This window comes from Streptomyces pratensis (assembly GCF_037137275.1).
In the GTDB taxonomy this organism is placed as follows: Bacteria; Actinomycetota; Actinomycetes; order Streptomycetales; family Streptomycetaceae; genus Streptomyces; species Streptomyces pratensis_B.
The window spans coordinates 1-48,708 of sequence record NZ_JBBBEN010000042.1; the positions used below are offsets into that span (position 1 = coordinate 1).

Consider the following 48,708-nt stretch of genomic DNA (forward strand, 5'->3'; position numbering starts at 1 on the left):
GCACGGCTGTCGACCTGCCGGTCCTCGCAGCGCGGGTAGTCCCGGCCGGAGTCGAGCAGCGAGGCCTCATCGCACGTTTGCCCAGCAGGTGCCCCGGTGGACGGATCACCTCCGCTCGCGCGGAGAGCACCCGTAGATGCCCGCGAACTCCGCCCGGGTCATCGGCTCACCTCCGCTCGCGCGGAGAGCACTGGTGATGCGGTGCATGTGCCCTCCGTGGACTCGGCTCACCTCCCCTCGCGCGGAGAGCACGAGAGGCGGGGGACGCGGAGGGTGCAGTCGAGGCTTACGCCGCGGTACTGGGCGACTACATTCAGGTTCTGGGGCCGGATCACCCTGACACTCTCGCCACCCGGGGCAACCATGCCAGATGGATGGCGGAAGCAGGGGACACGGCCGGTGCGGTTGAGGCGCTCGCCGCTCTGGTGGAGGACTGCACCAGAGTGCTGGGCCCGGACCACCCCCACACCCTCATCGTCAAGGACAACCTGGTCGGGTGGCGAGGGGAAGCGGACGAGACCAGCCTGGCGGACCGTGAAGCGCCATCTTCGTAGACACAAGCCAGTGCGAGCTGTCACTTCCCCAACAGCCAGTGGCGTGAGCGACTGCGTCGATCCGGTCGGTGTCGTGCCGTGGGCAGCCGTGCTCCATGTCCCTCGGCTAGCGATTTCCAACCGGTTCTCAATCCGGTCTGTCTGAATAGAGCTGAGGACTAGAGCCATGCGGCGCTGCGACTGAGCGCTCTACTCGGCAGGGAACTCCGAGCGGAGCGCTCATCACGGGCAGGCCCGTCACTCAGAAAGTGGCTGTGCCGGCGGCGCCGATCGGGTACTCGGTGAGGCGCTCGCGGAGCTGTGAAGGCAGGAGGCCGTAGCGCTGGTACGTCGTAGCGATGAACGGTGTGAGCCCGGCGGCGTCACGGCCTGTCCGACCCGCGAGGAGTTCCTCCCAGGCGTGTTGGACGTCTTGGCCAATCTCCCAGATGGTTTCCGGATGGACGAGGTACGCATGGTCTTCGGCCCCGATGGCACCTGTCGGGTCGACGGCAGGCTTCGGAGAGATGAGGGCAGTGAAACTTCCATCGGGGATGATCTTGTGGTTGCGGTCGCTCTTGAGGATTCGGAGTTGGTCGTTGACCTGACGGATGTCCTTGTGGGCCATGACGCCGTCGGGTTCCTGGTCGGATTTGGCCTCGACAACGGCCCAAAGGTGGTTGCCCCAGCACCAGGTCGAGTCGCAGCGGCCTGTGCCAGGCGGCTTGTTCGCTTCTGCGCCTAGGAAGGTCCCGAGCTCGGTGAGGGCGGGCTCGTAGACTGACGCTGCGGTTTCTCTGAGCCCCTCGATCATCTTCCCCAGGCGCTTGTCAAGTTGGCCCGGGGTAATTTTCCTGAGGAGGTTCGTGGCAGTAGCCACGGCCTGGTCGTCATACGCAGGCAGAGCAGAGGCTTCCATGGCGGGCAGGAGCGGCATGTACCTCGCCCAAGTGCCCTCTGCGGTTTGCTCAGCCTGACGAATCAGGGCATGAGCATTCGCGAGACTACCGCTGGTAGTAGGCGCGCCGTTGAAGGCGGCGCGGTAGGCCCAGATCCCGGCCAGGTAGAGCCAGAACCCGCGGTAGCCCTTGGTGGTGGCGCCGCCGAAGGAAAGTGCTTGTGTGACCTGTTGGGCTTTGGCACTGGCGTCCTGCCACCGGCCCTGCCCGGCAAGTGCGCACGCCTGGATCTCCGCCGAGACCGCGGAAGAGAGGACCTCGCTGCCATCTGGCAGTTTACGGACGGCCTCGGCACGTAGCTGGGCGACGATCGGCTCACCGCTCTCGCGCCAGGTGTCGTCAGTCTCCTGAGAGAGGAAGGCTGACACGTTCTCCAAGATCTCGGCCTGAGTAGTATTGGTGCTGTTCTCCACCCCGAAGTTGATCTCAGCCTGCAATTCGGCTGACAAGGCTGTCAGATTCTCCTGGCGGAGCAGGTACTTGGTGAGGTCTCCGAGAACGACGACGACCGCCCAGTCGGACGAGCCACGAGTGCAGCGACCGACACCTTGAACGACACGAGTACGGACCCGCTCCGACAAAGCGGCGCCGGCGCGGACGCGACTCGACAGGAACCGTTCCTGTAGATGGTCGCGGTCGGGGACGTTCTCGATGACTTCCAGGCGGCAGCCATGGTCAGGCAGGTCGAGGCCGTCATAGCGACTGGCCAGAGCACACACCGCGTTCTGCTGAGCGACGAACGGACCCATCCCGTGAGCAACATCGTCGATGCTGAGAAGAGGCCAGGACGGTTGACGGACGTTGCCAGCTGTGCGCACGGCGGTTGCCCTGTCCGGCGCCAGCACGAGGGCTTTGCCGGCCAGCTTGACGATCTCCTTGGTCAACTCACTGGAGTCGCCGCCGTTGAGGAGACCTGGGAAGACGAAGAATCGCCGACCGGAGCGGGGCTCGGGCGCCGTCTCGGGCAAGCCCAGTCGCTTGATGCCAGTACGCCCGAATGCGCGCTCGAGCTCGCCCGCCGCACCCAGTGTGGCCGACAGGTACAGACGCTGGCTAGCCTCAGAGAACAGGGTGTTCTCGCGGGTGGGCGGGATGAGAGGGCGGATCTGGATGCTGCTGTGCGTGACGTAGACGAGGCACGAGGCCAGCACATCCCGGATCATGGCGTAGCGGAAACACCATGGTGAGCCGGTCTGGGACAAAGTGCGGGAAAGCCGCTCGGGCATCTGGTCGTGACGGGCAGGCACGATGAACTGGACGGCGTTATGGTGACCAGACTCGGCCTCGGGCTTGAGTAGCCGCTGGGCCACTATGCCGTCCAGGGCGGGGGTCAGGATTTCCAAGAGCTTGACGTAGAGGTCGGGATTCGGTGAGTCGCCGCCCCATCGGTCAACGGTGACGCTGTACTGGTTCGCGACGTACTGCTCACCGTTGTGCGCGTCGTCAAAGATCAGGAGCTGTGGTGGGGCGAGCTTCGGGCTGCTGTTGAACACAGTGGTGTAGGTCGTGATGCCGACTGCCTTGCCCGAAACGTAACGCGCATCATCCGAAGGGTCCCACGTACTGTGGGAGCCCGTCAGAGTCACAGCCGGAATGCCCTCCCGGTCTGCCGCCGCCGCGACCTGCCTGGTCAGCTGCTCCGTCGGACAGGCGTACACCACCCGCTCTGTGCGTGTGCGTCTCCGCCATTCCGCGATCACCAACGCCGGGATGGTCTTGCCGGTGCCTGTAGGCAGCTCCAGCGCAAGATCTGCGGTAGCAACGTGGCTGTCAGCTGCATAGCGACGCAGTAGGTCACCCTGGTGCACTAGCAAGCCCGGTACGGCACCAGATTTGCGGGGCAGATCTGGATATAACGCCTCGGGCGTTGGGTACTTCGTTGCCCCCGTTGGGCCCCCTTGAATGCCATCACGTCTCCTTCGGTTCACACCACTGTGGACACTGACGGTAGCGGCACTGCTCAGCCAACCGGGACGGAAAATCGTCAACTGACGCCTGCAGTCGCGCGTCAGTATTGACATTCACAAGGGTCGATGCAACACATCTGAACTTGACAGGGAAGACGAGTGTGCTGGATCGGGCGGATCCGCGCTGGTTGGAGATGGCACGCACGGTGATCGGGAGGCTGGAGAAGTCCAGCCGCCCGGTTCGTGGCCTGGTGCTGGTGGAGATCGAAGAACGGGTGGCCAAGAAGTACGGCCGTGGTGTGGTGAGCATTCCGAAGCAGACCACAGGCTATGCGCTGCTGAAGGAACTCGGCCGGGGGACCAACGCGTTCGACGGCAGTACGAAGGGGAAGCGGTCCATCGCGAACCGCCCGCAGGGTGTCTTCGGCAAGCTGCGGGCGACGCGGCCGGGCGAGTACGTCGTACTGGACACCAACAGCCTGGATGTCTTCGCGATGGAGCCGGTGACCTGCCGGTGGGTGCAGTGCGAACTCACCGTCGCCATGGACCTCTACAGCAAGGTGATTACCGGGTTGCGTCTGACGCCGGTGTCGACGAAGTCGACCGATGTGGCCGGTGTGCTGTTCGAGACGATCCGACCGCGGGAGGTGTCGCCTGCCGGAACGGGCGAGCCGCTTCCGTACTGCGGGGTTCCTTCCACGGTGGTGTTCGATGCGGAGAAGTTGGTGGACGCGCACGGTCAGCCGCTGCTGCCCGCGGTCGCGGCGGAGACGATCATCTACGACCACGGCAAGATCTACGTCTCGAACCACATCGCGAGCGTCAGCGCGAAGCTCGACGTCTCCCTGCAGCCGGCTCGTCCCTACACGCCGACCGACAAGCCGGTGGAACGGTGGTTCAAGTCGTTGAACCAGGGGCTTCTGGCGGCACTTCCCGGCTACAAGGGGCCAGACGTGCACAGCCGGGGAGAGAAGGTGGAGGACGAGGCGTACTTCTTCCTGGACGAGCTTGAGATGATCATCCGTGAGTGGATCACTTTGGTCTATCACCGGCGGCACCACCGAGGACTGGCAGTCCCGGAGGTCCCGGGTCTGAAGCTGAGCCCGCTGGAGATGTTCGAGCACGGCGTGAACCGGGCAGGGCCCTTGCGCATCCCGTCGCGGCCGGGCCTCGCGTTCGAGTTCCTGGAAGAGGAGTGGCGCCCTATTCACCACTACGGGGTGGAGATCAACGGGCTCCGCTACAACGGGGACGGGCTCAACGACTACCGCAATCGGATCAGCCCGCACCGCGGTGAGCACGCCGGAAAGTGGCCTGTCGCTGTGGATCGCGCCGACGTCAGGAAAATCTACTTCCAGGATCCGAAACAGCTTCACCTGTGGCACACGCTGGACTGGGAGCATGCCCCGGCCCTGAACGGGCCGGCCAGCATGGAAGCGTTGAAGTACGCACGCCGGATCGCGGCCAAGACGCACCGCTTCCCGGACACCAAGCGCGCCCTGATCGAGTTGCTGGAACGCTGGGGCGCCGGGCTGACCACGGACCGGACCGAGCGGCGCATGGCGGTGCGTTTGTCGCAGGACCGTCGGCACCTGATCAGCGAAGACGACCCCGAAGCCGAGGCCATCGCCGAGCTCCCCTCCGTACGCCGCCTGGCAGCGCTCAGCGCACCGGACATGGGAACGGGCCCTGGGCCGGCGCCGGAGTTGCAGGTCATCGCGCCTGCGGATGAGGGCCTGGGCGGGGACGACGACGAGGACGAGGAATGCGAGGCGGCCCCGGCGGACGAGGAGACCGCCGGGCTGGTCGATGAGGATGAGTACTACGCCGACGTCTGGGAGAGCCGTTGAGTACGGCCGACGGCCCCGCGCCGTTCGAGGGCGACGACCGCCAGTACTCGCCCACCCGCCTTCCAGGCTGGCTGCAGGAGGTCTACGGACCCGACCGGAGCCGACCCGAGCAACTGAGCCGGGCCGAGCTCGCCGACCTTTCACCGCGGGCGCTCTCGGTGCACAACGACAACCGGGAGGTCTGGCACGCGAACATCGGCCCCATCGACACCCCGCAGCTGCTCGCGCTCCATGCGGACTTGCGCGAGATCGTCGAGTCGAACCGGCAGGACGGCAACAAGACCAAACCGGCCGCCCTGGTGGACGCCCACCCGGGACTCGGCAAGAGCACGGCGGTGCGCGCGTACGGCTGCGACCTGTTCAAACGGCAGGTCAACCTGCGCGGAGACACCACGCCGGATGGTGCCCGGCGAGTGCCGGTCATCTACATCGCGCTCAGCGGAAACACGCAGATCCGCGGCCTGAACGCGGCGATCTGCCGGTTCTACGGCCTGCCCGTCAAGGGAGACGCGGACACGCTGGCCGAGCGTGCCGTGGACGCGGTCCTGTCGATGAAGACCGTGGCCATGGTCATCGACGACATCCACTTCCTGGCCGGCTCGACGTCGAATGCGGTCCGCATGGCCAACCAGCTCAAGTACCTCTCCAACGTCTTCCCCGTCACCCTCATCTACGTGGGCGTCGGCGTCCAGGAACGCGGCATCCTCCATGAGGGTTTCTCGCCGAGGGAGAGCCCGCTCGCGCAGTTCGGGCGCCGTACCACGGCGCTGACGTTGATGCCCTTCCGTGTCGATGACGACGAGGGCCGTTTGCAGTGGCGCCAGCTGCTCAAGACGATCGAGCAGAAGCTCGTCCTGGCCGAGAAGTACCCCGGCATGCTCGCCGAGGACCTCTCGGACTACCTCTTCGCCCGCTCCACCGGGCATTTCGCGTCGCTCATGTCGCTGATCAACCGCGGCTGCCTGCGTGCGATCCGAGGTGGGAACGAGCGCCTGGACGAGGAGCTGATGAACCAGGTGAAGAACGACGCCGCGGCCGAGGAGGCCCGCAAGGAACTGGAGGCCGAGATCAAGGCCGGCCTCAAGACCACACGGCCGACCCAGGATCCACGACGCCGCAGGAAGTCGGCATGACGGGCTGGACCGACGAGCGCATCCCCATCGGGGTACTGCCCTCCCCGGGAGAGGCCCTGGACAGCTGGTGCGAGCGCTACGCGCACCGCCTGCGAACGCACACCGTTGACTTCGCCGACTACCTGGGAGTGCCGCACACGTCCCTGCGCAGGATGGTCCGCCGCCTCACCGAAGGCGAGCTGGAGCTGCTGGAGCGGCGCACCGGCATCGGGGCCGAGCAGCTGCGGGTGATGACCCTGGAGGCGTTCGACGGCTCCCTCGTGCGGATCACCGGGCAGACCCGCCGGCTGACAGCGCCCGCCAACTGGCGGTTCTACGGCACCACCTCGCGCTACTGCCCCGCCTGCCTGGCCGACAACGGGGGCCGGTGGCAGCTGCACTGGCGCCTGGGCTGGACCTTCGCCTGCACCCGCCACCGGCTCCTGCTCCTCGAACGGTGCCCACGCTGCGGCAAGCACCCGCCCGTACTCAGCGGCGGCAACCACCGCATGCTGCCCCGGCCACAAGCCTGCCGTTCCCTCACCGAGCGCGACGGCCGCGGCACCCGCTGCGGCTACCCCCTGACCGAAGCCCCCGCCGTCTCCCTCGCCGAAGGCGGTGCGGTTCTGCTGTCCCAGGCCGGCGTCAACGCGTACGTCATCGCGGAGCATCGCAGTGCTGCGGCGCGGGAAAGGGCCGGCGAACTGTCACACCTGGGACGACGAGCGCTACGCAGCATCGGCACCCGCCCCGAAATCGTGCCGCCCATCGCACGGGACATCATCTCGGCCTGCGGTGGCGAGCTTCTCGCCGGCGCCGCGGTGATGGAGATCCACGACGCGCGCAACGTTGCCATCGGGACCACCTTGGCCGCCATAGCCACCGACCCCGATCATCCGCTACGCGAGGACCTGTTCGCGTGGATGTGCCTCGCTCCGGACCGCGAAGTGGGTGAGCTGCGCGAACACCCCACGCGGTACCTGCGCAACTGGAACCCCGCAGGCCCCCGCGTGATCAAGCGCATCCTCGCCGCGTCCGACAGCCAGCTCACGCTCAAGGCCCGGCTGCGCTACGGCACCGCAACCGCCGAGCCCGCCGCGCCCTACCTGAGCGAAGCCGACATCATCCTCAGGGCGTCCAAGACGCCCGGGACGCTCTGGCCGTCCTGGACTCTGCGGCTGCTGCCACCCAAGAGCCCGCATCAGCCCCGGATCGCCGGCCTCCGGCGGGCCTGCGCCAGCCTCATGCTCGTTCCCGGCGGCCCGGCCGGACACCGCCAGGCCGCCCGGATCATCGGCAACCCGCAATTCCGCAGCAATCTGGAGTCACTGCTGGCGTTCGTCGACGTCGATCACATCTGCAGCACGCTGTCCCATTACGCACGCGTGCTCGACACACACGAGGTGCCGATCGACTACGCACGCCGCCGAGCCCTGTTCGCCGACGAGACGACCACGCTGTACCTCGACGAGAACGCCCACTGGCTCCTCTGCAAGAGCCTGGGCAACCGCCAGTTCCAGAAGGTCCACCTGTACCGGTTGCGCTGGCAGCTGCGGCGTCTGCTGCTCGGGGCCGACCCGCAGCCCGGCAACCACGCACCCGCCTGGACGCACCGCTTCGCCTACCGCACGCACCCCGAGATCCTCGCCTTCCTCGACGAGCAGGCACGCCGCAACCTCGCCGCCCACCACATCACCGACGAGCCGGTGACATGGGAGCCGCCGGCACACTGGCTCGACACCATCGCCCTGCCCCAGCCACCCGTCACCATCCCCACCAAGCGTCTCCGCGCCATGCTGCCCCCCACCTCCACCGCCCGTGACGTCGCCCAGAGCCTCGGCCTCACGGTGCACCAGCTGCGCCTGCTGATGGAAAGCCACCGCCTGAGCGCACAGACCCGCCCGCACAACAAGGGCTACTACCCCCGCCCACCACGTCAGGGCTACCTCGTACCTGACCAGCTGCGCGACCTCTACGAGCGGCAGGGGCTGCAGCAACTGCAGATCGCCGAACTCGCCGGATGCACCACCGCAGTCGTCAAGACCGCGCTGAAGCAGGCGAACATCCCGTTGCGGCCCCGCCGCGCACCAGGCGAACTTAAACGCGCAATCGACCCGGCATGGCTGCGCACCGAATACCACGACAAGGGCAGGACTGTGGCCGACGTCGCCCGCGAATTGGCCGCCCCCGAAACGAACGTCTCTCAGCTTCTCGACGCGTGGGGCATCCCCCGCCATCCGCCCGGCCACAGCGCACCTCCGGCCTGGCGACCGAGCCCCTTCGCGGATCTCGCCATCCCCCTGTCAGCACCGATGGAACACATCAGCACCCGCCAGGGCGGACCCGAATGGCTGCGCACCGCCCTCCTGATCCCCGGACACCGCACACGCCGCTCAGCCGCACTCACGCTGGGCATCCCCCGCACATCACTCAACGGCCGACTGAAGATGCTGGAGACCGCCGCCGGATTCGAAATCTTCAACCACCGCACACGCCCCGTCGTCGCGACCCCGCGCGGCCAGGCGCTCCTCGATGAAGCACAACACCTTTTCGCCCTCCTCGACCGCAAATGCCTCGACCGTGCTGACATCGTTTCGGCGACGACGCGGTGCGGATCCAGGTCCATCGGTGCTGGCGACGACAACCTCGATGACGTTGTAGGTGGGGACACGGCGACCAGCATCCGTATGCGGCGGGCGAGCGCGTCGCGGCGAGCCGGGGCGGCCGGTGATCTCGATATTTCCCGAGTACAGCAGTGGCGCCTAAAGCTGAACGTGGACCGCTTGGGGGCACTGGGCGAGAGCAGGTCCTTGAAGTGGCTGCGCAAGACCACCGCGGCGGCGATGCTCCAGAAGAGATCGACCTGCCCGACCTGTTGTTCGAGGTCGGCTTCTGGACTTCGTTTCTGGGCGTCTTCGTGCACCTGGGGGACGGCCGCACCAGCATGGAGGACATCAAGACGTCCCTGGTCGCCCTGCTGGTCGCCGAGGCGTGCAACATCGGCCTCCCCCGTCGCCGACCCGAGCGAGGAGGCGCTCACCCGGGCCCAGCTGGGGCACGTCGACCAGTACTACCTGCGCGCCGACACCATCGCCGCGGCGAACGCCCTCCTGATCGAAGTGGGGGAAGGCGCGATCGTCTCCCAGTGGGGCGAGGGCCTGCTGGCCTCCGTCGACGGGCTGCGGCTCGTGGTGCCCAAGCGGGTTCGGCGTTGCTCGAGGTCACGACGAAGGTATCCGCGCCGGCCAAGCGGAAGCTGGGCGAGCGGTGGGGTCGGGTTGCGCAGGCCAGTGGGTCTCCTGGTCAACACCCCTCAAGCCGCGCACCGTTCCCCGACGCGCGGCACGCCAGAGTCCTTCGCGATCCAGCGCCGGATGCCAGCGGCTTTCCTTCACTCTTCGGCAGGGGGGCGGGCGGTGCCACTCCCGATGATGCGGCAGGTGAGAGCGGCGTGGAGGGTGGGAAGGTCGGTGGGGTTTGCGGCATCGAGTCCGGTGAGCCCAACGATTTTGCGGAGCCGGTAGAGCACCGTGTTGGGGTGGACGTTGAGTGCTTCGGCGGTGGCCCGCCGGTCCAGGCCGTGGCGCAGGAAGGCGGTCAGCGTGAGCAGAAGGTCGGGATAAGCGTTCAGCGGGTCGAGGAGGCGGGCGACGTGGGCGCGGGCGGGACCGGGACGTGAGAGTTGGTACTCCAGTGCGAGGTCTTCTAGCCGGTACAGGCCCGGCGGGCGTGCGGAAGCGGTGGCGATGTGGACCAGTTCGGTGGCCACGGGGGACATCTCTGCGACGTCACCGGGCAGGGCGGGCACGGCGGCGGCGAGGACGGTGGCGCCTGCGGCCCTCTGCAGGCGGGTCCGGAGCCGGCGGGTGTCGTCCCAATGGACCGGGCCGTGTTCGGTGAAGTCCGTGTCGCTGGGCAGGAGGATCAGGCCGCCGTCGGGGGTCAGTGAGGACAGGGCTGCGCCGCGGCTGTGCAGGGCGAGTTCCGTGCGCAGGCGGCGGAGTTTGCGCATGGCTGCGGCGTTCGTGTCGACGCCGGGTGTGTGCTCGTCGGCATGCGGACCTACGGCGAGGGCGAGGACGAGGTAGCCGGGGGGAAGGGGGAGGCCCGCTTCCCTGGCCGCTTCCTCGTCGATGCGTCCTTGGAGCAGGGATGTCAGCAGGAGTTGGCGGGCGCCGTGCCGTTCACCGACGGTGATCTGCATCTGTTGCAGGTAGCCGGCGGTGACGGCGGTGGTGACGTGCTGCAGGTATTCCAGCAGCAGGCTGTACATCGCGGTGACGGCCGGCAGGTCTTCGGGGCCGGCTGTCGCGGCGATGTCGTCGAAGCAGAGACGGGCGCCGAGGAAGTAGGCGGAGACGATCGCTTCGGCCGGCAGCCCCTCCTCCGCCCGACGCGTCGCCGAGCTGGTCAGCAGGGCGAGTTGTTCGGGTCCCAGCATGCGTCCGCTTCTCAGCGCCTGGACGAAGTCGTGGATGCTGCGGCGGATCATGCGCGCCACGTCACCCGTGAGCTGTTCGGCGGGGAGCTTGCGGTAGACCGGAAGCTCGGCTGTCAGCCGCTGGAGGATCTCGGCTTCCAGCCGGGACGCGGATCCGATCAGGTGCTCCCGCAGTCCTTCATCGTTGGTCCCGGCCTGGCTGGTGTTGTACGCGGACACAAATCACCTCTCGGAACACTGTTCTCCGGACCGGGTGCACGCGGCGGGTGAGCCGACATGATGTATCGCACCACAAACTTACCGGCCGGTAAACAGGGGCGGGACGCCCCTGCGATCCCCTGCCTCCGGGCGCGTCGCCGCGCGCCATCATGAGCCGAAGGAGCCGCACGTGAATCTCAGCCTGCGTACCACCCTGGCAGCCGCCGTCGCAGCGATAGCCATGGCGACGACCCTCGCCACCCCCGCCGCCGCCGAGACCACCGAGCCTCTCGACTACGTTGCCTTGGGCGACTCGTACGCCGCCGCCCCCTTCGTCCTGCCGGTCGACCCCTCGAACCTGCTGTGCCTGCGGTCCCTGGCCGACTACCCGCACATCGCCGCCAAGGCGCTGGGCGCCAAACTCACCGACGTCAGCTGCTCCGGCGCGACCGCCGAGGACTTCACCACCTCCCAGCACCTGGGGACCAAGCCCCAGTTCAACGCGCTCACCAAGGACACCGACATCGTCAGCGTCACCATCGGAGGCAACGACACCGGCCTGGTCGTCTCCGCCCTGGGATGCATCAACCTCCTGCCCAAGCCCCTCGGCGTCAGCTGCGCAGCAAGGAACACCAAAGGCGGTGTCGACAAGGTTAAGGCGGGCATCGACGCCTGGGCGCCGAAGTTCGTCACCACCCTCAACCAGATCAAGCAGCGTGCCCCGCACGCCAAGGTGTTCGTCGTCGGCTACGGCAACTACATCCGCCCCGGCGGCTGCTTCCCCACCCAGCCCATCTGGGACGTCGACGCCACCTACATCCAGGGCGCCGTCGACCATCTCAGTGCAACGCTGCGGACCACGGCCCGGCAGCACGGTGCGACGTTCGTGGACACCTACTCCCTCGGCATCGGCCACGACTCCTGCGCGGCGCCCGCCGAACGGTACATGGAGGGCCTCGTCCCCGCCCACGTCGCCATGCCGCTGCACCCCAACGCCAACGGCTCCAAGGTCATGGGCAGCGCTCTCGCCTCCGCAGTGGCCTCCGCCACCCGCACCAGCTGAACCACACGCACCCAGGGGCCGGCGGGAAGAACACCTGCCGGCCCCGCCTCAAGCCCGCGCCACCCGGTCTCACCCGCTGGCCAGTGGCTGCGATCCGTCCGACGCCTCTTTCCGCCCGCTCCCCAGCAAATTGTTTTCCGCGGCTTTCACCGACCCACAGGACACCGATGAACGACTCAGCACTCATCACCACCGGTCTGCCGATCGCCCTGGCGATCATCATGTTCGGCCTCGGGCTGTCCCTGACCACCGACGACTTCAGGAGGGTCACCCGGTCACCGAAAGCGGTGGTCGTCGCGCTGGTGCTGCAGGTGCTGGTGCTCCCGCTCGTGGCGTTCGGGTTGGTGAAGATATTTGACCTCGACCCCTTGCTCGCCGTCGGCGTGATGCTGTTGGCCGCTTCCCCCGGCGGGACCACGGCCAACCTGTTCAGCCACCTCTTCCGCGGAGACGTGGCCCTCAACATCACGCTGACCGCGATCAACTCGGTCCTCGCCGCCATCACCATCCCGATCATCACCAACCTCGCCATCGACCATTTCGACGCCGAGGGCGATCTCGGTCTGCAACTCGGCAAGGTGGTGCAGGTGATCGCCATCGTGCTCATCCCGGTCGCCGTCGGTATGGCGGTCCGCCGACGCTCCGCCGACTTCGCCGCACGCGCCGACCGCCCGGTCCGGATCTTCTCCATCGCCGTACTGGTGATCGTTTCGGCCGGTGCCCTGCTGGGCGAGCGGGAAAACCTGGCCGACTACATGCAGCAGGTCGGACTCGTGACCGGCATCTTCTGCCTCGCGAGCCTCACCCTCGGCTACGCCGGTGCCCGGCTGCTCCGTCTCGACAAGCCCCAGGCGATAGCGAGCTCCATGGAGGTCGGAATCCACAACACGACCGTGGCGCTCACCATCGCGCTCAGCGTTCTGGACAGCACCGAGGTCGCGATCCCCAGCGCCGTCTACTCGGTCCTCATGTACGTCCTCGCGACCGCCTTCGGCTACCTGATCACCCGACGCCACTCACACGCCGAGAAGAACCTGCACCAACCAACCGGATGACAGTTTGGGAGCCTCCGGAGGGCCCGTTACTCAGTGCTCGCCCAGAGGGCGGACATCCGCCGATGCCCGGGTGGGTTCGTAGGCGAGTCCCGCGTGGCAGGATCTGCTCGACGCTGCCAGGTGGTGCACGCTCCGTGACGCAGGCGGGGGTAAGGGTGATCCGGGACCGATGATGTGGACCATGGCCCGGTAGAGGGCTGTGAGGGCCTCGGGGGGCGGGGTCAGGGGTGCGCCGGGGGCGTAGGCGGCGCTCTGCGAAGCGCGTGACTTCCCGCCGATCAGCCGTGGACACGCCCTCGTGAACATTGCTGTCATGCACCTGCTCTACGCCGGGTCAACGCGACGCGAATCCGCCCCGCGTAAGTCGTGTCAACGCTCCAGAACATCTCGGAGGAAGGTGCACGCGGTGGCGAGCACCCGCTCGGCGGTGGGGACGACACCGGCTGAGGTGAAGATGCCGTGTGCGTGCTGCGGCAGGTGGATGTGCTGCACCTCGGCCCCCGCGCGGGCGAGTGCACCGGCGTAGGCGATGCCGTCGTCGCACAGCGGGTCGTGACCTACCGTGCATAGGAACGTGGGTACGGGCCGGGGGTTGACGGTGAGGTCGGCGATCGTCTTGCCGGGCTCCGTGCAGCCGTCGGTGTACAGGTCCATGAACCACCGCATGGTGGCCGCGGTGAGCGGGAATCCGTGACTCAGCCGGCGGTAGGACGCCGTGTCGGTCGCCCCTGTGACGACGGGATATAGCAGGAGTTGGGCAGCGATGTGGGGGTCCTCGACAGCGAGGGCGGCCGCGATGTGACCGCCCGCGCTGTCGCCGGCGACAGCGGGATTCTCCGTGTCAGGCCGTGTCGGTGGCCGTTTTCACGCAGCCACGCGAGGGCCGTGCGCGCGTCCTCCAGGGGTGCCGGGTGGGGGTGCTCGGGAGACAGGCGATAGTCGACCGCGAGGACCGCCGTCCTTGCCTCTGCGGCCAGGTGGCGGCACAGCGAATCGTGGGTGTCCAGGCTGCCCATCACCCAGCCGCCGCCGTGGAAGAACAGCGCCGTCGGGTGCGGCATCTCACTGTTCCCGGGACGGTAGAGGCGAGCCCTCACCGCACTGTGCCCGCTGACCTCCTCGGCCGTCAGCCACAGTTCCTCCACCTGCACGTCGGCGCGGGACGGCAGGGCGTTGCGCGCGCAGCTTTCCTCGTAGGCGGCGCGTGCGCCCGCCACCCCGAGCTGGTGGAACGAGGGTGCGCCGCGCTCGCGGAAGGCGCTGATCAGCGGCCATTGGTCGGCGGCGATGTTCCCGCCGGCGTACTCGGGGGCTCGTTGCTCGGGATGGGTCACGGCGCCACCGCTTCCCCGCTCAGGGTCGTGGTGAAGGCGGCGACGGCGCGGTGGTACTCGTCGACGGTCCCGGACCAGTTGTTGACCACACGGCCGTCCGCGTTCTTGTACCAGGAGGAGCAGTCGGAGGAGAAGGCGGACCGGCCGAGCTCCGCCTGGAGTTCGGCGTTGAAGTGGCGCACCTCCTCGGCGGTGACCTCGACGGACCGGCCTGCGCCGGACACGACCCGCTCCGTGGTCTCGGCGATGAACTGCTGCTGGCACTCCAGCATGGTGACGACGGAGTTGTGGTTGAGGTTGGTGTTCGGCCCGTAGACGAGGAAGAGGTTGGGGAATCCGTCGACCATCATGCCCAGATACGCCTCGGGCACCCCGTCCCAGCGGTCCGCGAGGGTCCGTCCGTCCCGGCCGGTGATCTCGATGTCGCCGACGAAGGTCTGGCTGGCGAAGCCGGTCCCGAAGACGACGATGTCGACGTCGTGGACCTTTCCGTCGTGCGTGACGATGCCGGTCTCGGTGAACCCTTCGATGCCCGACGTCTCCAGGGTGACGTTCGGCCGGGTGAGGGCCGGGTAGTAATCGTCGCTGCGCAGGATGCGTTTGCAGCCGAACTCGTGGTCGGGGGTGAGCTTCAGCCGCAGGGCCGGGTTCGCCACCTGGTCACGGAGGTGCTGCAGTGCCTCCCGCGCGCCGGTCTCCTGCTCAGCGGAGCCGAGCCGGGTCCGCGCGAATCCCGCCTCCCTCTCGGCGTGGATCCGTTCCCGCAGCTCATTGAAGACAGCCGGATCGTCCTGGTGGTGCGCTCGCTCCTGCGCGGTGAAGATCTGCTGGTTGCGGGGCAGGATGTAGTTGGCCGACCGTTGGAACACCACCAGGTGCGCCACTTCGGCGGCGATCTCGGGGACGTACTGCACCGCGCTGGCTGCCGCTCCGACGCTGGCCACCCGCTTTCCGGCGAGGGCGACGTCGTGGCGCCACCGCGCCGAGTGGAAGGCCGCGCCGCCGAAATCTTCCAGGCCGGGGAAGCTCGGTACCTTGGGAGTGCCGAGCTGTCCGAGGGCGGGAACGAAACCCCGGGTCAGGTAAGTGCGTCCGTGGACGTCGCGGAGCCACCACAGCTGCGCGCAGTCGTCCCATCGTGCGGAGCTCAGCCCCGAGTTCAGGAGGATGTGGTCGTGCAGGGCGTACGCGTCCGCAAGTGCCCGGAGGTAGCCGAGCAGCTCGTCGCGTCCGGCGTACATGCGCTCCACGGCGAGGTGCGGGAAGTGGCTGTAGCAGTAGATGACGGACTGCGTGTCACAGGCGGCGCCGGGGTAGGTGTTGTCCCGCCAGACGCCTCCGATGTCGGCCTCGCGCTCCAGGATCAGGAAGTTGCGCCGCCCGGTTCGGGCGAACTGGGCTGCTGTTCCCAGGCCGCCGAAGCCGGCGCCGACGATGACAGCGTCGTAGATGTGGTCGTTCACGGGGTGTCTCCGAAGGTGATGATCTGCCGGATCTCGTCCCCGCGGGCGAGGCGGTCCATGGCTTCGTTGATCTGGTGTAGCCGGATGCGGGAGGAGATCAGCCTTTCCAGCGGCAGGCGGCCCTCGCGCCACTGCTGGGCGTATCGGGGGATGTCGCGGCTCGGCAGCGACGAGCCGAGGTAGCTGCCGACGACGGACAGGGCGCGGCTGGTGATGTCGAGCGGGGCCACTCGCGCGGTCGCGTCGGGGGCGGGTAGGCCGACGGTGACCACCGTGGCGCCCGGGGCCGCGAGCCCGAACGCGGTTTCGAAGGCGCGGGGATGGCCGGCGGCCTCCACGACGAGGTCGGCCGCCACGCCCGCTTCGACGGCCTGCTGCGGGGTGAGTGCCTGGGCAGCACCCAGTTCGCGGGCCTGAACGAGTTTCGTCTCCCGTGTGTCGACGGCGATGACCCGGCAGTCGGCCGCTGCCACGGCGACCATCAGCGCGGCCATGCCGACTCCGCCGAGCCCGATTACCACGACGGTGTCGCCGGTGCGCGGCGGGCGTACGTTGAGGACCGCGCCGCCGCCGGTCAGGACCGCGCATCCGAGCAGTGCCGCCACGTCGGCCGGTATGTCGTCGCCGACGGGCACGATCGAGCGCCGGTCGACCACCGCGTGGGTGGCGAAGGCGGACACGCCCAGGTGGTGGGCGATGGTGACGCCGGCGCGGCTGAGCCTGCTTCCGCCGTCGAACAGGACGCCTTCGCTGTTGGCGTTCGTCCCTGGTGCAGGGCAGGCGTCCGTCGGTCGCGCAGGCCGCGCAGCGGCCACAGCGCGGCAGGAAGGTCGCGACTACGCGCGACCCCGTGGGCAGGTCCGTGACGTCACGGACCGTCTCCAGGACGGTCGCGGAGGCTTCGTGACCCAGCAGCATCGGCAGGGGTCGGCGGCGGCTGCCGTTGACGACGGAGAGGTCCGAGTGACACACCCCGGCGGCGTCGACGCGGACGAGGACCTCGTTCGGTCCCGGCGCGGCGAGCTCGACCTCGGCGACCGTCAGCGGTCGCACGGCGTCGAAGTCGCTCGTGGCATCGCTGTGTTCGAGAACGGCTCCGGTGATCTTCATCGAGCGCCTCACTGCGCTTCCGTACCGAGCGAGGCGGCGAACCAGTCCGACGCCTTCACGGCGGCGACGTTGGTGTCGCGCTGGTCGGAGTAGAGGCTCATGTGGCTGACCTTGGGCAGAATTTCCAGGCGCTTGTGGGGGGAGGCGATGGCGTTGAAGGCCGCGATCTCCCGGTCCCACATGGTGATGTTGTCGCCCTCGGCGACGATCACCATGACCCGCTTGTCCAGGATCCGGGAAAGGAAGGGGAACACCGAGTAGTTCAGCAGCAGTTCGGTCGACTCCATCGTGCTCCAGTGCTCGTGCCGCTCGGCCTCACCGGACTGCTGCAGCGAGTGGAACACCTCGTGGATCCTCGGGAAAGGCCAGGTGGACAGCTCTGCGCCCGGCGTCAGGGAACTCATCGCCAACCTGCCTCCCTCCGCTCCGCCCGCCCGCCCGCCCGCTCGCGGCGGTCCTCCAGGAGGGCGCGCTCCAGTTCGGCGAAAGCCGTCTCGCCGTGGGTGCGGCGCATGTTGTCGTAGCCCTCGACCACGGGGACGACGGAGACCGCCGCCTTCACCCGGGGGTCGGAGGCGGCCAGAATCAGCGCGTGTCCGCCGCTGTAGGAGATGCCGAAGACTCCCAGGCGCTCCGCGTCGACGTCGGAGCGGCTCTCCACGTAGGTGAGGGCGTTCTTGTAGTCCGAGATCTGCTGCCAGGGGTCGATGTGCTGGCGGCGCTCGCCGGAGCTCTCGCCGAAGCCCCGGTAGTCGAAGCCGAGGAACTGCACCTGCTGCTCGTTGACGATCCGGGCCACGTGCGGGAGCACGATCTCCTTGACGTAGCACCATCCGCCGCCGGCCACGACGGTCGGCAGGGGTTCGGTGGCACCGTCCGGACGGAAGAGGGTTCCCGTGAGGGTTTCGCCGTCGCTGGGAAACGTCACGCGCTCGATCATGGTCGGCTCCGTACACCGGCCCAGGAGCGGCCCCTGGGCGACTGCGGCCGAAGCTATGCGTCGCAGGTCACCGCAGAGTGTCTCGATTCCGAGATGCCTGGAGCCGGAAGGCTGCGACCATGTCGCTTGTGGGCGGCCCCGGGGTTTACCTTGCGGTCACGACGCGTACGCCGGGGGCAGGGTCCGCGAGTCACGTGCAGTGCCCGTAACGCACGACACAGGAGGTGACCGGTGGTCGGTCAGCTGAAGATCGCCCGGGCCCGCGACTTGTTCCTGCAGGACGGGACCGAGTCGCCGCTCGTACGGCCGGCGACGCTGCGGGCCTGGAAGCGGTCACGGGCGGCCGGCGCGGCACACCTGGGCGCGCCTTCCCTCGCCTCCTTCGAGGAGATCGAGCGCGACAGCGCGGTGCTGCGGGCCGCCGAACCGGTGGTGAGCGCGATCATGCGCCGCTTGGGCACGGCGGACTACGCGGTCATGGTCACCGACCGTGACGCCCGGGTCCTGAGGCGGTGGATGTCGGGGCCGACCATGGAAGCTCTGATGGACGAGATGTGTGTGGTGCCGGGCGCGCTCTTCGGTGAGTCGGACATCGGATCGACCGGCTTGGGGACCGTTCTGGAGGACCGCTCCACCACGGTCGTGGACGGCACCGAGCACTACAACACGCGTTTCGACAGGGTCGTCGCGGTCGGCACGCCGATCGTCCACCCGGGCACGGGGTGCATCGAGGGCGCACTCGATCTGGTGTGCCCGACCGGCGCCTCACCGGAGATCATGGTGGCGTTGATCGAACGCGCGGCTCAGGACGCGGGAGAACAGTTGCTGACCGGGTACGCGGCGCACGACCGGGCACTGCTCGACGCATTCCTGCGCAGCGAACGCCGAGGCCCCCGGCGGCCGGTCGCCGCGGTCAACGCACGCATGATCATGGCCAACCATCTTGCCGAGCCTCTGCTCGGATCGGATCCCGCCTGGGTGCTGTGGGAACGCGTGCAGACCGCGCTGTCCTCACCTCGGTCGTCGTTGCGGTTGAGCGACGCGCACGGCGAGGGCCTCGACGTCGACGTCCGGCCGGTCGACCCGTCCGACCACACGGCCGGCGCCCTGCTGCAGCTGTCCGCCGCGCCGCCCACCGCACCGTCCCCCCGCGCCCGGGCACGGGACCGGGATGCCGCGACCGCGCTGGCGGCGGCCGCGGGTAAGGACCTGCCGGGACGCAGCGAGTCCTGGCGTACGACGCTCGTCCTGGCCTCGCGCGCGCTCCTGGCCCACGGACACGTATTGCTGCACGGCCCCGTCGGTACGGGAAAGAGCGCGCTCGCCGAGGCGCTGTGTTCCGCGGCCTCGCCCGCGGACACCGACGGGCGGAGCCGGGCGGCCGGCTCCCGGGTGATCGACGATCTGCACACCTGGTCACCCGCCCGGCTGGCGGACCTGCGGCGGAAGCTGAACGCCGACTGCGCGCCGCAAGTCATCGCCACCGCGACTTCGCACCATGCCCACGGGCTGCCGGACGAACTGCTCGCCATGTTCGACCACGTCATCGAACTGCCCGCCCTGTCCAGGCGTCCCGAGGACATCGCCGACATCGCGGCGGCGGAGACGGCGAAGGTCGCTCCGCAGACGGTTCTGGCCCCCGACGCCGTGAGCGATCTCGTCCGCAGGAGTTGGCCCGGCAACGTCGCCCAGCTCACGCGCACGCTCCGAGCGGCCGTCGAGCGGGCGCCCGGGAACCGGCTGCGCGCGACGGATCTGCCTCCAGCTACGGAGGTCCCCCGCTCACGCCGCCGCTTGACATACCTGCAGAGCACCGAGCGGGAGGCGATCGCCGCCGTACTCGTCTCCGTTCACGGCAACAGGAGCAAGGCGGCGGAGGTGCTCGGCGTCTCCCGCGCGACGCTCTACAGGAAACTCGAAGCGCTGAGCCTCGGTTGACGCCCTCCGCGCCAAGGCGGCGGGCGACGGGTTCAGGTCACGGATGGCGGACCTCCTCGGTCGGTGCCGGTGACGTGAAGAATTAGACGCGCTTGTCCAAGAAGGCGCTGAGTCCTTCGTGGCCGTCCGGGCCTCTGAGCAGATCGGCGATCGAAACGGTCTCGGCGCCGAGCCGAGCTTCGAGATCCCGCGGCGGTTCTCCGGCCTCGCGCAGCAGTCGCTTGGTCGCGGCGAGCGCCGGTGCTGAGCCGTCGGCGGGGACTCGTACCGTTTCCTCGGCCTCCTCGGCCTCCTCGGCCTCGTCGGCCAGGGACTGCTGCACCACCGCGCGGCTGACCAGGCCCCACTCCTGGAGTTCCGCCGCAGTGACGAAGCGGTTGGTAGGGCCAGGTCCAGCGCTCGGGCCAGCCCGATGCGGCGGGCCAGCAGCCCGGAGACCCCGCAGTCGGGTGACAGCCCCGCCGCGGTGTATGCCACGCGCAGCTTGACGGCACTGCCCGCCAGCACGATGTCCGCACCGAGCGCGATGCCGATTGCCTCCGCCGGCGACGGTCCTGTGCACCACGCTCACGACGGGCAGCGGCACCCGGGCGAGCGTGTGCAGAGTCTCGTGCTGGAGGGTCGCCGTGTCGGCGATCCGCTCCGAGGTATCGGGTGCGTCGGCAAACCAGCGCAGATCACCGCCCACGCTGAACACCGGCCCCTGAGCGATCAGTGCGGCTACGCGCAGGGTGCCGGCGGCAGCGCCCCCGACGAGCCGGGCGGCTGCCTCGTGGAGGCCGAGGGCCATGGCACCGTCCAGCGCGTTGCGCGTGCCGGGACTCGCCAGCTCGATTCGCGCGACGGTTCCGTCGCGGACTCAGCGGACCCGATCGTGCATCAGTTCCTCATCCATGCGGGATTTTTCCGTACTCGATGACGAACCAAGCGGCCGTTCCTTTCCGGGTGTTGCCGAGCGGACGGCGGCTACTGCCCGCGAGCTGCGGCCGTCGGTCCGGAACGCCTTTTTGTAAGGAAGGTGTGGTCGACAGTCGTGGCGCTTCCCGAACCCTGCCTCGAGGTGAGACTGCCAATCCATCCGAGCAGGAAGGCGATTGGCACGGCGGCCAGGCCGGGAGTCTGGAACGGGTACCAGGCGAAGTCCTTCTTCGGCCACATTGCGTACGGGCTCCCGGAGACGCTGGACGAGAAGAACATCAGCACGACACAGATCAGCAGCCCGCCGTACACGGCCCACAGCAGCCCGCGCCGGTTGAACCCGCGCCAGAAAAAGGTGTAGATCAGGGCAGGGAAGACGCACGAGGCGGCCACGCTCATGGCGAAGGTGATCAGGAACTCCACCTGATACCGGAAGGTGGCGGCGGACAACGCAAGGCCGAGGACACACAGGACGACGACAGCCAGGCGCATGACGCGCACTTCGCCCTCGTCGGTACGACGTCGCCCGCACCGGGCGTACACATCGTGGGCCAGAGAGACCGCAGCGGCGAACGTCACACTGCTCACCGCGGTGAGCACGGCGAGGAAGGCAACACACGAGATGGCGGTGACGAGCACGACGCGCGCCGACGACGCGTCGTGGAGCAGGCCCGAGGCCAGCAGCACCAGGGCCGACTGCCCATTGCCGTCGACCGCTCCGATCGTCCTGCTGCCCACCACGGCCGTCGACGCGAGTCCTGCCATGAGCAGGAGCACGACGAACGCGGTGGACAAGATCGCGGCGATACTCATGGACCGTCGTGCCGACCGTCCGCTCCGGGATGCGCTGATCCGCAGGATCAGGTGCGGCGCCATGGCCGTGCCGAGGATCACCACCAGGTGTGCGCCCACGTCGTTGAGCGTTCGGAAGCCGGTCTCGTAGGGCCACATCCCCGGGCTGAGGTACGCGTCCGGCGCCAGGCTCGCGTCCACCGCGGCCGCGAGCAGGTTCCCGGGGTTCCACCCGAACTCCCCGAGTGCCAGCAGGGTGATCACCGTCAGCGTCACGAGCGTGAGGGGCACCTTGACGACCTGCATGAAGGTGGTGCCTCTCAGCTCCGCCACCGCGGCGAAACACGTGATGAGGCATCCGATCATGATCGTGCAAATGACCTGGACGTGTTCGGTGGTCGCCCCGATCACGAGGGACACGCTGATACCGGCGGCCCTGAGCTGGATGAGGAGGAGAGGAAGGGTGATGGCCAGCGTCACCACGGCAGCGGCCGCCCGGGGAGCCGGCCCTCGTGCGCGGAGCCCGAAGAGATCACCCAGGGTGTAGCAGCCGCTGTTGCGGATCCTCTGGGCGAGCAGGAGTGCGACCCCCAGGCCGAGCAGCGCGTCGACGGCGGCGGCGAACCCGTCGTAGCCGAACAACGCGATGGCACCGGGGACCGCCAGCAGGCTGACAGCCGTGATGAACTCGCCGGCCATCGCGAACCCGTTCACGACAGGTGATAGGGATCGGTCCGCGACGTAGACAGCGTCCGGGCTGTCCCGATCGTTGACGAGCATGGCGAGCCACAGCAGGGCGCAGCCGATGAAGACGAGGATGGATATGATCACTGGCTGCCGCACCGCGGCGCCGAAGGGTTCGAACGCACCCGAGCCCAGGAGTTCTAGGGATATCACGTCACCACCCCTGCCTGTCGAAGGCGCCGGGGGGCCAGGCCGTCCCGGCCCGGGCCACCTCGGACGCCGCGGAATCCTCCAGGGGATCGCACACGCGCGCCGACCGGATCTCGTGCCACCATGCGCTGCCGGCGAAGAGGCAGCACTGCGCGATGGCCCACACCATGCCGAGGGTGAGGTCTCCGGCCACGAGCACCGAGGCGACCGACGTGAAGGAGAAGAGGAGAAGTCCGGCCGCGAGGGGAACCGCGTTGACGGCGAGGAAGACGCGTTGGATGTGATGGACGGTCTGCCGCAGGGCGGGCGACGGCGGCCGGTCGCCGGGGGCAGTTGATACGAAGGGTGGGTGCACGGAAATCTCCGGCCGTTGAGGGACCGCGCGGGCGAGGGAGCGGAAACCAGAGCTCCGCCGGCGGCGCGTACGGGATGGCATGTGCGGGTCGGCGGAATCTGTATGCGCTCCGCCGAGGCGCGGGGGCGATCGCTAGTGCGTCCGTCCGCGACGAGGATCCGTGTGGGGCGCCGTCGCCGGGTGAGGGACGAGTCGCCCGCGTCAGTCACCCGGGCGTGGTGTGTACGCGGGGGTGAGCAGATCATCGGCCGCCGAGCGGCGGCCGGGCACAGAGGTCACATGCGTGAAGGGCCTGGCGGCGAGGGGTTTCACGGCGCGGAGAAGCAGTTTCCGCGCGTGTCTGCCTACTGCTCGACAAGCTTGGCGTGCCATACTCTAACGCAGGAAGTACTGCACTAAGACGACCGGCGGCGAACGACTGCAGGCCGTTCGCCGTGGCGCGAAGGAATCCATGACCGAAAAGTCCGCGCAGCGTCGCCCCGGTGGGCGCACCGCCCGCAACCGCGAGAACGTCCTGCGCGCCACCGCGGAGGTGCTGCTCCACGAGGGCTATGAGCACCTAACGGTTGCCCGGGTGGCCGCCGCAGCCCAGGTTGCGGAGACCACCGTCTACCGCCGCTGGCCGAGCAAGGCACACCTGGCCGCCGACGCACTGTCCGAGCTCGCTAGAACCGACAACCCGATACCGGACACCGGCACGCTCGAAGGGGACCTACGGGCGCTCCTCGGCCAGATCCTCGCGCTCATCGAACGGCCCGAGGTCCGGCGGGTGATCCTCACCGTCGTGTCCCTTGCGACGGACGACGACGAAGTGGTGGCGGCCAAGGTCGCCTTCTGGGAGTCGCGGTTCGTCGGCGCCGCCGCGATCGTGATCCGTGCCGTCGAGCGCGGTGAACTCGCCCCGGAATCCGACCCGTACGAGTTGATCGAGGACCTCGTCGCACCCACGTACTTCCGGCTCCTCGTCACGGGCCGCCCGCTCGACGACCGCCTCGTCGACCGGTCCGTCGAGCTCGCGCTGAGCCGTCAGGGCATCTGCGCCGCACCTGTGCCCGGCCGTCCCGCGTCACCGTCGGCCGACGACTGAGACGGACGCGGCAACGCACCACCACCGAAGCTCACCTCATAGGAACGGAGCAACATCATGAGCAGTGCATCGCCCACTGTGCATGCAATCATCGGCGGCCGCACATTCAGCCGCGACCAGGTGTTGGCGTGGGAGGCCGAACGCCTGCCCGCGGCAGCCTCGAAGATCGGCCTCCCAGTGCCGTCCGGGGACCTCGCCCGGCAGCGCGCAGAATTCGCCGACGCCAAGCTCGCTTTGGGAGCCGCCGAGATCAAGCACCGTCTGCGGCGCGACCTCCGCCTCGGCGACATCGTAGGCAACACCACCGCCCGGATCTCCCGCGGCGGGCGGGCCACGTCGGTGTGCGAGCTCCAGGTGGTCGGCGGCAGCGCGGCCAGATTTGTCCAGTGGTTCGAGGACATCTCCCGGGACGACTACACCCGCTCCATGACCGCGGCGCACCCCGACCACTTTCTCATCCAGGACCTGCCTGACGGGCGGCAGGAAGTGATCGAGACCACCGGCGGCAGTCCCCTTCCCAGCCGGTTCATCATCGACTACACGGACCTGTCTACGCTTGCGACGCCGTCCGATCCCGCTGCCGACGCCGAGGCAGCGGGCGTTGCCATCAGCGGGAAGGGTCTGAACATCGGAGGCGTGCGCCACCAGTTCCGGGACGTGCCGGGAGGCTTCCACGCGCGCCTGTGCGTCGAGTTCCCCCGTGCGATCCTCCCGCGCATCCTCTCCGAACACCCTCGGCACCTGGCCATCGAGTTCTGCAACTGGGTGGAGTTCGCCTTCGGCGCCGAGCACTGAACCCTGTCAGGCCGTGAGCGGCTGTTCGGACCAGATGCACTTGCCCTCGGGCAGGAAGCGCGTGCCCCAGCGCCGGGACACGGCCGCCACAAGCTGCAGACCTCGTCCGCCCTCGTCGGTAGAGGCCGCACGCCGGATGCGCGGGGTGGTGGGACTGCTGTCGTACACCTCGCAGATCAGGGAGGTTCCGCGCAGCAGGCGCAGCCGGATGGGGCCGCTGGCGTGCCGGATCACGTTGCCGACCAGCTCGCTGACAACGAGCTCCGTGGTCATCTCCAGGTCCGTCAGTTCCCAGAGGCTCAGTTGCTCCCGGACGTGCAGCCGGGCTACGCCAGCGGTCCGGGGATCGTCGGGAAGGACGAAAGAGGCGACGTCGCGGTCGGGCATGCCCCGGGTGTGGGCGACGAGCAGGACCGCGTCGTCGTCGTTGTGCTCGCGATAGGGCAGCAGGTCCGACACGACGGCCTCGCACAGCCGGTCCAGGGCGGGTCCAAGGTTGACGTTCCGGCGGGCGGCAGGGGGAGGGCCGCCCCGGCCGAGGGCTCGGGACACCGAACTCTCCAGCTGGTTCAGCCCTTCGTCTATGTCCCTGGTGGCGGACTCGACGAGGCCGTCCGTACAGAATACGAGCAGGCTGTCGTCGGGCAGGTGCAGCTGGTGGGTGGCGAACGGCGGTTCGGCCGCCCCCAACGGCGGGTCGACAGCCGGCAGGGGGCGCACGACGGTGCCATCGGGGTGGACAACGATCGGCAGGGGATGCCCGGCCGAGGAGTAGGTGCAGATCCGTGTGACCGGGTCGTACTCGGCATAGAGGCAGGTGGCGTACGAGTCGTCGTCGAGGCCGCGGACGAGGTCGCCGAGGTGGGCGAAGAGCTCGTCCGGCGGCATATCGAGTTCGGCGAGGGTGCGGACCGCGGTGCGCAGCCGTGCCATGGTGACCGCCTGAGTGACGCCGTGACCCATGACGTCACCGACGACCAGGGCCACCCGGTCGCTGGACAGGCGGATGACGTCGTACCAGTCGCCGCCCACCTCGTCGCTCTGCCCGGCGGGCAGGTAGCGAGCGCCGACGGCGACGGAGGGCACGGCGGGCAGCGCGCGGGGCAGCAGGCCGCGCTGGAGTTCCTGGGCGCGAGTGTGTTCCGCGTCGTAGAGACGAGCCCGCTCAAGCGCTTGTGCGACCAGGCCGCTGAGGGCGGTCAGCAGCGTGCGCTGCTCCTCGGGGAAGGAGCGCTCCCGGGTGAAGGAGATGACGCAGCACCCGATGGGACGGCCGGAGGCGATGAGGGGCAGTACCGCCCAGGCTCTTTTCGCCGATGCGGCCACGAGGCGGTCCAGCGGGGGGAAGTTCCGGAGGAACTCGGCCGGCGACTCTGCGAAGGCGGGCTTGCGTGTGCGCAGGACGGTGGTCGCCGCGGTGTGGGTGGTGAGGGGGACACCTTCGATCTTCTCCAGGAAGTCCTGCGAGTACCCGGTGGAGCCGAGTATGTGCAGGCGGTTGTGCTCGATGACCTCGACCAGCATCCCGTCGGCGCCGAAAGGCGGCAGAACATGCTTCTGTACGGCGCGGGCCACGTCCAGGGAGGTGACGGCCTCCGCGAGGGCCGCGGTGAGTTCGCTCATCCGGAGCTCGGCGTCCGTCCCGTCTCCGGTGCCGTCGGCCGCTCGCGGCCACAGGTCGGTCGCGTCACCGGAGCTCGGCACCCGTCCAGCGGTCCAGGCCGCTACCGCCGCGAGGAACGACCACTGACCCGGGTCAGGCGCGCCGCCCCCGGTCGTGAGCACCGACAGCGCGCCGATCGGCCCTTTGGGGCCGAGCAGCGGCACCGACGCCGTGCCGGACGCGCCGGTCCCCATGGGGTCGGGGGACCAGACGACCGAACCCGAACGTACAGCGCGGGCGGGTGGTACCTCCTCATCACCCCGCAACGTCGCCCATGCCGTGGTGAAGCCCTGCCCCAGGCCGCTCGCCGCGGCCAGGTGCAGCTCCTCATGGACGGCACCACGCAGGTGGACGAGGCCGCCCAGTCCGCACAGGCCCGCCATCGCCTGCTGTGCGGCGAGCGCCAGCGGCGCCGAACCGGTCGATACGTCGGCTTCCAGGAGGCGCAGCCGTGCGGAGCCCGCAGTCGCGACATCACTTGCGGGGCGGGCGTTCACAGTGGCCATATCGCCTCCTGCCAGGGAGCACGGCTCTCTCAGAATAGCTCCGAACACTCCAGCAAACCCGGACGAACCCTCCTGTACGGGACGGATGGGCGGCGGAGGCCGTGCGGTGGTTCCGCAGGGCCTCCGCCGCACCGGCGTGCTGCCGCTGTACCGCGTACGGGAGGGTGGTCAGGCGCTCGGCCGGACCGCGGCCCTGAACTCGGGATCGGCGGACGGCTCCGTGGCGTGTTCGCCGGTGCGCGGCAGCAGCAGAGCTACCACGGCGCCCAGGGCGAAGAAGCCGGCGCAGACCATGAGGCCACCGCTGAAGCCGATCGAGCTCGCGAGGCCCGCCAGGGCGAAGGGAGCGAACGCGGACACGCCCCGGCCGACGTTGAAGCAGAACCCGGCACCGGTGGCGCGGGCCCGGGTCGGGAACAGTTCGCCGAGGTAGGAGCCGAAGACCGCGAAGAAGGCCGTGAAGGCGCCGAACAGCGGGCCGAGCCACAGCAGGGTCGTTTCGTGGGTGGTGAGGGCGTAGACGGGCAGGGTCGCGACCGTGCCGATCAGGGTGAGGATGATGGTCGCGCGTCGGCCGATCCGGTCCGCGAGTATGCCGAAGACGTTGTAGCCGAGGAAGATGCCGACGTTCAGAATCGTCACGAACCAGGCCATCGACTCCGTCGGCAGGCCGCGCTCGGTGGTGAGGTAGGTCGGCAGCCAGGTCATCGCCCCCCAGTAGCCGGTCAGGACCAGTGCTGCCATGAGGGTGCCGAGCAACGTCGTGCGGCGCAGTGGGCCTCTGAGAACGTCGCCCACCGAGACGGACTCGGTGGCCTGGTCGGCTTTCGCCGCCGCCCAGTCGGCGGATTCCCGGAACCAGACGAGGACGATGACGACGGGGACGACGACGGCGGCGCCAGCGATGAGGAACAGCAGTCGCCAGTCCGGCAGGAGCATCCTGGAGAGGACGGCCGCGAGGATGCCGCCGGCCGGGAAGGCGCTGAGGACGAAGGCCGCGGCGCGACCGCGGCTCTTGGCGGGCCAGGTTTCGACGACGTAGGCGGAGACGACGCTCCACACAGTGCCGAGACCTATGCCGGCGAGGAACCGCAGGATCAGGAAGACGGTGAAGCTGGGCACGATGGCAAGAGCGGCTGTGAAGACGCCGAACGTGACGAGTGATCCGACCAGCGCCTTCTTGCGGCCGAAGTTGTCGGCCACGTAGCCGCCGAGGACGCTGCTGACCCCGATGCCCAACAGGGTGGCGGTGGCGAGAAGCCCTGCCTGGATGACGGTCAGGTCCATGTCCTCCCGGATCGCGGGAAGTGCCAGGGACAGGAGGACGATCTCCAGGGCATCGAACAGATAGGCGAGGAAACACCCGCCGAGCACAATCCAACGAGTACGTCGCATGCTTGTACCTCCGGTTCGGGCTGCCGGCGTATCCGGGCAGCACTGATCTGCGTGTCGGGGGAAAGCGAGTAGGTCTCTGGCGGGACGCATCGGGGGCCGGGTTCCGGCAGCACCCGTTCCTGGCGTGCTCGATGCCGGTGGGCGCGCAGTGCGTTAACGGAAGCCCCCGGGGCTCGCGGTCAGGCCCCCGGTTCGGGCCTTTTCGTCAGACCGGCCGTCGGCACACGGTCATGACGTCGAGGCCGCCCCGCTCGGCGCGGGCCGGGCGAAGCGGCCTTGGAACTTCCGGCTACAGGCTCGAGGGTCCCGAGCCGGTCAGTGGTCCTGGTCGGGGACGAGAACGAGGTCGAACTTCATGCTTGTCCAGGGTTCCTGGGGGTGGGTCCCGTCAGGGGCCGGTCCGGCGGCGTGGTACTCGGCCTCGACGACGAGGCTGTCCTTCACTCCGAACACGGCGTCGTCGCCGAGATGAGGATCTCCGGCCACGAAGATGTGGGTGATCAGGGTCCGGTGGCCCGGCGCCACGACCTTGAAGTGGAGGTGCGCCGGGCGCATGGGCCCACGACCCGCGGCCTTGAGGAGATCACCGACGGGGCCGTCATGCGGGATCGGGTATGGCGTCGGCAGGACCGTCCAGAACCGGTACGAGCCGTCCTCCGCCACCCGCAGCCAGCCGCGGCCCGCGGAGTGGTCGGCACCGTACTGCACATCGTAGAAGCCGTCGTCGTCGGCTCCCCAGACGTGCAGGAGTGCCCCGCCGAGCGGGCTGCCGTCCACGGACCGTACCTGCCCCGAGACGTAGCACGGCGTGCCCACTGCTCCGCGCGCGATGTCGCCCCCGAGCGGGACCTCGGGAGCGTCGTCGACGTAGAACGGCCCGAACACGGTCGCTTCCGTGGCCCCGGGCTTTTTCGGCTCGTTGATCGCGACGGTGAGCATGGACAGGCCCAGGACGTCGGACAGGAGGATGAACTCCTGGCGGCGGTCGTCGGTGATGTGTCCGGCGCGGGTGAGGAACGCGATTGCCTTCTCCCACTCCGGTTCGGTGAGCCGGACCTCCCGGGCGAAGCCGTGCAGGTGCCTGACCAGGCTCTGCATGACCTCCCGAAGCCGCGGATCGGCCGCTTTGCTGAAGCTGGCGAGAACCTCTTCGGTCACGGACTGCTCCCGCTTGGCAGTCGGAGGGTGCTCGGTGCTCATGCGTCCTCCCCGGTGGGTGCCGTCCCGGACCACGCGGCGACCAGCAGCGCTTTGAGGCCGTTGGCCGTGACGGGACTGGGGTTGTCGGTGGGCGCGAGCGCCAGGATGTCGTCGAGGACGGCGTCCACGTCGCTCCTGCCCAGTCCGAGGTCCCGCAGCCCGGCGGGGACTTTGAGCTCGCGGCCGAGCTCATGTAGCCCCTGGACGGCGTCGTCTCTGCCGAGCGCGGCGGCGATGCGGGCGGCAGCCCGGGGGGCGTTCGGGGCGTTGAAGGCCAGGACGTACGGCAGCACGATCGCGTGGGTCTCGGCGTGGGGAAGGTCGAATGCCCCGCCCAGCACGTGGCAGATCTTGTGGTGCAGCCCGGACCCGGCGACGGCGAACGCCGATCCGGCGAGATAGGCGCCGAGAAGCAGATCAGCCCGCGCTTCGCCGTCCTTCGGGTCGGTGGCGATGACGGGCAGCCCCGCCGCGAGGTGGCGGATGCCGTCCTCGGCGACGGCGCTCGACACCGGGTTGCGCCGAGGTGCCCAGAATGCCTCGACGCAGTGGGCCATGGCGTTGAGCCCGCTGGCCACCGACAGCGCGGCCGGCAGGGTCAGGGTGAGGTCGGGGTCGTACACGACGGTGCGGGGCAGCACGACCGGGTCCGTGCCGGTGGTCTTGCGGCTCCCCTGGGTCAGGCCCCACACCGGGGTGACCTCCGAGCCCGCGTACGTGGTGGGCACGGCCACGATCGGCAGCCCGGTGGTCAGTGCGACGGCCTTGGCCGTGCCCGTCGTCGACCCGCCGCCCACGCACAGCACCAGGTCGGCGCCGGCTGCCGCCTCGCGGGCGCTCTCGGCGACCTCGAGGGGGACGTGGGGGCGGATGCCGGAGAAGGTGGCCGTGACGCGGTCGGCGAACGGGGCACACAGCTCACGGGCGAGCGCGGTCTCGGACTCGCCGGCGATCAGCAGGATGCGCTGCGCGCCGAAGGCGTCGACCTCGGCGAGCAGCCGGGTGCTCGCGACGCCAGGGCCGAAGACCACACGTCCGGGCAGCGCGTCATAGGTGAATGGGGTCATCGGACTTCCTCCGGAAGGACGGTGGGCTGGTATCCCAGGAGCAGCCAGGTGCCGTTATCGCGCACCCAGACGGCCATGCACCGGTTGGCCAGCGTCTTGCGCACTCCTCCCGCGGTGATGTCGGCGTGCATCTCGCCGAACACCACGGCGGCGTCCCCGACAACGGTGATCCGGTCCACGGGGTGGTCGATGCGGTGGTACACGTAGAAACCCGACCGGAGCTTGTCCCGGTAGGAGTCGAGCGTGTCCACCTCCGCGTTGGAGTGGGTGTACGCGAGCTCTGGATGGGCGAGAGCGGTGAAGGCGTCGATGTCGCCCGCGATCACCGCAGCGTAGCGGGCGTCTTCGAGGGTGCGAATGGTCGCCACGGTCTCGGCCGTGGTGTTGTCAGCAGTCACAGAATCTTCTCTTTCTTCTCTTTCTTTCACGCGCCGCGCGAACCGTTGCGCAGCCGCAGGGCGGTGAGCACCTGGGCCATGTCTTGCTGGCCGAGCCCGTTCTCCGTCGCGTAGTCGAGGACCGCGAAGGCGGCCTCGGAGGCCGGCAGGCTGAGCCGGCGCGTACGTGCCAGGTCGAGTGCCAGGCCGAGGTCCTTGCGGATCAGGGACACCGGAGCTGCCACGCCTGCGGTCTCCGGCGAGAGGAACGCTTCCTCCTTGTAGCCGACGTACGGCGCGCCGGCCGCGCTGTTGCGCAGCACTGTGTAGAAGGTCTTGAGGTCGAGGCCGCCTGATTCTGCGATGAGCAGCCCTTCGGCAACGCCCTGGCTCAGTGCGGCAAGCACGGCGTTGACGGCGAGTTTCGCCGCCGATCCGGCGCCGACGGGCCCGCAGTGGAACTGTGCCGCCGTCATTGCGGCGAGGAGGGGGCGGACCTGCTCGAACTGCTCCGAGCTGCCGCCGACCATCGTGGTCAGCGTCGCGGTCTCAGCCATGGACACGCTCCCCGACACCGGGGCGTCGAGGACGTTGACCGTCGCGGTGTCGGCCAGCTCCCGGACCAGTTCGGGCCCGACGGTGCCCATCACCACGTGGAGGTGATCCGGTGCGGCGTTGGTCAGGCCGTTCAGGACGAGGTCCCGGGTCGTCGCCCCGTCCGGCAGCATGCTGATCGTCAGCCGGGTCTTGGCGAGTTCAGCCGTCGACCTGACGAGCTCGACGCCTTCCGGTGCCTGGCTCAGGCCCGGGTCATGGCCCAGGACGGTGTGCCCGGCCCGGGCCAGGTGAGTGGCCATCGGGCGGCCCATCCGCCCGAGACCTGCGATTCCGATCAGCACGGTGATTCTCCATTGCGTTGTCTGTCAGGCACCGAGCCTCCTGGTCGGTGCTGAGGCGAGCGGGGTCGGGTCCGAGCAGTTGTGCCGGTCCGCCGGAACGCCGCGCGCCTGTGTTGCGGGGATATCCGGTTAGGTGGCGAGTTCGGGGGCCTCCTGACCGGTCTGCTGGCGGCGACGGAGGTGCTGGTGCCGCAAGGCGCCGTAGCCGGCGCATACGACGAGGAGCAGCGGCATCCAGTTGACCCAGGCAGCGGTGCTCTCGGTCACCTGCGAGTAGTGACCGACGATCAAAAACCCGGCGGCCAGGAACCCGAGCGTTGCGAGGCCCGGGGCGATCCGTGTGGCGTAGAGCGACCCGGTGATCCTGCCGCGCACCGAAGCGGCGATCACGCTGACCGAAGCGGTCCCCATCTTGGTGATCATCGACAGCGAGTTGTAACCGGCGATGGCCGGCAGCAGGCCGGCCATGGGGTCCGCGCCCGCCACGACGAAGGGGATCAGGAACACGATGGTGATCAGGAGTTGGCACAGGACAGCGTTGTGGGGCGTCTTCCGGCGGGAGTTGGTGCGGCTGAGGGCCGACCAGAACAGTCCGGATCGCGCGGACGAGAACATGTACCGGGTCGCGAGGTTGTGGAAGGCGATGGCCGCGCCGATGATGCTGATCGCGATCACGAACTTCAGTGGAGTGCTGGTCCAACTGCCCAGGTAGAAACCGAAGAGCTCCGGGACGATCTCGCCCGGGCCGGACTGCGCGACGTCCCGCGGGGCTCCGTTCATCCCCGCGACGACTGCCCAGCTGCCGACGGTGAAAAGACCGGCGAGGAGAAACAGAGCGAGGTACATGGCCCGGGGGACGGTGCGGTGCGGGTCTCGTGTCTCCTCTCCGTAGGCAGCGGTGGTCTCGAAGCTGGCCAGGGACAGCAGTACGAACACGATCGACAGGCCGAATGCGCCACCGGTGAGTCCTGATGGGGCCAGGACGTCCAACTGGAAACCTGAGGGATTGCGCACGAGCACAGCGACAACGAAAGCGCCCAGCAGGAGGAACTGCGTGCCGCAGATCAAGCTGGTGACCTTGCTCGCCACGTCTGCACCGAGGTAGCCGAGGACACCGGTCAGGGCGACGACCAACAGGGAGTAGAGCCACCAGGGAAGGTCCAGGCCGAGGGGCTCGAAGGCACTGTCGAGGAAGTAGCCGGCGACGCCGCAGAAGGCGACGACAGCGAGGTTGTACCCCAGGGTCGCGATGACGGCGATGGCCGATCCCGCCGTGCGGCCCAGGCCGTGGGCCACGTATGCGGAGTAGGCGCCGGAGTCGACGACGTACCGGCCGAGCACGACGTAGCCGGCGGTGAAGAAGAGGAACACCAGCACGGTGAGCAGGATGACGAGCACGGTGGCCGGGCCGACGCCCAGCACGAGACTCATCGACAGGTTGGACGACATCGTGGTGAGCGGTGATATCGCGGCGATCGCCATGATGGCCGCCCCGAAAACACCAATGGAACCCTGCTTGAGCGCCCCCGCTCGCGCAGACCTGACATCGGGCTCACTCACAATGCGGGGTGGTGGGCTGCTCGTCATCGCAAACTCCGTCGGTTGCAGGGCAGACGGGCCAGGAGGGGGCCGGGACGCGGCTCCTCGTCGTGGCCTGGGCACGGGGACAGCGCGTGGTCCGCGACTCGTCCACCCAGGGGAAAAGAGCCCGTCCGGTTCACCGTCACAGGGCCGAGGCAATCAGCGCTGCGCCGGGGCCGTCCCGTACACGTCGGCGATCCAGTCCGCGATGTAGCTGGTGGTGGGCGAGATGTTGTCCGCCGCGACGTGCTCGACGCCTCCGTCCTTCTCGGTCATGATCTTCAGCTCCCGCCGTGGGCTGTTGACCGCGGCGTCGTACTGCTTCTGCGCCATGTCGACGGGGATCTGACGGTCGTTCGCCCCGTGCAGGACGAGAAACGGCACACGGATGCGGTCGCTGACCTCCACCAGGCTCATGCTGCCCGCGAACTCCAGGAAGTCGTCGGCCGAGTCCTTGCCGAACACCCACAGCAGATGTTCGACGAAGTGCGGAACCGACTTCTCGCCAGCGTGCGGGTTGCCCTGCTGCAGGCGCCGGCGCTGCAGTTCCGACCAGTCGTAGATGGCTCCCCAGGCGACGCACAGGCTGAAGCGTGGCTCGAAGGCGGCCGCACGGGGCGCGTAGTAGCCGCCGAGCGACCAGGCCGCGACACCGATGCGTGCCGGGTCGCAGTCGGCGCGGGTCTCGAGATAATCCACGCAGGCCGTGCCGTAACGCTCGCTCTCGGCGAAGCCGGTCATGCTCCGCAGCCGCAGGGACTCACCGGACCCCGGCTGGTCGATGATGAGGGTCGACACACCGCGCCGGGCGAGCTCCTGGGCGATGCCGGTCCCGTAGACCATCTCCTTGGTCGAGTCGAGTCCGTTGAAGAAGACAACGAAGGGGCTCCTGCCGCCCGTCCGCGCTTTCACGAGCAGACCAGGCAGGGAGCGCTCTCCCTGATCGTCCTGGTAGGGAACCTCGACGAACTCGCAGTTCTCCTCGCCCAGGGTGACCGCCTTGCGGAAGCAGTCCAAGCCCGACGTGTACGCCTGTGCGCGGGGGGCGTAGCTGTGCTTCTGCATGCGCTCGGCGGTCAGGAAGTACACCGCAGCGCGCCGGTACCGGGCGGCCGCCGAGAAACCGCGCCCCGCGGCCGCGTCGGCATCGGCGAGGCCGGCCAGACGCCGGGCCACGCCGCACCACGACTCGAAGAACCGCTCCGTCGACGCTTCTTCCGGGCCGGCAGCCAGCAGCGGCCGGCATGCCTCGTCCACCTCGTCGATGACGGCTCCCGTGCTCAGTGCCAGATTGAGCGACAGATTCCATACGTAATTTCCGGGGAAGTACTCGAACATTCCGCACAGCCTTTCTGTTACTGACGCATCGGTCGCCGCCTGCGGCGACCGGAATCTGCGCCGCTTTCCACGAGTCATCCGGCCTGGTCGGCTAGGAGGGAGCGTTGCTCCGCACGGCCCCGGCGCGGCGGAGAATGCCCGGCGGATCAGCTCTTCAGCTGTGCGCCGTAGGGTCTACCAGGATCTTTCCGTCGACCGAGCCGTTCGCCAGGCGCTCCAGGCCGGAATCCACCAGCCTGTCGAGGGGTATCACCTCGTCGAGGAGGAGACTTCCCAGCGGCCCGGTGGCGAGGATCTCCAGCGCCGGGCCCAAATCTTCGCCGCAGATGTGGGCGACCGTGGAGTCGATGGTGATCTCGCGCAACGCCAGGGCGAACATGTCCACGGTCGGCTTCTCCTTGGGCAGACCGACGGCCAGGACTCGCCCCCCGGTGGCAACCATCGCGAGCGCGTTCTCGTACTGCCCCGGGGCCCCGCTGGCCTCGATCACGACATCGGCGCCTACACCGGCTGTTTCCTCAAGCACCAGCGCGACGACGTCGTCGCGGGCGGAGAGGGTGCGCGTCGCGCCGAGTTCCAGCGCACGCGCCAGTTTCGGACCCGGCAGGTCGATCACGGTCACATCCGCTGTGTGCAGGTGCTGCAGGCCGGCGAGAACGAACGTTCCGATCGCGCCGGCGCCGATCACCACGACGCGGTCTCCGTGACGCACGCCCGCGCGACGGGCGGCGTGGAGCCCCACCGCCAGCGGCTGTGCCATGCCGGCGTGATCGAGGGACAGCCCCTGGGGCACCGGGCGCAGTGTGTGCGCGGGGACCGCGACGTACTCGGCGAGACCGCCGTGGGCGTTGAGTCCCAGTGTGTAGTAGCGGCGGCAGACATTGGTCCGCCCCTGCGCGCAGCGGTCGCAGGCGCCGCACCACACGCCGGCGCCCGAGGCGACGACGTTTCCCGCGCGCAGGGGCACGTCTCCGCGGACGTCCACCACCTCGCCCACGAACTCGTGGCCCGGGATCATGGGTCCCAGATGGCCGCTCGCCGGGTGCCGTAGGGCGAGTGGAACCATCACCGGGCCCTTGGCCCACTCCGTGGCGTCCGTGCCGCAGATGCCGTTGCGCCGTACAGCGATCAGGGCCTCTCCGTCTCGCGGCGCGGGCACCGGCACATCCTCGACGCGGATGTCCCGCACACCGTGGTACACCGCGGCACGCATCGTCTCAGCCATGATCAACTCCCAGCTCTGGTACTCCGGCGAACCGTCGTCGGCGGCTCCTTTTGCGTCAGTCCTGCGGCTCCGGAAACGGGTCGGCGGCCGATCTGACGACGGGGTGACTCGCGCACCTGAAGACTTGATGTTCAGTGGCACTGAATATGTGCGCCCATACTGAACATTGGTGGCGTCGGTGTCAACGGGTTGTTACGAAAGGCTGCAGTTCTCGCGGCCTCCGCCACGAACCCCGACTCCACCGGCTGTTTACTCATACCGAACACGTGTAGCGTTCTGTAACAGCAGCGACCGGTGAAGGCGCCGGTCCCGGAGGACGGGGTAGTCCATGGAGGAACGCATCGGGCCGGCTCTCCGCCAGGCGAGAAAGGCGCGCGGTATCACCCTGCGGGCCCTCGCGGCGGACGCAGGGGTGTCGGCGAGCCTTCTGTCACAGGTGGAGAACGGCAAGTCCCAGCCCTCCGTGAGCACGCTCTACGTACTGGTCAGCAGACTGGGTATCTCACTCGATGACCTGCTCGGCCTCGACGTGCGGGAAACGACTGCCGAAGAGCCTTTGAGTGGCGCCGCCGGACCCGCCGGTGTCAGCCGCCCGGGGTTCACGCTCCAGAGAGCGGCCGACAGTCCCGTCCTGAACATGGACAGCGGCGTGCGGTGGGAACGTCTGGCGTCCTTCGACGACGGCATGGTGGAGGCCCTCCTCGTGACCTACCCGCCAGGCGCGAGCAGCTCGGCGGAGGGAGCCCTCATGCGGCACGGGGGCTTCGAGTTCGCCTATCTGATGGAGGGTTCGCTGACACTGACCCTGGAGTTCGACCGGTACGAGCTCGGTGCCGGTGACTCGTTCTGCTTCGACTCGACGCGCCCGCACCTGTACGTCAACGACAGCCGCGCAACGGCCCGCGGCCTGTGGTACGTCATCGGCCCCAACTCCGCCGAACACACCCGCGAGCGGCTTACGGACGTTGTCTCCCGGGTAGTCGCCGGCAAGGCTCCGAGCCCGCTCGACGCCGGTGACGCGATCCGGCGCCTCGGCGTGAAGGGCCTCGTGTCCGGCGGCTGAACGCCGGGGCCCCAGCCTGTCCCGGCGGTCGTCGGACACCGGGCCGCATTCAGGTGTGCGGCGTCAGCAGCGGGAGGCCCAGGCGTCCCGCGAGTTCCTCCACGCCGATGCCGAAGGTCTCCCGGACCGTGACGCCCTGCGGAGTTATGTCGAGGACGGCGAGATCGCTGTAGACGCGGTCGACGCAGCCGAGCCCGGTCAGCGGGTAGGTGCACCTGGGCACCAGCTTGGGGGCCCCGGTCTTGGTGAACAGCGTCATCATCACGTAGACCTTCTTGGCGCCGATCGCCAGGTCCATGGCCCCTCCGACCGCCGGGATGGCGTCCGGCGCACCGGTGTGCCAGTTGGCGAGATCACCGGCCGCGGAGACCTGGAAGGCGCCCAGGACGCAGACGTCGAGGTGCCCGCCGCGCATCATGGCGAAGGAGTCGGCGTGGTGGAAGTACGCGGCTCCCGGCCGTTCGGTCACGGGGATCTTGCCGGCGTTGGTGAGGTCGGGGTCGATCTGGTCGCCGTGGGCGGCGGGTCCCATGTGGAGCATGCCGTTCTCGGTGTGCAGCACCACTCCGGCATCCGCGGGCAGGTGATCGGCGACGAGGGTCGGCTGGCCGATGCCGAGGTTGACGTACGAGCCGCGGGGAACGTCCCGGGCGATGACGGCGGCGATCTCCTGCTTGCCCAGGGGCCGGGGCCGCCCGTGGGCATCCTCTCGGCTGGTGTGCTCGTTCACGCGCTTGCCTCCTGCACTACGCGGTCGACGTGGATGCTCGGTGTCACCACGGTCTCGGGGTCGATGCCGCCGGTGTCCACGAGGTCACGGACCTGCGCGATCACCGTGGTGGCGGCGGTGGCCATGACGGGGCCGAAATTGCGGGCGGTCTTGCGGTAGACGAGGTTGCCCATACGGTCGGACCGGTGCGCACCGATCAGCGCGACGTCACCCTTGATCGGGTATTCCAGGACGTACGTCCGGCCGTCGATGATCCGGGTCTCCTTGCCCTCGGCGAGCAGGGTCCCCGCGCCGGTGGGGCAGAAGAAAGCGCCGATGCCGGCTCCGGCGGCCCGGATCCGCTCGGCGAGGTTGCCCTGCGGCACCACCTCGAGCTCGATCCTGCCCGCCCGGTAGAGCTCGTCGAAGACGTAGGAGTCGGTCTGCCGGGGGAAGGAGCAGACGACCTTGCGGACCCGGCCCCTGGCCAGCAGCGCAGCGAGGCCGGTGTCGCCGTTGCCCGCGTTGTTGGACACAACGGTCAGGTCCTTGGCGCCCTGGCGGATGAGCGCGTCGATGAGCGCGACCGGCATGCCGGCCATTCCGAAGCCGCCGACGAGCACAGTGGATCCGTCCTCGACGCCCGCGACCGCCTCGTCCGTGGTGTCACACAGCTGGACGGTCACCGGCTTCCCTCCGTCACGTTCTCAAGGACCACGGCGAGCCCCTGTCCGACCCCGATGCAGATGGCGGCGACACCCCACCGTTGGCCGGACTCCTTCAGGCGGTGGGCGAGTGTGCCGAGCAGCCGGCCGCCGGATGCGCCCAGCGGGTGGCCCAGAGCGATGGCACCGCCCTTGGCGTTGACTGTCTCCGGGTCGATCCCCCAGGCGCCCACACAGGCCAGGGCCTGCACCGCGAACGCCTCATTGAGCTCGACCGCCGAGACGTCGGACCACGTGATACCCGCACTCTTCAGGGCCCGGTTCGCGGCCTCCACCGGCGCGAAGCCGAAAGCCTGCGGATCGAGCGCGAACACCCCGCGCCCGGCGACGCGGGCCAGCGGATCGGTTCCGATGCGGGCCCCGGCCGCCTCCGAACCGAGGAGCACGGCGGAAGCACCGTCACTCAGTGGCGAGGCGTTACCCGCCGTGATCGCGCCATCGGGGCGGAACGACGGCTTGAGCACAGCAAGCCGCTCGACGGTGGAACCGGCCCTGATGCCTTCGTCCCGCTCCAGCACCGTGCCCTTCCCCTCCGCCACCACCGGCAGCACGGTGTCGTCGTAGAAGCCGGCCGCCCACGCCTCCTCGGCGAGGACGTGGGACCGTACGGCGAAGGCGTCCTGCCGCTCCCGCCCGATGCCGAACCGGTCGGCAAGCTGCTCGTTGGCCTCCCCCAGGGAGACGGTCCACTCCTTCGGCATCCGTGCGTTGACGAGGCGCCAGCCCAGGGTGGTGGAGACGGCGGTCACGTCCCCGGCGGGGTGGGCCCGGTCGGGCTTGGGCAGTACCCACGGGGCCCGGGTCATCGACTCCACGCCGCCGGTCAGGACGATGTCCGCGTCGCCGGTCTCGATGGCGCGCGAGGCGATGATCGCCGCGTCCAGGGAGGACCCGCACAGGCGGTTGACGGTCGTGGCGGGCACCGAGGTGGGAAGCCCCGCCAGGAGGACGGCCATCCGCCCGACGTTGCGGTTGTCCTCACCGGCGCCGTTCGCGTTGCCCCAGACCACGTCGTCGATCCCGCCCGGGTCCAAGGCCGGCACCTTCGCCAGAACGCCGCTCACCACCATGGAGGCCAGATCATCCGGCCGCACACCGGACAGGGCTCCCGAGAACCGCCCAAAGGGCGTTCTCACCGCCGCGTACACATAACTGTCGGTCATTTCCCCACGGTAGAACCAGGCGCTTCATCACGTCCAAGACCCAATGCTTCTTCATTGATAAGCCAGGCGCATATATTCGGGGGATGGAGCTCCGACAGGCCCGCTACTTCCTTACGCTCGCTGAGGAGTGCCACTTCGGGCGCGCAGCCGCCCGTCTGCACGTCGCCCAGCCTGCGCTGTCCCAGCAGATCAAACAGCTGGAGCGTGAGCTGGGCATCCCGCTCTTCAACCGTTCCACCCGCCGCGTCGAACTCACCGAGGCTGGCCGGCACCTCACCGGCTACGCCCGCACCCTGGTCACCGAGGCCGAACGCGCCCGCGTTCACATGACGGAGCTCGCCACCGGCCGGTCGGGCCGCGTCTCCCTCGGCTTCATCGGCACCGCTACCTACGACGTCCTCCCGCGTGTCGCCCGCACCGTACGGGCCGAACAGCCCCACATCACCCTGGAACTGCGCGGCGAACTCCTCAGCCCCCAGCTCGCCGACGGCCTGCTCACCGGCGCCTACGACCTGGCGGTCCTTAGGCCCGGTGCCCACCCCGAGGGAGTGAGCCTCACACCCCTGCGCACCGAGCCGCTGGTGGCCGTCCTCCCCACGAACCACCCGCTGGCCGGAGAACCACAGGTCTCCCTGAGCGCGCTGGCCGGTGAACCGTTCGTCATCCACCCCGCACAACCCCGCTCCGCCATGCACGACCGGGTGCTCACAGCCTGCGCCCGCGCCGGCTTCCAACCGCCCTCCCTCGTTGAGGTCGGGGAGACGGCCACCCTCGTCGTCCTCGTGGCCGCCGGACACGGCGTGGCCCTGGTGCCCCGGTCGGTACAGAGTCTCCGGCTCGACGGCGCGACCTACGTCCCCCTGGCCGAGACCGAGGTCGTCGAGCTCGTTCTGGGCCGACGGGTCCACCGCAATACACCCGCCGTGCGGCAGGTCGCCGCGGTCATCGAGGAGTGCGTACGCCCCGAGGGGATCGCCGCGTCCCTCTACGATGACCGCGTGCACCAGTCGGAACGGGGCGGGATGTGACGGGACGGGATCAGCCGCGGCCGCGGCGGCCCGGCGGCCGCGCGGCCCTGGTCGTCGCCGCGGTACGACGGGCGACCGAGGAACTGCTGAAAGAAGTGGGCTACGAAGGGCTAGCCCTCCCCGAGGTGGCGGCTCGCGCACAGGTGAACAAGACGACCGTCTACCGCCGCTGGCCGAGCAAGGTGGATCTGGTCACCGACCTGTTCCTGGCCCGCACGGCGCAGCAGGACGCCGGCCGGGACACCGGAAGCCTCGTCGGTGACCTGACGGCCCTGCTCCAGGACGTCGTGAGCAATGTGAACAGTCCGGCCGCGCGAGCCGTGTTCAGCGTCCTGATCGGCGGTGTCCTGGACGAAGAGGCACGCGGGGCGCGCGAGGCGTTCTGGGCCGAGCGGTTCCGCCGGGGCGCCGTAATCGTCGAGCGTGCCGCCGAACGCGGTGAGCTCCCCCGCGGCACCGACACCCGTCTCCTCCTGGAGGACGCGTGCAGCCCCGTGTACTACCGCCTGCTGATCATCGGTGAGACCGTCACCGAGGAAGACATTGCACTGTTCGCCCAGCGCGCCGCGCAGCGAGCCCAAGGACGTTCGGGCGACGACGTCCGCTGCCATTGACCAGGCCGTACGCCGGGGTGACGCAATCGTCCGTCACCCGCCGGAGCACCGCACCGCAACGATGTCACGCTCCGTATCCGAACGTGTACCTGCGTCCAGGCTCTTGACTCCCACAACCTCCACTCCCACCCTAAAGCAACCGTAGTTGCCACAGTGGATGACAGCAGGAGGTACGCACATGCCGACCAGGAGAAGCTTCCTGACGATGACGGCGCTGGCGACGGGTGTAGGACTCACCCCGTGGGCCCTGCCCGGAGCAAGCGCGGCAACCCCGACCCTTGAGCTGACGACGTACATCAACGACCGGAGGTACGACCGCACAGCGGTCCTCCAATGGGAGGCACGCCGCCTGAAAGTAGCGGCCGAGCGACTGAGCCACCACCTGCCCGCCGCACTCTCGGCCGAACTGGGCGCCCTCCTCGACGACTCCGCTCCCAACGTGGAGCACGTGTCCCGGGACCGGGAAAAGCTGGCGGACGTGAAACTGCGCATGGGCCGGGAGGCGATCCGCGACCACCTGGCCCCCGACCTCGCGATCACCGAACCGATAAGCGTGCTCGCGGCCGCCATGGACGAGTGGTCGGCCAGCCGGACACGGGTCGATAGCTCACTCGGCACCGCCCAGGGCTTCCTCGACTGGTTCAACGGCCGCACCGAGCAGAACGACGAACGCTCCATGCTCGTCGCCAACCCCGACCACTACCTCATCAGTAGCCCCCGCGCCGGGGCCCAGGAAGTACTCGAAGTGACCGGCGGAGCCATGCTGGCCGCCCAGTTCTTCATCGACTACACGGACACCGCCGGCGTCCCGATCGAGGAGGACCCCCTCTACCCGGTCCAGACCTCCGGCTGGGCCCGCACCTCCGACGGCACCAACATCGGCGCGGTCCGCCACCAGTTCCGCGACAACCCCGGTGGCGGATTCAGCGCGATGCTCACCGTGGCGTTCCCGGCGACGTTGCCGCCGTGGATGTTCACCGAGCACCAGTGGCACCTGGCATGCGAGTTCTCGAACTGGGTGACGGGCTACCTCGACTCCGCCCCGATCTGACCGCACGCGCCTTTCAGCACCACGGTGCACCCAATCCTATTGGTACGGAATCGCTTCTCCGGGCCCGACGCGGCGTCATCCCCAGTTCGGCGGGCCAGTCGGTGAGTCGACCATCTGCTGGCCGATCGAGCCGGGCGAAATGCGCCTCGCCTGCACTACCATCCCGCGGTGGAGCCTTTAGGCCCGCGGGTCACACCTGGGAGCAGACCCGGCCGCAGTTGCGCAGGCGGCGTCCCCTCCGCCTCTACGACTATGCCGAACTGTTCCTTTCCGCACGAGCAGTACGACCCCGAACCGGCCTACGAGCGCACGGTGCAGGTCCTGCTCGGCGAGGGCCCGCGCTACCGCCACCTGCTGCCGGAAGAGATGGAGCCGCAGGCCCGCCAACAGGTTGACGCGCTCTGGGACCGGCACCTCAACGACGGCAGCCGCCCCGCCCTCGTGCAGAAGGGGTACGACATCAGTCCGGGCACACCGGTGCAGGACTGACGTCCTGCAGTCAAGCCACCGCAAGGTCGTCTACAACGCCGTGGAGGGCTTCGGGCTGCGCACCATCCTGTTCGTCGAGGATCACTCGACCATGTTCTAGGCTCCCACCCGGTCGAGTGCCAGCAGTTCCCTTCCTCGCAGACTTGAAGGCCGCTGCGGGTGCCTATGGAGGGGCACCGTCACCGCACGGCGCGGGCGGTGCCTGTTTCCTCGGCCAGGGTGTGCAGGGGGTCCGTGCTGGAACGCCTCGTCGTGTGCGGAGCTGGTCACCGGGCAGCCCGCCCTCATCGGCGTACAGCAGCCGGCCCCGTGGTGTCCTTCGACCACGTGAGGTAGTTCCGGGCGAAGCGGGCGGCAATAGATTCGCGACCTCACCGAAGATGAGCACCAAAGTCTTCCCACATGGCTGCCGCACGGGGCCGGTAGCCCGACGGCACGAGGCCAGGTCCTGCTCGATGAAGCGCAGCTACGGCCTCGGCCCCCAGCCCTGACACCAACGCAAGACGCATCCCCGGCGCGAGGCCACCCGCCCCACACCCTGCAGCGTCTCGACCACGAACGCCCAGCATGGATCGCCCAAGGGCCCCGGTTCTGACCATTCCCCCTCCAGGCCAGCCCGAAGCCGGTCGGCCAGTCGCCGCAACATAGACCACTATCGCCGGTTACCCAAACCGGCGATTCTCGCGACACTTGAAGCTCCCCTTTCCCCCAGAACTCCAGCAGTCCGCCATGCGCGCGACCTGTTGGTCACCACGTCGGAGGAGCCGTTTCCCAGCCCCACTCCCACCCGCGCGCCCGAATAAGCCGGGCAGCGAGCTCTACCCAGCGTTACCGCGCAAACGCGCCCACAGAAGGCTTCTGCCCATGATCAGGCGACGACGTCCACAGCCGGGAGTGCTCACCGATATAGACACTGCAGGTCAAGGGGCCGCGAGTGCCCGCCGAAACGCGGAACCTACACTCGGCATCCAGGCCACCAGCCGCTTGCAGTACGAAGCTGTCGTCCTCCACCACATCGCCGGTTGCACCATCCACCGCACCAGCGAAACCACCGGACGCCCCCCGGAGAAGATCCGCCACCTGTTACGCACCTGGCCGCCCCCGGCCGGCAGCCAGGAAGACGAACACGTGGAAGACCGCTGCCGCACAAGGCCTTGAAGCCCGTCTGGGGTTCTCCGCACTTCGCAGAAACTCCGGCGGCAGGAAGGGGCGCCCGGCGGCCTCGGCCCCGGGTCGCCTCGCGGGAATGGGTTGGGCTCCACGCCCTGACCTGGGACTTCGCGAGACAGCCCCGGAACTCGATTGCCTGATGGGGACTGGAGTGCGGCGGGATGCCCGGTCCAGGTGCCGCGCGGGCCGCTGCGGGCTGCGCGGCATCACGCGCGGAGCAGCACCGAGGCCTGGAGCGGCACCCGGCACCCTGGGGTGGCGCCCCGCCGGGGCAGCCGAGTGGGTCTGGCGGCCGGATGAATCTTGGTGAAGGAGGCGCGGGCCCCTACGGCCGTGTCCCGGTCCGCTGCTGGCTAGCTGAACTCACCAGGGAGATTCGGCCGTTGAAGCATTTTGGCCATTCGCTCCGACTGTACGTAAACCGCCTGTGTGGAGTACGGCGACGCGAGACAGTACCCATGTAACTGTATGGACACTTAAAGTGAGGGTTGTGTGGTGTTCGGAAAAAAGGACGGGAGCGACACAGGTGGCAACGGGGAGCGCGAAAGCATCTCCAGCGGCCTGACGATGCTGCATCAGGCGATGCTGCATACCGGGACCACGCTGAGCGAGAGCATCGAGCAAGGGCTCAAGGAGGTGAAGCAGTCCAACGAGACGGGCCACACCCGTATCGCCGGAGAAAACTCCTCGATGACCAAGGCCCTGCGGGACATCCGAAACCTGCTGCCTGCGTCATACCCGGCCCCGGACACCGCCACCGCTGACGAGGTGCAGCGGCTGAGCGCCCTCGTGGAAAGCATGCAAGTCACGCTCGCCGACATGAAGCAGACCGTCACAGCCTCCTTCCCGGTCCCGGTCCCGGTCCCGGTCCCGGTCCCGGCCGCGGTCACCTCTGCGGGGATCGGCGGGCAGGACTTCGCTGCGGCCGACGATCTGTACAGCGGTGCACCCCTGCTGAACGTCGTACCCGAGCAGCGGACGGACAGCACCGACACCGCTCTTCGTCCAAGTCCGGCAGATGACTCGGTCACGGCAGCAGCGGCCGGCACCGGACCTGAGAACGAAGCCGGGCCGGAAGTCGAAGCCGGCCTCGATGACGAGGCCGAGCCGGAGGCCAAAAGCGCGCAGGAAGCGCCCTTGACACGGGACCAGCTGACCGAAGCCATCCGCGAGGTCCTCACACCGCTGATCACAGCCCTGCCCCCTGTGCCGGCTGAGGACACGCTCCCGGCCGTCGCGGAACTGGGCAAGCAGATCGCCGCACTGCGGGCGGAAGTCGCCGACCTCGCCGGACGCCTCCCGCTCACACAGCAGGACAAGGAGACCGAAGAGCAGGAACGGCCCGCGCCCGACCCGGGTCACAGCAAGGTCCTGACGCAGGCTGCGGGAATCTCCTCCGCCGTCCTGGTGTGCCACCGAGATCTGTGGGAGCTCCTGTCCGGCTGGGCTGGCGGGCACCCCCACTTCCGGATGCCTCCGCACATCGCCGACCAGGGCGAGAACCGGATCGCGGCCGACATCTCAGGCCGGTCCCTGATCGCCGTCCTCATCAGCCTGGCCGCCCTCCGGCGTACAGCTACCGACGGCGACGGGGACGGCGAACTCGCCGGTGCCGTCTATCAGCGCATCAGCGACAGCCTCACCGCCCTTTCCCCGGACAGCGGCCCCCTCGTCACCATCACTCTCGACGACCGCTCACCCCACACCCCCAACAGGGGCGATGGCACGAACACCGAACCCGCTCCCTCCTCCTGACCGGCATACCCAAAGAGAGGAAACGCAGCCGCGGACCAGCTGGCCTCATGCTGTTCGCTCCAGACGGCCGGGCGCAGCCGCCGGTGTGATCGTGGCCAGCCCGGCCCGCTCGGCCGCCAGGCGCCGCAGGGCCCGCGCCCGGGCTGCGTCGCTGGAGCAGGCCCTCTGCTGACCTGCGGCTTTGGCGCGAAGTTCCTCCACCGCCTGGCGGCCGTCGGCGAAGGCCTCCACCGGCTCTCTGCCTGGTCCTTGAGCTGCCGCTCGATCGCGGCTTGGACGTTGGGGGTCGGTTTCCGCTGCGCTGCGTTCCAGGTGGCCCGGTGCGCGGTGATGGCCTGGTGGAAGCCGTCCGACGCCATTGCTCGGGTCTTCGCCTCTGATGTCTCTGGCGTGGCCGAAGCGGACCTCGGCGCGGGCGGGGCGGGCCGTTCTGCGGTTCTGGCCCCGGCGGGCAGGACGGCGGACGGTGCGCACCGTGCCGGTGCCGGTGGACTCGTTGGCCGCGGTGATGAGGCGGGCGCTGATCAGCCGGAGCTGGGTGGCGTAGGCAGGGAATTCGATCCGCCTCGCCTACGTCTGGCTCCGCGAACTCGGCCACTTTCCACCTGATGCACCAGCCACGCTTCTGACCCTCGTCAACCGCTCCGGTCAGGTCGGCCCCGCTGGTCTCGTGGACCGATACCACCTTCGGTGCGAACCGGTGCGGAACCTGATCGTCGACTACTTGACGGAGCGCCAGCCAAGTTTGGACTACAGCTCCCTCAGAAGCCTGTCCACGGTGCTGGCCAGCAACTTCTGGGCAGACCTCGAACGCCATCACCCAGGCATCGACTCCCTGCGGTTGTCGGTCGAGATCAGCACGGCATGGAAGGCGAGGTTGGCCTCGAAGACGATCCGTGCGAGGCAGCCGAACGGCGTCGTTGCTCAGGTCACCGAGCCGCGGGCCCGCGCATCCATGATCAAGCAGGGAGTGCGTGCCTTCTACCTGGACATCGCGCACTGGGCTTTGGACGAGCCCGAGCGGTGGGGGTTGTGGGCTGCGCCGTCCCCGATCAGCGAGGGTGAGTGCTCGCACAAGAAGGCCGAACAGCAGCAGAAGTCCTGGGCGGACCAACGCACTCGTGAGCGGTTGCCCGTGCTGCCGGCGCTGGTCCGTGCAGTTGACCGCCAGCTCAAAGAGGCACGGGCCCGCCTTGACGCCCTGAACGCCGCGCCTTTGGGCAGCGCTTTCACCGTGCTCGACGAGACTTTCACCGTTCCTCTGAGCACGCAGCGGTCCGATGGACGGCCCAGGACCGCCATCGACGCGCACGGTCAGCGGCGTGATTTCGGCACCGAGGAGAAGGCGGCTTTCTGGGGCTGGGCAACGATTGAAATCCTCCGGCACACAGGAATTCGGATCGAAGAACTCCGCGAACTGGGGCATCACAGCATCATCAGCTACAGGCTTCCCTCCACCGGTGACACAGTTCCGCTTCTCCAGATCGCGCCGTCCAAAACGGATCAGGAACGTCTCTTGCTGGTGACCCCCGAGCTTGCCGACGTGCTGAGCGCCGTTGTCTCACGCGTGCGCAATGAGAGTGGGGTAATCCCATCCATCTCCAGTTATGACCAGCATGAGAGAAAATGGAATGCGCCCATGCCACTCCTCTATCAGTGGCGCGTCACCGGAGAGGACCGGAGAATCGCCGAAACCACCATTAGGCGTTCGATCAACGGAGCGCTGCAAGCGTCAGGTCTCGTTGACAACTCTGGAAACCCGCTGAGGTTCATGCCTCATGAATTCCGACGAATCTTCATCACAGACGCCATCCTCAACGGCCTCCCACCGCACATCGCGCAGGTTGTCGCTGGTCACGCCAACATCAACACAACCATGGGATATGCCGCCATCTATCCCGTCGAGGCCATCGAAGCACACCGCTCATTCATCGCTCGCCGCCGGAGCCTCCGGCCCTCCGAGGAGTACCGAGCGGTGACGCCCGAGGAGTGGCAGGACTTCCTGGGGCACTTCGAGCGGCGCAAACTCGCCTTGGGAGAATGCGGTCGGGCCTACGGCACCGACTGCAATCATGAGCACGCTTGCGTCCGTTGTCCGGTCCTTGTGATGAGCGCCAGTGACAGGCCGCGCTTGGTGGAGATCCGAGACAATCTCAGGAAGCGGATTGCTGAGGCTGAGAGTGAGGGATGGCTCGGCGAAGTGGAAGGACTGTCTGTCAGCCTGGATGCAGCTGACCAGAAGATCTCACAGCTTGATGAACGCGACTCACGGAAGACGTCTCCGGTCTTTATCGGAGTCCCTGTCTTCGAGCGGATCACCGGTCGCACCATCGACAATGAGGAGCCCACGCGGTGATGCAGATCGAGAATGAAAACGCTGCTGTGAGACCTGGTCGCTGACGCGCACCGGGCAGGCCGTTCAACTCTTTTGATCTCTGACGAGGCAGAAGGGATGCCCGGCCGGATCCGTGAAGACCCGCCATCTGTCCTCATCCGGCTGGTGATCTGGCTTGCTGGCGCCCAGCTCCAGCAACAGGCCTTCGGTCTGGTCGAAGTCCTCGACTGAGAAGCAGATGTGGAGTTGCTGCGGCACGGTTTGGTCGGGCCACGTCGGAGCCCGGTACTCGTCGACTCGTTGAAATCCGAGGAAGAGTCCGTCCCCGCGGTTAAGACCGGCGAAGTCAGCGTCCGATTTGGGATGGGGTTCAAGGCCGGTGGCCTGCTGATAGAACGCGGCCAGGGCCAGCGGATCAGGACAGTCGAGTGTTATCGCGGCCAACTTCATCTGCAGGGGCACGGAACCTCCGGGCGATCGGTGGACCTTAGCGTTGGATCATGATGCTCGGATCGACGCCATGGCTTCAACCTCAATAGTTCAGAGAAGTCCGGGACGATGTCCAGGCGGCCAGTGTCCGCGTCGAACGCCACGGCCTGGACCCGCCCGGC

At 68.6% G+C, this 48,708-nt stretch carries 37 protein-coding genes and 6 pseudogenes; 17 read left to right on the plus strand and 26 right to left on the minus strand.

Translation table 11 applies throughout. From position 1 onward, the window contains the following. Positions 1 to 248 precede the first annotated feature (248 nt). A pseudogene (locus V9U70_RS00280) lies at positions 249 to 554 on the plus strand (tetratricopeptide repeat protein); the annotation flags it as partial. A gap of 241 nt (positions 555 to 795) precedes the next feature. Here the strand turns inward: V9U70_RS00280 and V9U70_RS00285 are convergent. Beyond that, complete coding sequence (locus V9U70_RS00285; protein WP_336672344.1) at positions 796 to 3,513, minus strand: DEAD/DEAH box helicase; 2,718 nt, start codon at positions 3,511 to 3,513, stop codon at positions 796 to 798. A 47-nt stretch (positions 3,514 to 3,560) separates the two neighbouring features. Between V9U70_RS00285 and V9U70_RS00290 the strand changes: the two genes are divergently transcribed. From V9U70_RS00290 to V9U70_RS00305, 4 genes and pseudogenes are all read left to right on the plus strand, one after another. After that, positions 3,561 to 5,249: an integrase gene (locus tag V9U70_RS00290; protein WP_336672345.1), complete on the plus strand. Its 1,689-nt coding sequence runs from the start codon at positions 3,561 to 3,563 to the stop codon at positions 5,247 to 5,249. After that, on the plus strand, positions 5,246 to 6,382 hold the full coding sequence (locus V9U70_RS00295; RefSeq protein ID WP_336672346.1) for an AAA family ATPase: 1,137 nt from the start codon (positions 5,246 to 5,248) through the stop codon (positions 6,380 to 6,382). Before V9U70_RS00290 ends, V9U70_RS00295 begins: the two co-directional genes overlap by 4 nt. Beyond that, positions 6,379 to 6,798, plus strand: a pseudogene (locus tag V9U70_RS00300) (TniQ family protein); the annotation flags it as partial. The gene V9U70_RS00295 and the pseudogene V9U70_RS00300, both read left to right, overlap by 4 nt. A gap of 2,480 nt (positions 6,799 to 9,278) precedes the next feature. Further along, positions 9,279 to 9,549: pseudogene (locus V9U70_RS00305) on the plus strand (Tn3 family transposase); the annotation flags it as partial. Positions 9,550 to 9,752: 203 nt separating this feature from the next. Here the strand turns inward: V9U70_RS00305 and V9U70_RS00310 are convergent. Then, a complete protein-coding gene (locus V9U70_RS00310; protein WP_336672347.1) occupies positions 9,753 to 11,021 on the minus strand; it encodes a PucR family transcriptional regulator in 1,269 nt (422 codons plus the stop codon). 169 nt (positions 11,022 to 11,190) lie between these two features. Between V9U70_RS00310 and V9U70_RS00315 the strand changes: the two genes are divergently transcribed. After that, entirely contained in the window at positions 11,191 to 12,063 is an 873-nt protein-coding gene (locus tag V9U70_RS00315; protein ID WP_336672348.1) for an SGNH/GDSL hydrolase family protein, read from the plus strand. Between the two features lie 167 nt (positions 12,064 to 12,230). Beyond that, entirely contained in the window at positions 12,231 to 13,118 is an 888-nt protein-coding gene (locus V9U70_RS00320) for a bile acid:sodium symporter family protein (RefSeq protein WP_336672349.1), read from the plus strand. 369 nt (positions 13,119 to 13,487) lie between these two features. Here V9U70_RS00320 and V9U70_RS00325 read toward each other — a convergent pair whose 3' ends face one another. The 7 genes and pseudogenes from V9U70_RS00325 to V9U70_RS00350 form a co-directional block, all read right to left on the minus strand. Next, positions 13,488 to 13,916, minus strand: coding sequence for an alpha/beta hydrolase fold domain-containing protein (locus V9U70_RS00325; protein WP_336672381.1), 429 nt, complete (start codon positions 13,914 to 13,916; stop codon positions 13,488 to 13,490). Continuing rightward, on the minus strand, positions 13,814 to 14,452 hold the full coding sequence (locus tag V9U70_RS00330; RefSeq protein ID WP_336672350.1) for an alpha/beta hydrolase: 639 nt from the start codon (positions 14,450 to 14,452) through the stop codon (positions 13,814 to 13,816). Before V9U70_RS00330 ends, V9U70_RS00325 begins: the two co-directional genes overlap by 103 nt. Beyond that, complete coding sequence (locus V9U70_RS00335) at positions 14,449 to 15,915, minus strand: flavin-containing monooxygenase (protein ID WP_336672351.1); 1,467 nt, start codon at positions 15,913 to 15,915, stop codon at positions 14,449 to 14,451. The genes V9U70_RS00330 and V9U70_RS00335 overlap by 4 nt, the downstream gene beginning before the upstream one ends. Then, a complete protein-coding gene (locus V9U70_RS00340; protein ID WP_336672352.1) occupies positions 15,912 to 16,730 on the minus strand; it encodes a zinc-binding dehydrogenase in 819 nt (272 codons plus the stop codon). The genes V9U70_RS00335 and V9U70_RS00340 overlap by 4 nt, the downstream gene beginning before the upstream one ends. Positions 16,731 to 16,761: 31 nt before the next feature. Beyond that, a pseudogene (locus V9U70_RS30480) lies at positions 16,762 to 17,025 on the minus strand (alcohol dehydrogenase catalytic domain-containing protein); the annotation flags it as partial. An 8-nt stretch (positions 17,026 to 17,033) separates the two neighbouring features. Further along, complete coding sequence (locus V9U70_RS00345; protein ID WP_336672353.1) at positions 17,034 to 17,429, minus strand: alpha/beta hydrolase; 396 nt, start codon at positions 17,427 to 17,429, stop codon at positions 17,034 to 17,036. Next, entirely contained in the window at positions 17,426 to 17,965 is a 540-nt protein-coding gene (locus V9U70_RS00350) for an alpha/beta hydrolase (RefSeq protein WP_336672354.1), read from the minus strand. The genes V9U70_RS00345 and V9U70_RS00350 overlap by 4 nt, the downstream gene beginning before the upstream one ends. A gap of 231 nt (positions 17,966 to 18,196) precedes the next feature. Between V9U70_RS00350 and V9U70_RS00355 the strand changes: the two genes are divergently transcribed. Beyond that, positions 18,197 to 19,903, plus strand: a complete 1,707-nt coding sequence (locus V9U70_RS00355; RefSeq protein ID WP_336672355.1) for a sigma-54-dependent Fis family transcriptional regulator — start codon at positions 18,197 to 18,199, stop codon at positions 19,901 to 19,903. An 82-nt stretch (positions 19,904 to 19,985) separates the two neighbouring features. On the opposite strand, the gene V9U70_RS00360 is transcribed toward V9U70_RS00355, so the two are convergent. The 4 genes and pseudogenes from V9U70_RS00360 to V9U70_RS00375 all read right to left on the minus strand — a co-directional run bounded on the left by V9U70_RS00360 (position 19,986) and on the right by V9U70_RS00375 (position 22,862). Continuing rightward, positions 19,986 to 20,228 carry a hypothetical protein gene (locus V9U70_RS00360; protein WP_336672356.1) on the minus strand — a complete coding sequence of 81 codons (243 nt, stop codon included), beginning with the start codon at positions 20,226 to 20,228 and terminating at the stop codon, positions 19,986 to 19,988. A 267-nt stretch (positions 20,229 to 20,495) separates the two neighbouring features. Further along, positions 20,496 to 20,693, minus strand: a pseudogene (locus V9U70_RS30485) (hypothetical protein); the annotation flags it as partial. A gap of 176 nt (positions 20,694 to 20,869) precedes the next feature. Continuing rightward, the gene (locus V9U70_RS00370; protein WP_336672358.1) at positions 20,870 to 22,510 is read right to left on the minus strand and encodes a sodium:solute symporter family transporter; all 1,641 of its coding nucleotides are present in this window, start codon (positions 22,508 to 22,510) and stop codon (positions 20,870 to 20,872) included. Between the two features lies 1 nt (position 22,511). After that, positions 22,512 to 22,862 (minus strand): hypothetical protein, encoded by a 351-nt coding sequence (locus tag V9U70_RS00375; protein ID WP_336672359.1) that lies wholly within the window; start codon positions 22,860 to 22,862, stop codon positions 22,512 to 22,514. 451 nt (positions 22,863 to 23,313) lie between these two features. Here V9U70_RS00375 and V9U70_RS00380 point away from each other — a divergent pair, with 451 nt between their 5' ends. Next, positions 23,314 to 23,949 (plus strand): TetR-like C-terminal domain-containing protein, encoded by a 636-nt coding sequence (locus V9U70_RS00380; RefSeq protein WP_336672360.1) that lies wholly within the window; start codon positions 23,314 to 23,316, stop codon positions 23,947 to 23,949. Between the two features lie 57 nt (positions 23,950 to 24,006). Continuing rightward, positions 24,007 to 24,744: a hypothetical protein gene (locus tag V9U70_RS00385; protein ID WP_336672361.1), complete on the plus strand. Its 738-nt coding sequence runs from the start codon at positions 24,007 to 24,009 to the stop codon at positions 24,742 to 24,744. A 6-nt stretch (positions 24,745 to 24,750) separates the two neighbouring features. Here the strand turns inward: V9U70_RS00385 and V9U70_RS00390 are convergent, their stop codons facing one another. The 9 genes from V9U70_RS00390 to V9U70_RS00430 form a co-directional block, all read right to left on the minus strand. Then, positions 24,751 to 26,913, minus strand: a complete 2,163-nt coding sequence (locus V9U70_RS00390) for an ATP-binding SpoIIE family protein phosphatase (RefSeq protein ID WP_336672362.1) — start codon at positions 26,911 to 26,913, stop codon at positions 24,751 to 24,753. A gap of 168 nt (positions 26,914 to 27,081) precedes the next feature. After that, positions 27,082 to 28,308: an MFS transporter gene (locus V9U70_RS00395; protein WP_336672363.1), complete on the minus strand. Its 1,227-nt coding sequence runs from the start codon at positions 28,306 to 28,308 to the stop codon at positions 27,082 to 27,084. Between the two features lie 315 nt (positions 28,309 to 28,623). Continuing rightward, the gene (locus tag V9U70_RS00400) at positions 28,624 to 29,508 is read right to left on the minus strand and encodes a dioxygenase family protein (RefSeq protein ID WP_336672364.1); all 885 of its coding nucleotides are present in this window, start codon (positions 29,506 to 29,508) and stop codon (positions 28,624 to 28,626) included. Further along, a complete protein-coding gene (locus V9U70_RS00405; RefSeq protein WP_336672365.1) occupies positions 29,505 to 30,575 on the minus strand; it encodes a maleylacetate reductase in 1,071 nt (356 codons plus the stop codon). The genes V9U70_RS00400 and V9U70_RS00405 overlap by 4 nt, the downstream gene beginning before the upstream one ends. Next, entirely contained in the window at positions 30,572 to 30,973 is a 402-nt protein-coding gene (locus V9U70_RS00410; protein WP_336672366.1) for a nuclear transport factor 2 family protein, read from the minus strand. Before V9U70_RS00410 ends, V9U70_RS00405 begins: the two co-directional genes overlap by 4 nt. 26 nt (positions 30,974 to 30,999) lie before the next feature. Beyond that, entirely contained in the window at positions 31,000 to 31,851 is an 852-nt protein-coding gene (locus tag V9U70_RS00415) for an NAD(P)-dependent oxidoreductase (protein WP_336672367.1), read from the minus strand. A 129-nt stretch (positions 31,852 to 31,980) separates the two neighbouring features. After that, positions 31,981 to 33,438, minus strand: a complete 1,458-nt coding sequence (locus tag V9U70_RS00420) for an APC family permease (RefSeq protein ID WP_336672368.1) — start codon at positions 33,436 to 33,438, stop codon at positions 31,981 to 31,983. Between the two features lie 153 nt (positions 33,439 to 33,591). Next, positions 33,592 to 34,770 carry an alpha/beta hydrolase family protein gene (locus V9U70_RS00425; protein ID WP_336672369.1) on the minus strand — a complete coding sequence of 393 codons (1,179 nt, stop codon included), beginning with the start codon at positions 34,768 to 34,770 and terminating at the stop codon, positions 33,592 to 33,594. A 154-nt stretch (positions 34,771 to 34,924) separates the two neighbouring features. After that, entirely contained in the window at positions 34,925 to 35,995 is a 1,071-nt protein-coding gene (locus V9U70_RS00430; protein WP_336672370.1) for a zinc-dependent alcohol dehydrogenase, read from the minus strand. Between the two features lie 328 nt (positions 35,996 to 36,323). On the opposite strand from V9U70_RS00430, the gene V9U70_RS00435 reads away from it, so the two are divergent. Further along, the gene (locus V9U70_RS00435) at positions 36,324 to 37,058 is read left to right on the plus strand and encodes a helix-turn-helix domain-containing protein (protein WP_336672371.1); all 735 of its coding nucleotides are present in this window, start codon (positions 36,324 to 36,326) and stop codon (positions 37,056 to 37,058) included. Between the two features lie 49 nt (positions 37,059 to 37,107). Here V9U70_RS00435 and V9U70_RS00440 read toward each other — a convergent pair whose 3' ends face one another. The 3 genes from V9U70_RS00440 to V9U70_RS00450 are packed head-to-tail and all read right to left on the minus strand — an operon-like array spanning position 37,108 to position 39,655. After that, positions 37,108 to 37,788, minus strand: coding sequence for a 3-oxoacid CoA-transferase subunit B (locus V9U70_RS00440; protein ID WP_336672372.1), 681 nt, complete (start codon positions 37,786 to 37,788; stop codon positions 37,108 to 37,110). Continuing rightward, on the minus strand, positions 37,785 to 38,453 hold the full coding sequence (locus V9U70_RS00445) for a 3-oxoacid CoA-transferase subunit A (RefSeq protein WP_336672373.1): 669 nt from the start codon (positions 38,451 to 38,453) through the stop codon (positions 37,785 to 37,787). The genes V9U70_RS00440 and V9U70_RS00445 overlap by 4 nt, the downstream gene beginning before the upstream one ends. Then, on the minus strand, positions 38,450 to 39,655 hold the full coding sequence (locus V9U70_RS00450) for a thiolase family protein (RefSeq protein WP_336672374.1): 1,206 nt from the start codon (positions 39,653 to 39,655) through the stop codon (positions 38,450 to 38,452). Before V9U70_RS00450 ends, V9U70_RS00445 begins: the two co-directional genes overlap by 4 nt. 83 nt (positions 39,656 to 39,738) lie before the next feature. Between V9U70_RS00450 and V9U70_RS00455 the strand changes: the two genes are divergently transcribed. The 6 genes and pseudogenes from V9U70_RS00455 (at position 39,739) to V9U70_RS00480 (ending at position 48,118) form a co-directional block, all read left to right on the plus strand. After that, on the plus strand, positions 39,739 to 40,683 hold the full coding sequence (locus tag V9U70_RS00455; protein ID WP_336672375.1) for a LysR family transcriptional regulator: 945 nt from the start codon (positions 39,739 to 39,741) through the stop codon (positions 40,681 to 40,683). Then, positions 40,680 to 41,297: a TetR/AcrR family transcriptional regulator gene (locus tag V9U70_RS00460; protein WP_336672376.1), complete on the plus strand. Its 618-nt coding sequence runs from the start codon at positions 40,680 to 40,682 to the stop codon at positions 41,295 to 41,297. Before V9U70_RS00455 ends, V9U70_RS00460 begins: the two co-directional genes overlap by 4 nt. A 178-nt stretch (positions 41,298 to 41,475) precedes the next feature. After that, complete coding sequence (locus V9U70_RS00465) at positions 41,476 to 42,348, plus strand: hypothetical protein (RefSeq protein WP_336672377.1); 873 nt, start codon at positions 41,476 to 41,478, stop codon at positions 42,346 to 42,348. Positions 42,349 to 42,587: 239 nt separating this feature from the next. Further along, positions 42,588 to 42,837: pseudogene (locus tag V9U70_RS00470) on the plus strand (SDR family oxidoreductase); the annotation flags it as partial. Between the two features lie 1,662 nt (positions 42,838 to 44,499). Beyond that, positions 44,500 to 45,762 carry a hypothetical protein gene (locus tag V9U70_RS00475; protein WP_336672378.1) on the plus strand — a complete coding sequence of 421 codons (1,263 nt, stop codon included), beginning with the start codon at positions 44,500 to 44,502 and terminating at the stop codon, positions 45,760 to 45,762. A gap of 700 nt (positions 45,763 to 46,462) precedes the next feature. After that, positions 46,463 to 48,118 carry a site-specific integrase gene (locus tag V9U70_RS00480; protein ID WP_336672379.1) on the plus strand — a complete coding sequence of 552 codons (1,656 nt, stop codon included), beginning with the start codon at positions 46,463 to 46,465 and terminating at the stop codon, positions 48,116 to 48,118. A 63-nt stretch (positions 48,119 to 48,181) separates the two neighbouring features. Here V9U70_RS00480 and V9U70_RS00485 read toward each other — a convergent pair whose 3' ends face one another. Further along, positions 48,182 to 48,559, minus strand: coding sequence for a VOC family protein (locus tag V9U70_RS00485; RefSeq protein ID WP_336672380.1), 378 nt, complete (start codon positions 48,557 to 48,559; stop codon positions 48,182 to 48,184). Positions 48,560 to 48,708 lie beyond the last annotated feature (149 nt).

What these genes read in the sequence shown, in the direction of transcription:
- V9U70_RS00395 (WP_336672363.1), bottom strand. Translation starts at nt 28,308, where the DNA reads ATGCGACGTACTCGTTGGATTGTGCTCGGCGGGTGTTTCCTCGCCTAT.
- V9U70_RS00405 (WP_336672365.1), bottom strand. Translation starts at nt 30,575, where the DNA reads ATGACCCCATTCACCTATGACGCGCTGCCCGGACGTGTGGTCTTCGGC.
- V9U70_RS00345 (WP_336672353.1), bottom strand. Translation starts at nt 17,429, where the DNA reads ATGAGTTCCCTGACGCCGGGCGCAGAGCTGTCCACCTGGCCTTTCCCG.
- V9U70_RS00455 (WP_336672375.1), top strand. Translation starts at nt 39,739, where the DNA reads ATGGAGCTCCGACAGGCCCGCTACTTCCTTACGCTCGCTGAGGAGTGC.
- V9U70_RS00320 (WP_336672349.1), top strand. Translation starts at nt 12,231, where the DNA reads ATGAACGACTCAGCACTCATCACCACCGGTCTGCCGATCGCCCTGGCG.
- V9U70_RS00390 (WP_336672362.1), bottom strand. Translation starts at nt 26,913, where the DNA reads ATGGCCACTGTGAACGCCCGCCCCGCAAGTGATGTCGCGACTGCGGGC.
- V9U70_RS00285 (WP_336672344.1), bottom strand. Translation starts at nt 3,513, where the DNA reads ATGTCAATACTGACGCGCGACTGCAGGCGTCAGTTGACGATTTTCCGT.
- V9U70_RS00420 (WP_336672368.1), bottom strand. Translation starts at nt 33,438, where the DNA reads ATGACGAGCAGCCCACCACCCCGCATTGTGAGTGAGCCCGATGTCAGG.
- V9U70_RS00465 (WP_336672377.1), top strand. Translation starts at nt 41,476, where the DNA reads ATGCCGACCAGGAGAAGCTTCCTGACGATGACGGCGCTGGCGACGGGT.
- V9U70_RS00425 (WP_336672369.1), bottom strand. Translation starts at nt 34,770, where the DNA reads ATGTTCGAGTACTTCCCCGGAAATTACGTATGGAATCTGTCGCTCAAT.
- V9U70_RS00380 (WP_336672360.1), top strand. Translation starts at nt 23,314, where the DNA reads ATGACCGAAAAGTCCGCGCAGCGTCGCCCCGGTGGGCGCACCGCCCGC.
- V9U70_RS00400 (WP_336672364.1), bottom strand. Translation starts at nt 29,508, where the DNA reads ATGAGCACCGAGCACCCTCCGACTGCCAAGCGGGAGCAGTCCGTGACC.
- V9U70_RS00450 (WP_336672374.1), bottom strand. Translation starts at nt 39,655, where the DNA reads ATGACCGACAGTTATGTGTACGCGGCGGTGAGAACGCCCTTTGGGCGG.
- V9U70_RS00435 (WP_336672371.1), top strand. Translation starts at nt 36,324, where the DNA reads ATGGAGGAACGCATCGGGCCGGCTCTCCGCCAGGCGAGAAAGGCGCGC.
- V9U70_RS00350 (WP_336672354.1), bottom strand. Translation starts at nt 17,965, where the DNA reads ATGATCGAGCGCGTGACGTTTCCCAGCGACGGCGAAACCCTCACGGGA.
- V9U70_RS00430 (WP_336672370.1), bottom strand. Translation starts at nt 35,995, where the DNA reads ATGGCTGAGACGATGCGTGCCGCGGTGTACCACGGTGTGCGGGACATC.
- V9U70_RS00385 (WP_336672361.1), top strand. Translation starts at nt 24,007, where the DNA reads ATGAGCAGTGCATCGCCCACTGTGCATGCAATCATCGGCGGCCGCACA.